The organism is Streptomyces sp. AC1-42W (assembly GCF_003248355.1).
GTDB lineage: Bacteria > Actinomycetota > Actinomycetes > Streptomycetales > Streptomycetaceae > Streptomyces.
Genome location: NZ_QKWY01000001.1, coordinates 3,139,010 through 3,196,680, shown reverse-complemented (window position 1 = coordinate 3,196,680; position 57,671 = coordinate 3,139,010). Strand labels below are relative to the sequence as shown.

Genomic DNA, 57,671 nt, shown 5'->3' with positions numbered 1-57,671 from the left:
ATCTCCAGCCAGATCTGGTTCTGTGCGGCGTCGTGGAGTGGCAGGTTGCGCAGGCCGGTGGCGCGGGCGTTTCGGATGCGGTCCTCGGCTCTCGCGCGTTGGCGGTGCCGGAGTTCGAGTGCGGCGATCGGAACGCCGGTGGTGTTGGTCGCGAACGCCGTGAGCCGCAGTCCGTCGGCATCGGTGAGGCGCAACTGGGCGCCGGGGTGCGGGCGTTCCTTGCGGACGATCAGCCGCATCCCCTGCGGCCAGCCCTTGAGGACGTCACCGTCGAGTTCGGCGACCCAGGCGCCGTCACGGATCTCACCTTCCGGTTCGACGGCCACTGTCCAGGCGGCGGGCGGGATCTTGAGGACGGCCTGGTGGATGGCGTCGGTGATGGTCATGCCGACCGAGTACGACAGCCACCTGCCCCGCTGGGCGAGCCAGGCGACGAACTCGTGGGTGCCACCGCCGGAGTCGGTACGAATGAGCGTCTGGCGTCCGCGCCGGTACTTGTTCGGCAGTTGGGCCAGGGCGAGTCGGGCCGTGGTGATGTGGTCGGCGGCGGTGTTGCTGCCCGCGTTCCCGGGCCGCAGCAGCGCGGCCACCGGCTCGCCGGTGCCGCCGCTTCCGTGGTCGACGAAGCCCACCAGCGGGTGATGTCCGAAGGTCTTCTTCCAGGTCGCGGCCGCGTCCTGCTTGTCGGGGTGGGCCAGTACCAGCACCCCGTCCAGGTCGACGATCACCTGCCCGGAGGCGTCCGGCGACGAGGATCCCGCCAACTTCCATATTCGTTCGCGTACTTCGGCCCGCGCGGACCGGATCGCGTTCAGAGCCTTCGGGCCGGACTCGGCCAGGGTGTCGACGAGGCGGGAGACGGTCGGGTCGGAGGCCACCGGGCCGAACACGGCCGGCTCGGCCCGCAGCATCCCGGCATCGGCCAGGCAGTCGCCGCCCAGCGCGACCGCGAGGGCCACGTCCAGCAGGATCTTGCCCGGGTCGTGCACCGCCCGAGCCTTCCGCCACGGCGCCAGCGCCGCGGATATCGCGGTGTCCAGCCCGGCCTTGCGGACCGTCTCGACCAGCAGCACGCCCCCGGCCTGGGAGACCACCGCCCGGCCGCCGCCCTCGATGCGGATACGCGGGTACGACCCGATACGCTTCTTCACCTGAGAAGTGCTTCTTTCCACGGCACGATCTGGACCTTCGACAAGTCCCATCGTTGCAGGTCAGGAGCACTTCTCACGTTTTCGATCACGCTTCGGACAGCCCACCTCATGAAAGCCCGAGGCTCAACGTCGCTCGCTTAGTTCATGATCGCGTAGAGTCTCGGTCTTGTGCCGAGAGATCACATAGTTGGTGAGACGTACCCGGAGCGGGTCCGGATGGGGGTGCTGTCGCGTACGTTCACGCCCGAGCTGGTCGACTTCGTGGTCGATGAGGCGGGGGCGCGCGAGGAGCGGACCCGGTCGTTGCCGGCCCGGCTGATGGTGTATTTCGTCCTGACGATGTGGCTGTTCAGCGGTGACGGATACGGCCTGGTGCTGCGGGAGTTGGTGGAGCACTGGCCGCGCCGGGCGCGGGAGGTGTGGCGTCCGGCGCGCACGGGGTCTCTGACAACGGCGCGGGCCCGGCTGGGTGCGGGGCCGCTGCGACTGCTCTTCGACCGGGTCGCCGGTTGCACCGGCACTGCGGCCACGCCGGGGGCTTTCTGGCGCGGGCTGCGGCTGACCTCCATGGACGGCACACTGCTGGACGTTCCTGACAGCGAGGCGAACGCTGCCGCCTACACCCGTGCCTCCAACGGAAATCGGCCTGGACCGTACCCGCAGGTGAGGCTCCTCGCGCTGGTGGAGTGCGGCACGAAGGCGTTGATCGGTGCGGTCTTCGACTCCTTCGCCGTCGGCGAGCGCACCTTGGCCGCCCGCCTCCTGGTGCACCTGCGGGAAGGCATCCTGTTGATGGCCGACCGGGGCTTTCCAGCCTATGAGCTGTGGCGGGCAGCCGCGGTCACCGGGGCCGAACTCCTGTGGCGGGTCTCGGATTCCTTCACCCTGCGGCCGCATGAGGTTCTGGCCGACGGCACCTTCCTCACCCGCCTGAACGGGCCGCGCGGCGCCCGGATCACCGTGCGCGCCGTGGAGTACACCGTGGTCACCACCACGATCGGCGCGGACGGCGACAGTGAGGAGACCTCGGAGCTGTTCTGCCTGATCACCACGCTCCTGGACCCCGAGGCGGCACCCGCCGCAGAGCTGGCAGAGCTGTACACCGCCCGCTGGACCAGCGAGACGATCTTCAAGCACATCAAGATCGAACAGCGGGGAGGACGCACCGCGACCCTCCGGTCCAACAGTCCCGCCATGGTCGAGCAGGAACTGTGGGCCATGCTCTGCGTCTACCAGGCCGTACACGACCTGGCCGTGGACGCCGCCCACCACGCGAACCTCCCCGTCTCGCACATCAGCTTCAAGAACACCCTCGCCGCCGCCCGACGTTCCGTCGGCGCGGACTTTCCCCCCTCGGCAACTGGCCGCCAGGATCCGTGACATCCAGGCCGACCTGACCCGCGAGGCCGTCCGTCCCCGCCCCGGACGTGCCGCACCCCGCGCCACCAAACGCAGCACCACCGGATACCGCACCCTCAAACCGGACGAGCCCGCCACCACCAAGGTCACCCACACGATCAGCCTCTCGCTCTTCCCCGAAGAACGACGACCACGCAAGCCGCGGGCGAAGCCGAGACCCCTGCAACTCGCCCCGCAGGAAACGACGTCACCGACACTCAAAGACATGGCGACGGCCATCTAATAGAGCGACGTTGGCCCGAGGCTAGTGTCTTGTGATCCGGTTCGTGTCAGTTCGAGTTGTTATTGACGAGTTTCCTCACTCTGGTCGCGACGAGCCGGACCTTTGCGAGGATCTCGCCGGTGGTCGCGGTCCAGGTGAAGGGTTTCGGGTTCTGGTTCCAGGAGTTGATGTAGTCGCGGATCTGCTTGACCAGGACGTGGACACTGGAGAAGGTGCCGCGACGGATGGACTGCCGGGTGATGATCCCGAACCAGATCTCGATCTGGTTCAGCCAGGAAGAGCCGACGGGGGTGAAATGGAAGTGCACGTGAGGGTTCTTCTCCAGCCACGCCATCACGTCCGGGGTGGTGTGCGTGGACAGGTTGTCCAGCACGATATGGATCTCCTTGCCGGCGTGCGGTTTCACCACCTTCTTCAGGAAGGCCAGGAAGTTCGCCCCGTTCCGGTTCGGCTTGCATTCGCCGAGTACTTCGCCGGTGGCGATATTCAGCGCGGCGAACAGGTTCGTGGTGCCGTGCCGCACGTAGTCGTGGGTGCGCTTCTCGGTGGCGGCGAAGGCCACGGGCAGCACCGGCTGGGTCCTGTCCAACGCCTGCACCTGCGTCTTCTCGTCGACCGACAGGACGACAGCGCCCCCGGGCGGGTCCAGGTACAGACCGACGATATCGGCGACCTTCTCCGCGAACGCCGGGTCTTTCGACAGTTTGAAAGTGCCCGACCGGTGCGGCTTCAGGTTCTCCTCCCGCCAGACACGGGCGATGTAGTGGAAGGACACCTTGATGCCCTCGCGCCGCTTCAGGTGATCGGCCAGTGTGCGCGTGGACCAGTGCGACAGCCCCGATTCCGGTGGCGGAGTCATCCGCGTCAGCGCGATCACCCGGCTGCGGGTCTGCGGCGGCACCTGCTCCTTTCCGCCACCGCGCTTCCTTTCCACCAGGCCCGCCACACCGTTCTCCACGTACCGGGTCCTGGTGCGGTCCACCGTTCGGGCGGACACCCCCGCCAGTTCGGCGATGTCCTTACGGCGGCGGCCCTCGCCCGCCCACAACACGATGCGGGCTCGCAGAGCCACATCCGCAGTCACATGCCGGTCCGCCGCCAACGTCCGCAATTCCGCGGCCTGTTCCGAAGAGAGGTTCACACAGTGTCCAACGAACCAAAGAGCTTCAGGTGACATGAACCAGATCACAAGACACTAGGCGATCCAGATTTCGCGCTACGCGGCGCTCGGGAACATTCACGGCCCGGGCCACGTACCTCCTCGCGGCCCGGGTGCGCTGCAATATGCACGAGAACTGCGCGGTCGCGATACCAGACGCACGGACCTCCTACGCAGAAACCACTCCAGGCCGCCAATCCCACAAGTCTGGGATTGCAATCTCTCCCTCCATTCCTGTCGATCACCTCCTCGTCCGCCTTGGCATTTTCGGGATGTTGTACGTTGACATGCTCCCGGCCTAAGGGCTGTCCCGTAAATGCTCTTCGAGTCGTTCCGGGCATGGCGGGGTGCCGTACGGCTTGCTGGCCTATCCGGCGACGGCGAGGTTGTGCATCCGGGCGATGCCGAGCATGGCGTGGTGGACGCCGTCGCCTTTGAGGCGGCAGTCGCGGAGGATCTTCCAGGTCTTCATCCGGGCGAAGACGTGCTCGACGCGGGCCCGGACCTGCTTGTGGGACTTGTTGTGCGCCTGCTTCCAGTCGGGCAGGTCTTCGCCCTTCCGCCGACGATGGGGCATGACGAGTCCGGTGCCTGGGTAGCCGCCGTCGGCGATCGTCAGCGTGTTACCAACAGCGGCTTTGGCCCCGGATTCCTCCCACGCCTTGCAGTCGTTGCGGTTCCCGGCGAGCGGCCGGCCGACCACGACGACCAGGCGCGTGTCAGCGTCGATGACGACCTGGTGGTTGGTGGAGTACCGGTAATTCTTCGACTGCTCGGCGATGGCGTGGTCGCGGGTGGGAACCAGGGTGCCGTCCACGATGAGCACGGTGTCCTTCGCGAAACGCTTGCGGGGCTGGAGCGCGAGCATCGGCCCGAGATGGTCGATGATCCGGTCCGCCGCCGACTTCGACACCCCGAACAGCGGGGCGAGCTGGCGCATGGTCAAGTTCGTGCGCCAGTACGCCGCGACCAGCAGGGCCCGGTCCTCCAGCGGCAGCGACCACGGCCGGCCCTTGCGGACCGCGTCCGCACCCTCGCGCCGCAACACGGTCACCAGCTTCCCGAAGGCGCGCGGGCTCAGCCCGGTGAACGGGGCTATCCAGGACGGCTCCGACGCCGTGATCACACCAGCCACACCAAGATCATCCCACCCGTGACCAGCAGTTACGGGACAACCCTTAGGTTCCAGTCTCTTGCCGTCAATCCTCGTCTGCCATAAGCGAATGCCCGCTACCACCCCGCCGGGAAGTCGGCCACTTTGGGCGCGATAGGAAGTCCCTCCAAATGAGCATGCGGGGGGCGCCGGTCGCGATCCGCAGTCGCTGTCCGCTATTGCTGTGATGCGGACCGGATGAGGCACTGGTCCAGGGCCAGCCGGGAGGAAGCGCCGAATGTTCGGGAAAATCCCCGCATCCTCGTCTGCGGATGCGTCATGATCACGGGCATGCACCCTCGTGACGAAGAGATATGGCGGGCGATCGACCAGGGCCGCCGGGCGATCGACTGGGAGGCGTGGTTCGGTTGCCCGGAGGGTGCCGGCTACCTCTCCCCCGCAGGTCATCAGGTGACCGCACGCGCCGTGGCCGGACTCACCGCGTTCTTCAACAGCCGCTGGCTGCCCAAGGCCGTGGTCCCCTCCCCCGCCCCGGGTCGGGCCAGCGACACCTTCGTCGGTCTGGGCCGACACGCCCCGGTGCTCCAGTTCATGGACGGAGCCGCCCCGGGAGCATGGGTGGAAGCAGTGCGGTGGTGGGCCGCATACGCCTATCTGGAGGAAGCCGCGGTGCCGGGCATTGCCTCGGTCAAGCGGGATGCACGCTGCGACGTCACCCTGTCCCGGTTCCTGCATTCCCAGACACAGGCCCGGCTCGCGCTCATGGGGGCGGCCCACGGACTCAGGGTCGAGCTGGAGCCGGCAAAAGCCAGTGGCGGCCCCGGCGATGTTCGTATCGGCCCCGTCTTCATCGAGGTCGTCACCTTCGCCGAAGATCAGAAGTTCCAGGACTACGAGAGGTTCCGCGAGAACGTCCGGGCTCATCTCTTCGCCCTGGACAGGGGCCGTAACATCTACTGGGAAGGTGACCTCCCCGAACTCCTCAGCGGCGGCGACTTCGAGACCTGGAAGAAGCGGACCGAGGAGGCCGCCCAACAGTGCGCGGCCTTGGAGGCCGCGGTCGATGTCCTCAGCAGCGCCGGGAGGCGGCTGACCGTCCACCCTGGCACGGCTCCCCAGGGCACCACCCTGACCGGGGACACCGTGGAGAGCGACCAGGGCAGGCGGCTCCTAAGCAAGGTGCACGGCAAGTGCGCCAAAACGGCGGGGGCAGGCACCGCCTGGATCTGGGTGGAGGACCACAGCGGTCTCTTCCACTTCCCGACTCCCTTCGCCGAGATGTCGCTCGCCGCCAAGACCGATGCGCTCGCGGACCTGTTGGGGCCGCTCCTGGCGGAGTACGTTCACGTCGCCGGGATCGTCGTCTCGAACGCGGCCCGCCGACGCCTGCCGCTTCCGCCGAACGAGGACGCGCTCCGCCCCGCCGCACAGGGCTTCCGGCGAGGACTGCCCCTCGACCGGGTCCGGGAAACGATCATGATCCCCCGACGAATCCTTCTGCCTGAACAGACCAGTCTGATCGCCCGAATGTGCGACGCCGAAGCTAATGCGCTCGACTGGGCTCTGGGGAAGCTCGGTGTTCCCCACGGTGTCGCATCGCTGCTGGCCGACTCTTCGACGCCGCAGCGGGTCTCTCCTCTGTGGACACCGTGAGCTTGCCGAGGCGGTAAGGCGGCTTGGAGGCGCCGTGCTTGAGTCCGGTGAGGGTGGGACGGTAAGGCTAGGTCGTAAACTCCTCGTGCGGGATGGCCCGTTCCCAGACGGCCTCGAACGCGGCGATCACCATCTTGACCGTGGCCGAGTCCTCGTTGAACTCGTGTCCCGCCCACTCGCCAACACCGGTGAACCAGTGGAACAGCATGAGACGGCCGTCGATCAGCCAGAGGTCGTTGCCGGGGCAGCAGGGCTCTAGGCCGAACGCTAGAGGATGTTCCAGGGGAGCTGCGTGTCCCTCCTCCTGAGCCCGTCGAATCGCCGCCGGATCTCGCTCAAAGACTCAGGAGCATGTCGAACTTTTCGTGCGTTAGTGGTGATCATGCGCAGCTCCCGAATATCACGCAAAACCGAGTAGCCGGCGTATTTCGTTACGTCCCACCCGTAGGTGCTCGCGAAGGCTTGGTAGTGAGCTTGGCCGTAGCCGAACCGCCGACAGTGGACTTCGACCGTGACGAGGTCCCATTCCGGCTGACCATGGGCGACCGTGTCCCAGTCGCACAGCACCGCAGATCCGTCGGTGGTGTGCAACGCGTTTCGGTGCTGTGGGTCGCCCTGTATCAGTCCGGGGGGAAGCGCGAAGTCGACTCCCCACAATGCCCCCTCGAGTCGGTCTGCCTCCTCCTCCATGTATCGGATGGCTGCGGCAGGGAGACATGTGATCGCGGTCAGTGAGCGGCGGATCGCACGGATGTTGTCGTGCTCAGCAAGGGCGATCGGGGGCGGAGGCAGCGAGTGGAGCGCCTTGAGGGGACCGGCCAGCTGCCCGGCCGCCACCGGGTGCTCGGGTTGTGGCAGGTAGGTCCAGAAGGTGACAGAGTGCCCATCGACGATCAGCGGCTGATCGCAGGGGTGCAGCGGGGCGGTAGGAAAGCCTGCTTCGATGAGCCAGCGTACGAAAGTAACTGTGCGCGCAACGCTCTCGACGTCCGTTCCCTTCCGAGCGATCTTGGCCACCACCTGCTCCTTCTCCAGGAGGAGAACCGCGTTGGTGTGACCGCGCAGCAGACGCGCATCACGGCTGTCGAGGCCGGCCTTCGCGCAGGCCCGCTCTAGTACCTGGTACATCTCGAACTCGTCGAACCCACCCGGGGCCGGCGTGATTGTCATGTCGCACAGGCTTACCGACACGGGCCCGTCCTGTCACATCCGGCCTGGCGGAAGCTCGATGATCTCAAGAAGCTCGCGCGCCGCCCGGCCTGTCCGTATAACCGACGGAAGGACCTGTACAACCTCGCGGGCTCTTTCCTCCACGATCGGTGTGCCTGCGTTCCGCAGCTAATCGGGGATCCTGGACACGGATGACGGCGTTGTCGCAGGTCACTGGGTTCCGGCCTGGTGGAACAACCGGAATCTCCTAGTAACACGTTCTGCGCGACTTCCCTGTATTGACCTGTGGTGTTGCTGTTAAGGTCTGGAACCATGTACGTACGGGCGACGACGCGGAAGAACAAGGACGGCTCGTCCGTGCGCTATCTGCAGCTGGCGCACAACCAGTGGGACGCTGCCGCCGGCACCTCGCGCCCGCAGGTCCTGCACAACTTCGGCCGCGAGGACCGTCTGGACCGGGCGGCCATCGAGCGGCTGGTCACCTCGCTGACCAAGCTGCTCGAGCCGGCTGCCGCACTGCGGGCCACATCCGGCTCGGAGCTGACGTTCCTGGCCTCCCGCCCGATGGGCGGCGCCCACGCCCTGGACGGCTTGTGGCACCGCATCGGGATCGACACGGTGATGAAGAAGCTCCTCAAGGGCCGCCGCCTGGACCCGGCCGCGGAGCGGGTGCTGTTCGCGCTGGTCGCCAACCGGGCCCTGGCCCCGAGTTCCAAGCTTGCCGCGACTCGCTGGATCGAGCACGACAGCCACATCCCCGGCCTGCCCGCCACCAGCGAGGACGCCTGCTACCGGGCGATGGACTGGCTGCTGACCATCGAAGACAAGCTTGCCGAAGAGGTCTACTGGTCCGTCGCCGACCTCCTCAACCTCGAAGTCGACCTGCTGTTCTTCGACACCACCAGCACCTACTTCGAGACCGGCGAGCCCGACACCCCCGCCGCCCGCGACGAGCACGGACGCCTCCTTCACCCGCAGACCGACCCGGACGCCCAGCCAGACAACCACGATCACGACGGCGACGGCGACGGCGACGGCGACGGCGACGGCGAGGAGAACGTGAAGTCGTTCCGGGCGTACGGCAAGAGCAAGGACCACCGCCCGGATCTTCCACAGGTCGTCATCGGCATGGCGGTCACCCGCACCGGCATCCCGATCCGCGTCTGGTCCTGGCCGGGGAACACCGGGGACTCCGCGCTGATCCGCCAGGTCCGCGAGGACCTGCGGGAATGGAAACTGACCCGGGTTGTCTGGGTCGCCGACCGCGGCTTCGCCTCCGAGAAGAACCGCCGCTTCCTGCAGCGAGCCGGCGGCCACTACATCCTGGGCGAGAAGATCCGCTCCGGCTCACCCGCCGCCCAAGCCGCCCTCTCCCGGCAGGGACGCTATGCTCACGTCGCCGACAACATGCAGGTCAAGCAGGTCCAACTCGACGACACCGCCGACCGGTTCGTGATCTGCCACAACCCCGAACAGGCCAAACGCGACGCCGCGATCCGCAGCGACCTCCTCGCCCAGCTCGGCGAGACGATCGCCGACACCGACAAGCTGAGCGCGACCAAGCGCGCCGAACTGCGCGGCCGGCTGTCCACCAAGCCCGGCCTGAACCGGTTCCTGCGCGTCACCCCGAAGGGGCTGCTGCGGATCGACAAGGCGGCGATCAAGGCCGAGGAGCGCCTGGACGGCAAGTTCCTCCTGCGCTGCAGCGACCCGCACCTGTCCCCGGAAGACATCGCGACCGGCTACAAACAGTTGCTGGAAGTGGAACGCGGCTGGCGCGACATGAAGACGATCATCGATCTGCGGCCCGTCTACCACCGCAAGGAAGACCGGATACGCGCCCATGTCCTGCTCTGCTGGCTCACGTTGCTCCTGATCCGCATCGCCGAGACCACCTGCGGCGACACCTGGCTGAACCTGCGCGAGGAACTCGAACGCATCCACGTCGGCACCTTCACCGGCCCCGCCGGGACCTTCCGCCAGCGCACCGAGACCAGCCCCACCCAGCGCGACATCCTCGCCAAGCTCAAGATCCCCGAGCCCAAGCGCATCATCACCCTGGAACCCGGCACACCCGCCTGACCTGCATGAACGCTCCCGCCTAGACACACGCCGATCCGGCGTGCGCTCTGGCATATCCGCAGGTCAACCCCCAGATTCGTGTACTAGAGCGCCACCTCAGCTGCGGAACTCAGGGTGTGCGGTGGGCGGGGTCCATCCGCAGGAAGGTGGCGCCGGCCAGCTGGCACGCCTCGTCAGGGCTTCGGTCCCGCGCGTAGCAGATGGCTGCTTCAAGCCGGAGGAGGGCAGGATCGATCCCTGTCTTGTCCTGGTAGAGGACGAGCGCCTGATCCTGGACTTGGCGGGCCTCGCGCGTGTGCCCGAGAGCGGTCAGCGTCCCGCTCTTGTAGAGCAGGTAGCGGCGCTCCGGAAAGGCGAAGGCATCGTCCGCCGAGTCTCCGCCGAACTGTTCAAACACCTTCGTCGCGTAGCGCAGTGCGGCCTCGGCCTCGGCCTCGGCGCCAAGCTTGGCCAGGGCCCGCGCCTCTGCTGCTGCCGAGAAGGCGTGCGTGGCGCTGGTTCGTGCTCTGCTGCTGATCACCCTGGCCTCCCGGCACAGATTCACCGCCTGGGTGATCGGACCGTAGTAGAAGGGCAGCATCGCGGCCTGAGCCCTGACGCGAGCTCGAAGCTCCGAGTTTCCGCTGTCGTCCGCAGCGGTACGCGCTGTGGCATACCAAGATCGCGACCGCGTGAGGTCTCCAAGTTTCATGAGTGCGTCGGCAGTCAGCGTGGAGAGCATCGCAGTCAGCTCCGAGAGCCGAACTTGGACGGCGGCTGGCTGTCGGCATGCGGCCAGCTCCTCGACCTCGGCAAGGAGGTCCAGAAGGCGGGTGAGCATCAGGGCCGGCGGGGTGGAGATGTACTCCTGGCTGGCCCAAAGGACCATCTCGTCGATGTGGTCCAGCTGGTTGGAGTTGACCGTCGCGGAGGCCAGGGTACGGTCCACCGCACGCCGCGCGGCGTCGACCCTGTGCGAGAGGTGCTCGGCAGCCGTCGGGATCCGCTCGCCGATGGCGGACATGGGGGTGATCTCGGCGCGGTGCCCATGCCGGGACTCTGCCCGGAGGACGATGCCAGCGACGGCCTCGGTGTCTTCCAGGCCCAGCCCCCCGGGCGAGCAGCCATAGAAGGCGGCGAGCACGAGCACGGTGGAACGAAGCGGTTGATGCCCTCCCGTTTCCCAGAGCCGCAGCTGTTCCACGGTGACCCGGGGGGCCCTGTCCAGGTCAGAGACGAGCTCGCGGATCTGGTCCGCTGCCTCGGTCAGGGTGAGGCCCATGGCCAGACGCTGTGCGCGCAAGGGGGAGACGGAGCAGTGCGTCTGAATCGTGCGGGCGATCTCGTCGGTTGACTGTCCGCGTTCGGCACCGCTCTCGCGTAACCGCTTTGCGCAGGACGGACGATGGGGTCCAGGGCCACGTCGCATGGAGTTGATTCCCTTCGAACTCGCCGACCAGCGTACTGACATGCTGTCCGCTCTGTTTCAAGAAAACGCGGCTCCGTCAAGTACGGCCCTGGAAATACGTGAAGCGTCACGCAAGCCGGTCACGTTTACGTGAACCGTCACGGTTGCCGCTCCTGGTGCACGGGAGCAACTCTTGCCCTCCTCGGGCTTCCCGAGACCACAAGCGGCTCGCCGGCCACGACACCTGACGGTCTTGGCTCGTGAGCCTGCGGGTGCCGCCGCGCTCCGGACATCGGCCGGCGGCACCCGCCATCCAGGATTGGGGGTGCGCTCAATGACGTCGACTCGGAAGACCGGACAGTTCCTCGCTGTCCTGGCGCACGATGTCGAGGCGGAACTGGCTACGATCCATCTCGCGAACTCGGGACAGGCCGTGCCCCAGTCGCGGCAGTTCCTCCAGGAAGAGCTCTTGGGCTGGGGATTCAGCCGCAAAGACGAGCTGACGGACCGCGTCCTTCTCGTGGCCAGCGAGCTGGTGACGAACTCCGTGCTTCATGGTCGAACTCGGCCAGCGGGCGAGACCGAGACGCTCGGGCTGTCGCTCTCCGTCAAACCCGGCGCGGCACTCGGCATCCTGGTGACTGACAACTCGCCGAATGTTCCCGCGCCGGTGTTCCGGCCCGACACCGCGGACGGTGGACGCGGTCTCCGGCTCGTCTCCGCGATTGCCGACCACTGGACGGCGGCTCCCGCGACACGTGACGGAGAGGTTGTCGGCAAGGGAGTGTGGGCCTTCTTCCGCTGGCCGGGCGAGGCGGAAGTACCCGCTCGTAAGCGCGAGGTCGCCTCGAGCGGATGCACGGCTGTGGAGGCGCGGTGATCGTCGCCATCGGCGGTCGGCCGCGTACGGGCAAGTCGGAGTTGGCCAGACATCTCGCGATCGTCATCGGCGGGGTCCTGCTCGACCTCGCCCAACTGCGAACCGTGATGTTCCCTACGTCCCGCACCACCTCGCACGAGCAAGCGGCCCGCCTCTACGAGTGGCTGTTGCAGGCCGCGGTGTGGAATCTCCACCAGCGCCCCACTTCCCCAGTAGTCCTCGATGCTCATCCCCTCACACGGGCCCGCGATGTGCGAGCGCTCCGGCATCTGGCCGGCGGTATAGGCCACCGCCTTCACGTCATCGAATGCGTCCGCACAGCCCCTGTGTCGGAGGACCCCGCTCAAAAGGCCCACAAGGACGCTGAAGGGCCCCCGGGAGACGCGGGGAGCGCGGGCTCGATTCTGGCTCCGAAGATCGTCGTGGACACCCAACAGCCCACGGCCGAGTGCATCGCGGAGATTCTGCACGCACTCGCCAGCTCCCCTAGAACTGAGCGATTTCCGCACGCGCCGCATCCCTATGCCAGCGAGCCTCCCACGGCTCATTCCTGCCACTGATAGCCGCACGACGCACGGAGTAGAGCGAACGTCCGTCTGGCTCCCTGGCTCTTCCCGGCCTCCGAGCGCTCCACAATCTCCGCTCGGGTCCCCCGGGAACTGACCACCGGAAGCCGCTGGCTTGCTCGTCCACCGCTCCCGTCTCCTGCCGTACCCACAAGGACTCCCACCATGTGTCAGCACCAACCCCCGTGCCCGAGCGCCGACTCCGCAGACCGTGAGGCGGCCCGTCTCTCGGCCCATCACCCCGAGCAGGGGTGGAGCCTTCTGTGCAACGGCGTCCTGCTCTTCGACGACACCGGTGAGCTGCTCCCCGACGGCCAGATCGTCGCCCCTCACCGTGCCCTGCCGACGGCGGTGGCAGCGTGAAGCTCCCTTCCCCGCGTCCCCCCGCGGAGATCCCCCACCGTCCGCGGCGGGCGGGCCGGATCGAGGACCACGGCCTCGTCGGCAACGGACGCACCGGCGCGCTGGTCGACCGCGACGGCAGCATCGACTGGATGTGTCTGCCGCGCTTCGACTCCGCAGCCGCGTTCACCGCGCTGCTGGGCAGCGAGAACCACGGCATGTGGCGCATCGGGCCCGCCGGGCCGCACGGCACCGCGCCCGCCGCCGACGGACGGCGCTATCTCGACGGCACGCTGATCCTGGAATCCACCTGGATCACTCCCTCCGGCACCGTCCAGCTTCTCGACTTCATGCCCTTCACCGAAAAGGACGACGTGACGCAGCTGGTCCGGATCGTCAAGGGCGTCAGCGGCCGGGTTCCGATGCGGTCCGTCCTTAGGGCCCGTCCCGGTTACGGCCGGGCTGTTCCGCGGCTCGACATCGCCGGCCGCCGGACGAACGTCGGTCTGGGCGACGGCCGCCTATGGCTCGGCACCGACGCACGCACCCGCGTGTCCGGCGGCGACCTGATCTCCGAGTTCAGCGTCGTGAAGGATGAGCAACTGGCCTTCACGATCGCATGGCAGCCCGGAGGCGACGAGCCGCCACCGCTTCCCGCACTGGAAGGGCTGCTGAAGCAGACCGCGGACTTCTGGGCGGGCTGGACGGCCAAGTCCACGTACTCCGGCCCCCACTGGGAGGCGGTCGAGCGCTCTCTCATCACGTTGAAGGCGCTCCAGTACGGACCGACCGGCGGATTCGTGGCCGCTCCGACCACCTCGCTGCCCGAGAAAATCGGCGGCGAACGCAACTGGGACTACCGCTACTGCTGGCCTCGTGACTCCGCCATGACGGTCGAAGCCCTTCTCAGCTGCGGCTACGTGGAGGAGGCCCGGGCCTGGATCGGCTGGCTGCGAACAGCGATCGGCGGCCGGCCCGAGAACCTGCAGGCCATCTACCGGGTCGACGGCAGCCGAGAGCTGACCGAGGCCGCGCTCGGCTGGCTGCCTGGCTTCGAGAACTCCGCCCCGGTCCGCATCGGGAACGGAGCCGCGAAGCAGCTGCAGCTCGATGTGTACGGCGAGATCGTCGGCGCCCTGTACGCGGCCCAGGAGCACGATCCAGAGCTGGCCCCTGTCGTAGCCCCGATCATCACGGACCTCGTCGCGTGCCTGGAGATCCTCTGGGAGCAGCCGGACGAAGGAATCTGGGAGGTCCGTGGTCCGCGCCGGCACTTCGTGCACTCCAAGGTCATGGCCTGGTGCGCGGTCGACCGTGCGGTCAGGCTCATCGAGGATGGCCGTGCCGACGGGCCACTGCAGAGGTGGCGTGAGCTGCGCAACGCGATCCACCAGCAGGTGTGCGAGCGAGGATACGACGAGGAACGCAACACCTTCACGCAGTCGTACGGCTCGACGGAGCTGGACGTCTCCCTGTTGCAGATCGTTACGACCGGGTTCCTGCCACCGGACGACAAGCGGGTCATCGGCACGGTCGAGGCGATCCAGCAGGAGCTGTCCACGACGGGCGGGTTCCTGCTGCGCTACCGCACCGGGGGCGAGGTGCCGGGCGTCGACGGCCTCGCCGGCGACGAGGGCACCTTCCTCATCGGCTCGGGGTGGTTGATCGTGGCGCTCTGCACCATCGGCCGCGTCGACGAAGCCGAGATCCTCCTGGAGAGCCTGCTCCGGATCCGCAGCGACCTCGGCCTGCTCGCCGAGGAGTGGGACGTCCACCACCAGCGCCAGCTGGGCAACTTCCCGCAGGGGTTCTCCCACATCGCTGTCATTCAGGCTATCCGGGCCGTCGCAACCGCCCGCGCCTCTCAGGGGCGCCGGATCGCCGCGGGGGTGATCGGGCGGTGAGTGCTTCTTCTTCGTTACCGGCGGGTGGGCTGAGCCAGACCCGGGGGCGACACCGGGCTTCGCAGGGCCGAACCTCCGGCCTCGTCCTGATCGGGGCGAACCTGATCGGTCTGACGCTGGTCGGCTGCATGGTCGCTGACGAGTCCAACGACTCCCGCGACTTTGGAGCAGCGGTGACGATACCGGACATGGCTTCTGCCGAAGAGCAGCCGTCGAAGACGGCCAACGCCACGGCAGCATCCGACCTCACGGCCCGCTCGGTTGGCCTCGCAGGACCCGGGGAGGCGGCATGAGCACCGATTCCATCGACATCGCCGTGCATGCGGGCGTCCTGTCGGACGGGCTGTGTGAGCAGCTCGCGGTCGTTGGGCAGCGGGGCATCGCGGGGTTCAGCGACGACCGCCCGGTCAGTGCCTCGCTGGTGCGGTCGAGGCTGACGAACGCGCTGACCGGCGCGCCTCCGGCGCTCGTGCTCGCCAGGGCGGGCGAGGAGCTGGTCGGATGGTGCGCGGTCCGACACCCCGAACCGCACCTGCTCGTCTGGTGTGGCTTGCCCCTCGTCCAGCCGGAGGAAGCCGTGCTGATCTTCGACGTCGACGGTGTCCTGCACGACTCCCCGCGACCGAGCCTGGCGCTCCTACCAGGGCGTCCGAAGGGAGATGGAGTTGCGGAAGCTGCCAGACCTGGCCGGCCCGAAGGAGCTGCCGCTCATCTACTGGGGCGTGCCCAGTCAGTCGCTGACCCGCTGGATCCCGTACGAGACGGCCGAGCGGTTCTGCCAGCGGCACGCACGGCTGACTGACCTCACGGCCGGCGAGGAAGAACGCGGCGTCATCCCCGACCTTGTCGGCATCCTCGGCGAACTCGCGAGCGGTCCCGGGTACGGCATCGTCGCCGGCAACCGTCGTCTTGTTTTGTGGAGCGCGTTCCGGCGCGTTGAAAGGAAGCCTAGGCGATGGAGGTCGGGCCGAGGTTGTTGGCGACGGCGTCCAGGGCGGCCCGCCACGGGTACGTGGCGGGATTGCCCTGGCCTGGCTCATTCGGGATGAAGCCGCCCTCGCCGTAGAGCACCCGGACCCCAGCGCTCCGGAGGGCATCGATCGAGCGCTCGAACTGCGGGTGCGCAACGTATGCCCGGTTCACGCACGGCATCATCACCATGGGGATGCCCTTGCCGATGCCCTCGGCAACCACGCCGACGAGCCATTTGTCCGTGATCCCGAGCGCCCACTGGTTGATCGTATTGAAGGTCGCCGGAGCGACGATAACTGCATCCGGCTTCGGCCACACGTCCGGCTGTCCGGGGAGGCGGTAGTCCCAGCGGACGGGGTGGCCGGTGAGGGCGGCGAGGCCGTCGAGGGAGTCGGCGAGCCAGCGGGCGGCCGTCGGGGTAAGACCGAGGCATACGTCCCAGCCGTCGGCCTGCGCTTCCTCGATGACGCGCGCGACGTCGAAGACAGGCGGGGCCGCGCTACTGAACAGGTACAGGGTCGGAGTGGTCATGAGGGTATCCGATCACAGCCGGGCCGCCGTCAACTTGGCGGATTCCCTTGTGAATCCGCCTCTCGCGGCATGGAGCGGCGCGTAGCGTTCCAGGAGACGGGTCTGAGACGGGAGGCCGGCATGCCGACGCGGGACGACGACCACACCGGTACGCGGATCAAGGAGCAGCGGAGGCTGGCGGGACTGACGCAGCGGGAGCTGTCCAACCGGATTCCGTACTCGTACAGCTGGCTCACCCAGGTCGAGTGCGGGGCGAGGCCGGCGTCTGCGGACTTCATCGCGGCGGTCGCGCGAGCGCTGCGGATCGACGTCACGGTGCTGACGGGCCAGCCGTATGTGACCCAGATGCAGGAGGACCGGCTGGCGGAGCTGATCCGGCCAATCCGTGAGTCCCTCGACCTGTACGACCTCGGCGACGATCCCCGGGTCACTACACGCACGGCCGGCGAGCTCGTCACCGCCACCGAGGAATTGTGTGCCCATGTCCGTGCCACCCACCTGCACGCGGCGGCGGCAGCCCTTCCGGACGTCATCACGGAGCTGACCGCCCTGTGCTGGCGCTCGCCGACGACGGAGCTGTGGCGGGCCCTCGGTTCCGCCTACCGCACCGCGCACGACGTCACGGTGAAGCTGGGGTACTTCGATCTTGCCAGCGTCGCCCTCGACCGGCTCGGCTGGGCCGCGGAGCGGGCCTCGGATCCCTGCCTAGCAGCCATGCGGCAGTACTTCCGGGGACTGGTCTACTTCCGCGAAGGGGAGTACGGCATCGGCCTGCGCCTGGTCGGCTCCGGCCACAGGCTGCTCGGCCCGGACGACTCGACCCGCGAAGCCCTCACCGTCGCCGGCCAGCTTCACCTCGGCGGCTCCGTGCTTGCCGCGCGGGCGGAGGACGTTAGCGCGGCCGCCGAGCACATCGCGCGGGCCCGCGAGTACGCGGGGCGGGTCGGCGACGCCAGCAAGGTGCACTGGCTCAATTTCGGCCCGGTGAACGTGGCCTTGCACGAGATGACCGTGGCGATGGAGATGCGGCAGTACGACGAGGCGCTGCGGCAGGCCAAGGCGATCAAGCTGCCAGCCTCGCTCGCGACGTCCCGCCGCGCGCACTTCTTCATCGACCGGGCCCGCATTGAGATGGAACTGGGCAAAGCAGAACCGTCGTTGAGGTCGCTCTGGGCGGCGCGGCGGGCGGCGCCGGAGCAGACCCGCTATCACCCTGGTGCCAGGGAGACCATCCGCGGACTCGTTCACCTCTCCCGCCGGACACCGGAGCCGCTGCGGAACATGGCGGGCTGGATCGGCATGTAGGGGCAGCTGGGACTCTCGCTCAAGTGAAAGAGTTTCCAGGGTCCTCAGTGGCCACGATGGCGGCGTGAGCGATGACACGGACCTGACCGAGGAATTGCTGGACGGGCTGTCCCCTGAAGCAGTGGAGCAGGCCCGTGCAGCCATGGCGCGCCGCGAGGGCCCTGCCAACGTGGAGACCTGCGACTACTGCCGGTCCGTCAGCAGGACGATGTTCCAGGCGCTCGCGGACGGCATGGGCTTCGAGGAGCAGGTGGAGGTGGCCTACTTCCACATCCACAACGCACACCTGGACCCGGACACCGAGGGGCCGGCGACCTGAGGCTCCTCCAGCTTGCGCCAGCTGGAGCCTGTCGGCGGCCCGCGCTCACGCACCAACCCCTCGTGGTCGAAGACGATGCTGAGCAGGGTGGCCTCGCCGCTTCCCGTGCATCGGCGGTCGGGTCGCCCCACCCCCGTTCTCTCACCGCCGCCCGCCGGACGCGGGCCATAGCTTTACCGCCTGCCGGTCAAAGGAGGCTTCATGCCCGATTCACCGCACGCCTTACCCTCCGAGAGGATTGTCATTCTCGGCGCCGGCCCTTGTGGCCTGGCCTGCGCGGACGAGTTGAAGCGGCTGGGTCACCGTTCCTGGACGCTGTTGGAGGCTGCCCCTCTGCCCGGCGGACTTGCCTCATCCGTGGTCGATCCGGCCGGCTTCACTTGGGACCTGGGCGGGCACGTGGTCTTCTCCCACTTCGGCGAGTTCGACCGGCTGCTTGCCGAGCTGTTCGCCCCCGACGAGCTGCTGCATCATGACCGGTCGTCCTACGTCCGCTTCCGCGACCGGTGGGTGCCCTACCCCTTCCAGCAGTACCTTCACCGTCTCCCGGCCGAGGATGCCGAGGCGTGTGTGCAGGATCTTCTTCGCGCCTGCCAGCGGCGCGAGGAGGGGATGGCCGCGGGTATGGACTTCGCCACGTGGCTGCAGGCGATGTACGGATCGGGCCTGGTGGAGCGGTTCTTCGGCCCGTACAACTCCAAGGTCTGGGCGACGCATCCTGAGCAGATGGCCTCGTCCTGGGTCGCCGAACGCGTCGCCCCGGTCGATCCCGGTGAAATCCTGGCTGCCTTCTCGGGGACCGCCCCGCCGGCCCGCCGGTGGGGACCCAACGCCACCTTCGCCTTCCCCGCCCGCGGCGGCACCGGAGAGATCTGGCGCCGCCTGGCCACACGGCTCGACGCGGGCCTGCGGACGTCAGTCCGCGCAGTCGCCGTCGACCCGGCCGCCCGCACTGTCACGCTCTCCGACGGCGACCTCATCGGCTTCGACCACCTGGTGGCCACCGGTCCCCTTGACCAGCTCTCCGCCATCACGGCCGGCGCCCCGGACGCGGTGCGAGCGGCAGCCGGACGGCTGCGGCACACCACGGTGGCCATGGTCGGCCTCGGCTACGAGGCCCCGACCACCGACGAACGGTCCTGGCTGTACTTCCCCCAGCCTGAGGTGCCGTTCTACCGGGCCACGAACTTCAGCAAGTACGCGCCTGCCAACGTCCCCGGCGCCGACACAACGACATTCAGCGCGTGGATGACCGAGACCTCCATGCTGCCGGGGACCCCGCTGGACCACCGCCAGCTCATACGCGACTGCGACCAGGCCCTGCGGCGCCACGGCCTCGTGCCCGAGGACGCGCCGCTGGCCAGTACCCACCTGGAACTGATCGACTACGCCTACCCGATACCCACCCTCGACCGTGATGAGGCCCTGGGCACAGTGGTGCCGTGGATGGAGTCCCAAGGGATCTACCCACGAGGCCGGTTCGGGACGTGGCGCTACGAGATCGGCAACATGGATCACGCGGTGAAGATGGGCATCGACATCGCCCGACGCCTGGTGCACGGCACCACTGAAGAACTCCTCATTCAGGCACCCGACACCATGGCGGCAACAGGGGGACGGAGGTGAGCGGCCGCAGCAACGGGACGGTCGCCTTCGCAGGGCACCGCTTCGACGTCCGCACCGACGAGACCTTCCAGGCTGACCAGAGCATCCACCTGAAGCACTTCTCCCCCGAAACCTCGCCGGCACCGCTGTGCGGGCAGCTCACGCAGATACGCATCCACCACAGCGAAGACCTCTTTCGCGACCACGGGGCCCGCCTGGCCGATGCACATTCGCTGGAGGTGTTGCCGTTCCGCGGCGAGCCGTACCTCGACTCACGGCTTGGGCAGGTCCGCTGGTGGAGGCCCGACCCCGCCTCGCACCTGCCGGCAGACCACCTGTACGCCCGCGACACGACGGGCCAGCTGCACATCGTGCTGCACCCAGGGACCGACCGCGGTGAGCGGTACGCCCTGCGGGTGATCCGCGAGGTCGTCCTGCGCTGCGCCGAACACCGCGGCTGGACCGCCTTCCACGCCGCAGCCGCCACGGTCGACGACCACGGGGTACTGATCGCCGGCCCATCCGGGGCCGGCAAGACCACCCTGCTCACAGCCCTGGCCGCTCACCGTCGCGCCGACCTCGTCGGGTCTGACCGCGTACTGGTCACCGAGTCGGCCGCGAGCGTGGTCGGGGTACCGATCTCGGTCCGCATCGCCGGCGGCACCCTGTCCGCGCTGGCCCCGAACAGCAGCCTGCCGCCGCACAGCGTGCTGCCGACCGACTTCGGCACGTCCCGCAAAGCCTCGTGCACCCCACACGACTTCGCTGGCGCCTTCGCCGTCCGTGTGAGGGAAAGCGCCCCGCTGCGGCTCGTCGTGCTCCCGCGGCTTTATGACGACGACCGGGACATCAGCGTCGCTTTCCCTAGACGAGTAGTTCCGAATGTTGATGGTCCGCCCGGAGACATGGCGAGGGCGCCCAAGATCGTTTTGTGACGAACGAAGACTTGGACGCCCTCATCACCGGACTGTACGTGAAGATCGACGACGAGATCGGAGGGGCCCGATGCCTGGGCAGGCCACCGCAGTTGAGTGATTCCGAGCTGGTCTGTCTGGCCGTCGCGCAGTCCCTGCTGGGCTTCGCCTCGGAAGCCCGCTGGCTGCGTTTCGCTCACGGCAACCTGAGTGCGATGTTCCCGTACCTGCCCAAGCGGCCGGGATACAACAAGCGGCTGCGTGCGGCGCTGCCGCTGGTGAAGAAGGCAATACGGATGCTCGCGGTGGACACGGACTTCTGGTTCGACAACCAGTGGATCGTGGACTCCACGCCCGTGCCGTGCGGCATGTCCCGCCCGACGGTGAAGCGGTCGGACATGGCCGGCTGGGCCGGATACGGGTACTGCGCTTCGCACTCCCGCTTCTACTGGGGCCTGCGGCTCTTCCTGGTCTGCACGCCGACCGGCATGCCCATCACCTGGGCCCTGGCCAGCCCGAAGATCGACGAACGCGAGGTCCTGGCCGCGATGCTGGACCGCGAACCAGACCTGACCGCCGACCGGCCCGGTCTGCTCGTCATCGCGGACAAGGGCTTCGCCTCCAAGGAGTTCGAGACCGATCTCGCCTTCCGCGGCGCCCAGTTGCTCCGCCCGTCGTTCAAGCGGGAGAAGCGCCGCAAGGGCGAGTCGCTGCTCAAGTCGGTGCGGCAGCTGATCGAGTCGGTCAACGACACCTTGAAAGGCCAGCTCGACCTGGAGCAGCACGGCGGACGCACCTTCGAGGGCGTCGCCGTCCGTGTCGCCCAGCGCATCCTCGCGATGGCCGCCGCGATCTGGCACAACCACAAGACCGGAGCCCCGGTCCTGCGGTCGCTGACCGCATTCGATCACTGAACACATCGGAACTACTCGTCTAGGGCGGCGGCGGCCCGCGCCGCGCTCGCCGCCGTGTGCTGTACCCCGCACGACGAGGACTGGCTGCACCCGTGGTTCGCCGACCGCACCCGTCCCGAGGGCGAACTGGCCCGGCAGGCCGCCGACGTGATGGACGACCTGGTCGCCCGGGTGCCGGCGATGCAGGTGACCGCCGGAGTGCACACTCCTCACCTGCTGGAACGGCTCGCTGACGCCGTTGCGAGGAGGCTTCCGTGATACCCAAGCGCATCGCGCTGGTCGGCCCGGTGGCCTCCGGGAAGTCCACCCTCGCCACCGCCATCGCGGCCCACACCGGCCTGCCCCACCTCGACCTGGACGAGCTGTTCTGGGGACCGAGGTGGACCCCTGTCGGCCCAGAGCTCTTCCACGCCCGCGTCCGAGACGCCCTGGCCGCGGACATCTGGATCGCCGACGGCAACTACGGCGGCGAAGTCGGCGAGAGGTTGCTGGCCCGCGCCGAACTCGTGATCTGGCTCGACCTGCCGCTGAGGGTCTGTCTGCCCCGGCTGATCAACCGCTCGCTCCGGCGGGCCGGCACCCGGCAGGAGCTGTTCGCCGGGAACCGGGAGACCTTCAGCCATCTGCTGGCCCGCGACTCGATCCTATGGTGGGGCCCGGCCCACCACCGCCGGCACCGCCGCCGCTGGGCCGAACATCTCCGCCCGGACCAGGCTGACGGCCAGCCCGTCGTCCACCTCAACCGCCCCCACGCCATCACCGGCCGACTGCGGTCCCTCGGTCTTCTCGCCCCGAAGGAGGCGTGAGCCGCCGTGATCGCCTCCGTCGTCCGCGTCCCCTGGCACACCGCCCACGGCGGCTATGACCGCCTTCTCGACCATCTCCCCGAAGTTCGCCGCATCACCCCACCCGCCGGCCCCCTCGCCACCAGGGCAACCGGACAGGCCCACCGCCTGCTCGCCCGAAGCTGCCCGCTGCCCTTCTACCCGGCCGAGCACTGCGCCACCGACCTGTACCTGCTGGCCTCTCGCTCGGCCGCCCACGTGCTGTACGGGGACGAGCAATACTGGTTCTCCCGCCGCCGCCTCGGCCCGACCGCCGTCACCTATCACCAGCCGCCCGCACACCTCCAGCAACACCTGCCGGCCCGCACGTGGCGAAAGCTCGCGCCGACTGCCGAACACATCGTCGTCCTCGACCCGCACCAGCAGGCGTTCTTCGCCGACCTGGTGCCCGCCGACCGCGTGCACCTGGTACCCCACGGGATCGACATCACCGCCTTCACTCCGGCGCCCGCACCACCACCGTCGGACCGGCCGCTGGTGCTGACCGTCGGCTGGTGGCTGCGGGACTGGAACGTCCTGGACGCGGTCCACGAGCGGCTGCACCGCCGCTACGGCGACGGCGTCGAGCTGGTCGTCGTCACCCGCCAGCCGCGTACCCGGGCCTGGCACCCGGCCGCTCGCGTCCTCGAAGGCGTCGCCGAGCAGACCCTGGTCGCGCTGTACCGGAAGGCAGCCGTGATGCTGCTGCCGCTACTCGACGCGACCGCCAACAACGCGCTCCTGGAGGCGATGGCTTGCGGCACGCCGGTCGTCGCCACCGACGTCGGCGGCATCCGCCACTACACGGGAGAGGCAGCCCAGCTCCCCCCACCCGGCGACGCCGTTGCGGCGACGGAGGCGGTGGAGAAGGTCCTCGCCGAGACCGGCACCACCGCACACGCCGCCAGGCGGGCCTCCGCCCGCGAACGGGCGGAACAGTTCGCCTGGCCCCTCGTCGCCGACCAAATGCGCAGCGTCTACCAACTGATGGAGGAAGCACGGTGACCGCGGCCGAGATGTGGCTACAGGCCACCGTGCCCGTCCTGCTAACACTGCTGCTGGCCCGCGCGCTGTGGGCCTTGATCGCGGTCGAGGTATGCGCGAGGTGGCTCCTCGCCTCCGCCGGCAGCACACCCATGGGGTCACAGGCGGGGAAGGACACGGTGCCGTGGCTGGTGGTGCTACTGCCGATGCTGCGCGAGCAGACCATCGCGGAGGAGACGGTGACCGCGTTCAGGGCACTGGACTACCCGCGCGACCGCGCCGCCGTCGTGGTCATCACCACCGAACGCGAAGTCTCCGCACGCGCCGGACACCGCGACCGGCTGGCGGCCCTGACGGCCCACGCCCCGCTGGAGGCAGAGCAGTTGCGGGGCCTGTTCCCGGCCATCCGCTGCCGCAAGGTCGCCGAGACGGTCAACGCCGAACGACCAGCCGACCGGCTACGGGTGCTGACCGAACTGTTCGAAACCGAGCCGACCACCGCCGACATCGTGACGGCACTCACCGCCCGCCTGCCGGACAGAGGGCTGCCGTTGGTGCACCTCCACCAGCCCGATGTCGGCGGACGCAAGGCCGGACAGCTCAACTTCGCCCTCGACCGCCTGCAGCGGGTTCTCGGCCCGCTCGGGTGGAGGGAGGACGAGCACGCTGACGACACGTACGCAGTGGTCTACGACGCCGACGCAGCCCCCGACCGCCGCACCCTCCAGGCGTTCGCCACCGAGGCCACCGCACACCGGACCCGCACCCGACACGCCCCGGCCCTCATCCAGCAACAGCGGCTGCCGCTGCTGGCCCGCCGCCCCTTTCCGGCCGGCCCGGTCGGTCTGCTGTTGGAGGGGGAATGGGCCTACCAACTGCGGCGCTCCCTCGGCATCGAACTCGCCCGTGTCCGCCTCCACCGCTTCCTGGCCGCCTCCCGTCTGCCGGAGACCGTACGGATGTGGCTGCGGCCCATGGTGTACGGGGTGGGCTGCGGCATGGCCGTCCATCTCCCTGCCGTCCGAGCGCTCGGCGGCTTCCCCGAACCGATGGAAGACCTCGGCACCGGGCACCGGCTATCCCTGCTCGGCGCCGACCTCACCGCCTCCACCGTCGCCGTCCTCGACGAGCCCTACACCGAACCCTCCGGACTGGCCAACCTCCACGCGCTGGCCTTCACCGCCTCCGCCCGCCCGGACCGCCACGCCGCCGCCGTCGCGCACCTTCCCGCCGCCCTCTCCCGCCCAGCCAAGGTGGTCCTGGTGGCCCGGGAGTGGGCGGACGAGGCCGCCTGGCTGCTCGGCGCCCCGCTGATGGCGGCGGCCGTCCTGTCCGCCTGGTGGGCTGGGCCCGTCTGGACGGCAGTCGCGGCGGCTGGCGTGCTGCTGCACGGCCCCGTGGCCACCGCCCGGCTACTGGCCCTCGCCCCGGCCCTGCACGCGGCCGTCATCCCACCGCCCGGTCTCGCTGCCCCGCCCCGGACGTCCCCGGCACACCTTGTATCGCTGGTGGCAGCCAGCCCGTTCCAGCCATTCGTACGACTGGCCGGACCCTGGCAGCTGATCTTCGCGAAGGCGGCCGGACGCCACCACGGTTTCGGCAAGACTGAACGCTGACAACCCTTCCTACCCACCACCGAAGCAGAGTTGGAGCCCACTCGTGGCCGAGCCTGTCACGCCCACCATCCGCACCTCCGCCAAAGCCGTCGTCGTCCACGATGGTCAGGTCCTGCTCCAACGAGCCAACTGGGAGGGCCAGGACTGCTACTTCCTGCCCGGCGGCGGCCAGAACCCCGGCGAACCCCTCAACCAGACCGCCCGCCGCGAGGTCCACGAGGAATCCGGCCTGACCGTCACCGTGGACAAGCTTCTGTGGCTGCGCGAGTACATCGGCGCTAACCATGACCATGCCGACACCGAGGCCGGCACCCACCGCATCGAAGCGATCTTCCACTGCACCCCCGAAGGCGACCCCGGCCGCCTCGGCGGACACGCCGAAGATGACGTGCAGACCGGTCTGGAATGGGTGGAACTGGAGAAGGTTCCCGGTCTGAACCTGCTGCCCCATGCCCTCCGGCAGCCGATCGCCGCCCTCGCCACGGGCCAGCCCCCATCCGGCTATCTCGGCGACGTCGCCTGAACCCGTGGCGGCGATAGACGGCAGGGTCCCTGACGGTGCCCGAGAGATCACGACCGGACAGGCCAACCGCGTCTGGTACGTCGACGGCCCAGTGCCGTATGTACTCAAGCACTACGACGACCCGAACCGCGCCGCCAACGAGGCTGCCGCTCTGGCCCTCCTCGCCATGCACGGTGCCCCGGCTCCCGAGCTCCTCGGGTCCGGTCCCGGGGGCAGTCCGGCGTGGACCGCGCAGACCGCGGTCCACGCTGAGCCCGTCCCTGCCGGCCAGCTCCTTCACGAGCTGGTCGGCCCCCTCGCCGCCGTCCATCGCATCACGGGCCCCCATACCGGTCGGCTCGCCGGAGCCCGGCAGTACCGCACCTGGCACCGCTACCTTCACGGCCGTCTCGATATGTACACGACTGCCGCACCCGACCTCGCGCCCGCCGCGGCGGCCCTCCGCCGCCAACTCGACACGACGAACCTGGACATCGAGCCCAGACTGCTGCACCACGACCTGCAGCCGGGTCACCTCGTCAGGCCCGCGGCTGGCGGGTCACTGCTACTGGACTGGGAACTCGCCGCCTTCGGCGACCCGCTGTCCGACCTCGCCCGCCTCGCCGTCCGTCTCGACCTGACCAACCCCACCGACGTGCTTCAGGTCGCCCGCCAGCCCGCTCCGGACGCCGTCCGCAGAGTCCAGGTGTACTGGCGCATTCATCAGCTCGCCGACGCAGCCCTCAGCACCGATCCGGTCGTACGGCAGCGCGGTCGGGCTCGCCTGGGGAGAGAGCTATAACCACTTCTTCCCTCGTGAACCACGACCTCTCGCAGGCCCCTCGCTGTTCACCGCTACTGAGCGGCGACTCTGCGTATCCAACAGTTCTGGGAGATCGTTGGCCAGGAACTTGGTTTCAATCGCCCCATGCGTGCCGAGATGAGGGGCGGCGTAAGTGTTCCAGCGTGATGACTCTGGAGTCTCCGAGTCATTCGATCTTGATTCATTGACGGTGGGCGACCGCCTGCGACTGTTCAACTTCACGCAGCGCGATGACCTGAGTTCCGCAGCTGAGGTGGCGCTCTAGTACACGAATCTGGGGGTTGACCTGCGGATATGCCAGAGCGCACGCCGGATCGGCGTGTGTCTAGGCGGGAGCGTTCATGCAGGTCAGGCGGGTGTGCCGGGTTCCAGGGTGATGATGCGCTTGGGCTCGGGGATCTTGAGCTTGGCGAGGATGTCGCGCTGGGTGGGGCTGGTCTCGGTGCGCTGGCGGAAGGTCCCGGCGGGGCCGGTGAAGGTGCCGACGTGGATGCGTTCGAGTTCCTCGCGCAGGTTCAGCCAGGTGTCGCCGCAGGTGGTCTCGGCGATGCGGATCAGGAGCAACGTGAGCCAGCAGAGCAGGACATGGGCGCGTATCCGGTCTTCCTTGCGGTGGTAGACGGGCCGCAGATCGATGATCGTCTTCATGTCGCGCCAGCCGCGTTCCACTTCCAGCAACTGTTTGTAGCCGGTCGCGATGTCTTCCGGGGACAGGTGCGGGTCGCTGCAGCGCAGGAGGAACTTGCCGTCCAGGCGCTCCTCGGCCTTGATCGCCGCCTTGTCGATCCGCAGCAGCCCCTTCGGGGTGACGCGCAGGAACCGGTTCAGGCCGGGCTTGGTGGACAGCCGGCCGCGCAGTTCGGCGCGCTTGGTCGCGCTCAGCTTGTCGGTGTCGGCGATCGTCTCGCCGAGCTGGGCGAGGAGGTCGCTGCGGATCGCGGCGTCGCGTTTGGCCTGTTCGGGGTTGTGGCAGATCACGAACCGGTCGGCGGTGTCGTCGAGTTGGACCTGCTTGACCTGCATGTTGTCGGCGACGTGAGCATAGCGTCCCTGCCGGGAGAGGGCGGCTTGGGCGGCGGGTGAGCCGGAGCGGATCTTCTCGCCCAGGATGTAGTGGCCGCCGGCTCGCTGCAGGAAGCGGCGGTTCTTCTCGGAGGCGAAGCCGCGGTCGGCGACCCAGACAACCCGGGTCAGTTTCCATTCCCGCAGGTCCTCGCGGACCTGGCGGATCAGCGCGGAGTCCCCGGTGTTCCCCGGCCAGGACCAGACGCGGATCGGGATGCCGGTGCGGGTGACCGCCATGCCGATGACGACCTGTGGAAGATCCGGGCGGTGGTCCTTGCTCTTGCCGTACGCCCGGAACGACTTCACGTTCTCCTCGCCGTCGCCGTCGCCGTCGCCGTCGCCGTCGCCGTCGTGATCGTGGTTGTCTGGCTGGGCGTCCGGGTCGGTCTGCGGGTGAAGGAGGCGTCCGTGCTCGTCGCGGGCGGCGGGGGTGTCGGGCTCGCCGGTCTCGAAGTAGGTGCTGGTGGTGTCGAAGAACAGCAGGTCGACTTCGAGGTTGAGGAGGTCGGCGACGGACCAGTAGACCTCTTCGGCAAGCTTGTCTTCGATGGTCAGCAGCCAGTCCATCGCCCGGTAGCAGGCGTCCTCGCTGGTGGCGGGCAGGCCGGGGATGTGGCTGTCGTGCTCGATCCAGCGAGTCGCGGCAAGCTTGGAACTCGGGGCCAGGGCCCGGTTGGCGACCAGCGCGAACAGCACCCGCTCCGCGGCCGGGTCCAGGCGGCGGCCCTTGAGGAGCTTCTTCATCACCGTGTCGATCCCGATGCGGTGCCACAAGCCGTCCAGGGCGTGGGCGCCGCCCATCGGGCGGGAGGCCAGGAACGTCAGCTCCGAGCCGGATGTGGCCCGCAGTGCGGCAGCCGGCTCGAGCAGCTTGGTCAGCGAGGTGACCAGCCGCTCGATGGCCGCCCGGTCCAGACGGTCCTCGCGGCCGAAGTTGTGCAGGACCTGCGGGCGCGAGGTGCCGGCGGCAGCGTCCCACTGGTTGTGCGCCAGCTGCAGATAGCGCACGGACGAGCCGTCCTTGTTCTTCCGCGTCGTCGCCCGTACGTACATGGTTCCAGACCTTAACAGCAACACCACAGGTCAATACAGGGAAGTCGCGCAGAACGTGTTACTAGGAGATTCCGGTTGTTCCACCAGGCCGGAACCCAGTGACCTGCGACAACGCCGTCATCCGTGTCCAGGATCCCCGATTAGCTGCGGAACGCAGGGATGATCCTGTCGCATATTTGTGGCTCTCCTGTCGCTTCCGTGGGTCGCTGACCTGGGGGTATGCGCAGAACACGCCGCACCCGGAGTACGTTTCGACTGCTGAAGGTACGAAACGGAAGAACCAGGTACGGCGTGCGGAACACGAGGATATGGGCCAGGCTGCTCGATGTCGAAAAGACGGTGATCGAGCAGGTCGAGGCCGAGGAGGCCGACAGCGGCGACGATCTGGTGATCGTCGCTCATGCCCGTCCGGCTCGGGGACGGCGGCAGCGGTGCGGGGTGTGCGGCCGCAAGGCGGCGAAGTACGACGCCGGAGAGGGACGCCGTCGCTGGCGGGCCCTGGACGTCGGGGTACTCAAGGCGTTCATCGAGGCCGACGCGCCGCGGGTGTCCTGCCCCGAGCACGGGGTGACCGTGGCGGCGGTGCCCTGGGCCCGGCACCGGGCCGGCCACACCTACGCCTTCGACGCGCAGGCCGCCTGGCTGGCCACCTGCTGCTCGAAGACGGCCGTCACCCGGCTGATGCGGATCGGATGGCGCACGGTCGGCGCCGTGGTCGCCCGGGTCTGGTCGGATGCCGAGGCGCAGGCCGACCGGCTGGCCGGACTGCGGCGGATCGGGATCGACGAGATCAGCTACAAGAAGCGGCACAAGTACCTGACTGTCGTCGTGGACCATGATTCGGGCCGTCTGCTGTGGGCCGAACCCGGGCGGGACAGGGCCGCCTTGAACAAGTTCTTCGACCTCCTCGGCCCTGAACGCTCCGCGGGGATCACGCATGTGTCGGCCGACGCGGCGGACTGGGTCACCGGCCCGGTTGCCGCACACTGCCCCGACGCTGTGCGCGTGATGGACCCCTTCCACACGGTGAAGTGGGCGACCGACGCCCTGGACGTCGTGCGCCGTGAGGTCTGGAACGCCGAGCGCAAGGGCAAGGGCCGGGCCACGCCGGGATCGAAGTCGCTGAAGAAGGCCCGCTTCGCGCTGTGGAAGAACCCCGAAGATCTCACGCAGTACCAGCGTTCCCAGCTGGAGTTCGTCGCCAAGGCCCATCCCGTCCTCCACCGCGCCTACCTCCTGAAGGAGGGACTCCGTCTCGCCCTGAAGTCCGGCACCGACACCCCCGAGGCTCTGTGGGACTGGGTGCTGTGGGCCCGCCGCTGCCGCATCGACGCCTTCGTCGACCTGCAACGCTCCATCGTCCGGCACTGGGACGCGATCACCGCAGCGGCCGAGCACGGCCTGTCCAACGGACTCGTCGAATCGATGAACACCAAGATCCGGCTCATCACCCGCATCGCCTTCGGCTTCAAGAACCCCACCGCCCTCATCGCCCTCGCCATGCTCAGCCTCGGCGGACACCGACCCCACCTACCAGGACGTCAACCCGCGAACCGATGACCCACGGATCCGACAGGAGAGCCATATTTGTGGGTGCTGCGTGCGATGAACGTACTGCGAGCGGTACACCAGTTACAGGTTCACCCTGACGACGTGGCGAACACGCTGAAGGAGCTCGCCACAGAGCACGACGAGGTACCGTCTGCTGCGGACCTGAATCTGCGGGGCATGCTCGACAACCTCTCCTCGGACGACGAGCAGGTCCTCTATCGAGTGGAAGATCCGTTGCGGTGCGGCAATCTTGCCGCATACCGGAACCGGCAATCGGTCTACCAGTTCACGGAGATCGGCTACCGCGTCTACCGCGCGGTGGAGGAGGTCATCGGCTCCCGCGTACAGGACGCGAACCTGTCGCGGCTGGTCTTCGCCGACATCCTGACGGACTTCAAGGCGCTGGCGACAGCGAACCGGGAAGGCGACCGGGACGAGGTGTACCGCAAGCTCGCACGCCTCGACAGCGTGCTGGAAGACATGACCCAGCGGGCGGCGCGCTTCTATCTGACCCTGAACGACGTGGCGCGCACGACAGATGTCTCTCCTGAGACGTTCCTGCGCTACAAGCACGCGCTGCTGGCACACATGAGTGAGTTCACAGCGGAACTGGAGCGCTACGCGCCCCGGCTGGCCGAGGCCGTGTACGAGGTGGAAGACACCGGGGTCGAGACCTTGCTGGAGCGGGCCGCCGCAGTGGATGAGCGGCCTATGATGCGGCCGTCCGCACGCCTGGAGGACTGGCGGCGGCGCTGGATCGGGCTGCGCCAATGGTTCTTGGCGGACGGCCCCGCGGAGACCAAAGCCGCCCATTTGCAAGGCGCTACGCGCACGGCCATTTCGGGGGTCATCGCCCTGCTGCGGCAGGTGACGGAGTCACGTCGAGGAGGGGTGAGCCGGACCACCCAACTCCGGCATCTTGCCGCCTGGGCAGCGGCTGCGCCGGATGAGCAGGCTGCGAACGCCCTCGTGTCCGCCGCCTTCGACCTCCGCTCGGTACGTCATCTATCGGGTGCCCACGACGACGATGACCAGATCTCGCCGCGGACGACGTGGTGGGATGCGCCTGGTGTAGAGGTCAGCATCAGCCTGTTCCGGCACGGCAAGCGTCCAGCACCGGGTGGCCCGCAACCGGTCCGTACCCGCCGTGGTGCCCATGCCCGGCTACGTGAGCAGCAGTTGGCGGATCGAGCCGCGGACCGGGAGGCCGCGAAGGATCTCCTGGACCATGGGCCGCACGACCGGGTGCTGAACGAGGCGGAGACCCGCGCCGTGCTCAAGCTACTAACCCGTGCCCTGCAGGTGCGAACGGTCGTCGCGGGCCGACTGCGTTCCGGCACCGGCAGCAGCGACGTCCTGACGCTGCGCCTGATCCCGAACGAGCGCGGCAGCCAGCTGCGGACCGAGACCGGCACGCTGCACCTGCCCGGCTTCGCCCTGGAGATCAAGCCCCATGGTGCGATGCGCCGAAGCCGAACGGAGAAATCCTGATGCCCGCCCATCGCGTAGCCGCCTCCGTGGAGACCGCAGACCTTGGCTCGTACCAGCAAGCGGCCCGGCTCATGCTGCTGCATGGCATCGTCACCGAGAGCTACCCGCGGGCCAAGGCGCTTGCGCTGGTGCTGCAATGGGCCGACGAACTGGCCAAGGACTTCCGTGACCTGTTCGGCTACTCCTTGCAGACCAGCGCCCGCCACGCACGGCTGCTGCGGCGGCTGGACGCCTTCGACGCCAGCCAGGCGTTCCTCACGGTGAAGAGCAAGCGACCCTTCGACCGGCGGCGGCTGGCCTACCTCTGTCTGATCTTGGCCTGCCTGCACAGGTCGCGCGTCGAGATCAATCTCGCCGATCTCGTCAAACTGCTCACGCCGTCCGCGAACACGATCGAGCACTTGGGCTTCGATGCGACCGCACCAGGTCACAAGGACGCGGTCGTTGACGTGATGGACTGGCTCATCGACCGGGGTGCATTGCGGATCTCCGATGGCTCCATGGAGGACTGGGCCCGTGACCACGACCGCGGGGACGCGCTGTTCGACATCGACCACGACACCTGCGCGGCGCTTTTCCGGCCGAACAAACCGCTGCAGCACCTGGTCAGCGCTGCTGGGCTGTTGGACACTCCGACCGCCGGCACCGGGCGCGAACCCCGTCGCCGCTTTGCTGCCCAGCGAGCCCGTCGGCTGCTGATCGAGTACCCGGTGGTCTACTTCAGCGACACCGACGCGGAGACCGCGACAGCACTGCGCCAGCCCACCCTGGCCGAGGACATCGCACGGCTGACCGGGTTGCCTGTCGAGCGCCGGGCCGAGGGCATCATGCTCGTAGACACCACAGGGCACTTTACGGACAAGCGGTTCCCCGGCCGCGGCGGAGCCGTCAACCGGACTGCCGGGCTGATACTCGCGAAGATCGCGGACCTTCGGGAAGACCCGGACCGGGCCAGCAGCCTTCACTACCTCCTGCCCACCGATCCAGAAGAGGAACACGCAGTCCTGCTCAGCCGCATCGATATGGCCCTGCCGCAGGCGGGCACGCTCGAAGCCTTGGCGCACGACCCGCACGCGGATGCTGGCGAGCACGCGGCCGAGGCCGATCCGGACTCCCCGGAGCATGAGGGGCAGACGGGCTTGCCCTTCGTGGAACACGGCACGCTGGAGCAGATGATCACCGAGCTCTATGAGGAGTTCGGCCCCTCGTCCTTCACCAACAAGTGGCAGGCCGATCCCGGCGGGCTACTGGCGGAGGCGGTCGCGCTCCTGGCGGACCTGCGCCTGGTCCACATCGTCCCCGGCGGGATTCTGGTCCGGCCCGCGGCCGGCCGCTACCGCAATATCACCGCCGTCCTACCGCGCCCCGCGCACGACGGCCAGTTCGCTCTTGACTTCCCCACTGAGGAAACCTCTCGATGACGCTCATCCCTCACTCCCGCACCGCTGACCGGTCGGAGGTCCGCTTCAAGCCCACCCGCGCCGGAGTGATCGGCCTATGGGACTACACCGACGAGGAGTTCGTCTTCGCCGACGGACGCCTGGTCCTGCGCGGGCACAACGGTTCCGGCAAGACCAAGGCCCTGGAGGTTCTCTTCCCCTTGGTCCTGGACGGTGTCCTCGACGCGAGGCGTCTCGATCCGTTCAGCGGCGAGGAGCGCACCATGAAGTCGAACCTGCTCTACAAAGGGCAGGAGTCCGCATACGGCTATGTGTGGATGGAGTTCGCCCGCACCGCACCCGACGGAGAGGTCCTCGAAGCCGTCACCGTGGGGATCGGCATGCGGGTGACCAAGCCGATGTCCACGCCGGCCCGCTTCTTCTTCGTCACCGACGGCCGTGTCGGCATCGACTTCGGCCTGCTGGACGCCGCCTCGCGCCCGCTGCGGGAAAACGCTCTGAAGAAGCTCCTGGGTGAAGGAGCCACCTACGCTACGGCGGAGGCGTACCGGGAGGCGATCGATGACCGGCTGTTCGGGCTGGGCCGCGAGCGCTACAACCAGCTGGTCAACCTTCTGCTCCAGCTACGGCGTCCTCTGCTGGCCAAGGACCTCGACCCGGTCAAGGTGTCCGACACCCTCACCGCCGGCCTGCGCCCCGTCGACGAGGACCTCATCCTGCAGGCCGCCCGCGATTTCGAGAACCTCGCCGAGATCCAAGCGCTCCTCAACGCACTGACGGGGGCGGACACCGCGGTCCGGACCTTCCTGCGTGAATACACCAGTTATCTGCGCGCCCATGCCCGTGACCGCGTGGACCAGGTCACCGGGCGCATTCAGGACACAGCCGCGCAGTGCGAGACGATCATGGAGGCGGCGGAGGACCACCGCACCGCCGAGCGGCAGCTGGCCTCCTCACAGCATGAGCGCGATACCGCCGAACGCCGGTGCAATGAGCTCAGCGCGAGCCTGGCCGAGTACAAGAACCACGACGCTATCAAGCAGCAGAACGGTCTCGAGGAGCTGCGCGATCGCGTACGCAACGAGCGCCAGGGCATCGCGGAGAGTGGCCGCCACCTCAACCGGGCCCAGGAGGGCTTGGCTGCCCTCAAAGGGGAGGCTGAGCGGGCTCTCCTGAGACACGATGAGCTGCGCAAGGCCGCTTCTCGGCATACCCACAGTCTCATGGACGCGGCGCGCCGCTGCGGCGTCCTGCACGACGACGACACACTGGATCTCGGTGCCGATCTGGACACGGACGTGGCAGGCCGGGTTGCTGCGCGTCGCAGCGAAGTGGAGGACGTACGCGTCCACCTCAGCGCGTCCGAGAACGCCGCGAAGGACCAGGAGCGCGAGCAGGAGCACGCTGACGCGGCGAGCGGTGAGCTGACCGAGACCGAGCGGCAATCCGCCGCAGCAGCTGAGAAGCTCGAGATCGTCCGCGCCACGGCCGACCAGGAGCTGGAGGAGTTCATCAGCCGCTGGAGCGGCAGTGACGACACCGCGGTCTTGGTCGCCGCCGACGGTGACGTACTGCGTACTGCCATCGCCGCGGTGGGGGAACCCGAAGCGGCCTCGCTGCCGGAGGAGTTTCGTTCCCTCACCGACCAGCGCCGCACCAGTGCTCTGACCCGCGTCGAGACCTTGAAGCGAGAGTACAGCGACGTCGCGGAGGCCCTGCGATCCAGGCGAGCAGAGCGCGACACCGTGGCAGCGGAAGGCGACGACGCTCCCCCGTCCAGTGACCTGCGCTCCGCCAGCCGCGATGCGCGGCCCGGTGCGCCGTTGTGGCAGCTTGTGCGGTTCGCCGAGGATGTTCCCAACGATCATGCGGCTGCGGTGGAGGGCGCCCTGTACGCGGCCGGCCTGCTCACCGCCTGGCTGCACCCCGACCTTGCGCTGACCGACCAGGCACTGCACGACAAGGTCGGCGACGCCTATCTGCGCCCACTGCCTCCCGCGCAGCGGCCGACCGGACGCACCCTGGCCGACGTACTGGTCGTCGAAGATCAGCAGCTCGTCTCCGCCGCGGCCGTACAGGCTGTCCTGGCGTCCGTCGCCGTAACGGACGACGTCCCTGCGACGGACGGCGCGCTGCGCGCTCCTGCGGTCACGACCGGCTCGCACTTCTGCCTCGGCATCCAGATCGGTGCGCATCCTAAGTGGTCGGCTCCGTAAGTCCTTCGGGGGTTGATCATGGTGCCGGGGCGGCGGAGGATTCTTCGTGTCGGCCGGCGGGGTGCTGGTCGAGTCTGGCCAGCAGATCGTCCAGGTCGGAGGTGGTGAACTTCCACTGGAACGGCTGTGCCGTGGCGTTGTAGCGGTCTTCGAATTCTCGGAGCCGGTCTGTGACCTGGGTGAGGTCGGTGAAGTCGTTGGGCGAGACGACCTTGCGCTGGACGACGGAGAAGTAGATTTCCACTTGGTTCAGCCAGGAGGCGTGCACCGGGGTGTGGACCAGGACCGCGTTCGGGAACGCGTCCGACAGTCGGTCGGCGGCCTTCTTGCCGCGGTGGGAGGAGCCGTTGTCCTGAGTTCCGCAGCTGAGGTGGCGCTCTAGTACACGAATCTGGGGGTTGACCTGCGGATATGCCAGAGCGCACGCCGGATCGGCGTGTGTCTAGGCGGGAGCGTTCATGCAGGTCAGGCGGGTGTGCCGGGTTCCAGGGTGATGATGCGCTTGGGCTCGGGGATCTTGAGCTTGGCGAGGATGTCGCGCTGGGTGGGGCTGGTCTCGGTGCGCTGGCGGAAGGTCCCGGCGGGGCCGGTGAAGGTGCCGACGTGGATGCGTTCGAGTTCCTCGCGCAGGTTCAGCCAGGTGTCGCCGCAGGTGGTCTCGGCGATGCGGATCAGGAGCAACGTGAGCCAGCAGAGCAGGACATGGGCGCGTATCCGGTCTTCCTTGCGGTGGTAGACGGGCCGCAGATCGATGATCGTCTTCATGTCGCGCCAGCCGCGTTCCACTTCCAGCAACTGTTTGTAGCCGGTCGCGATGTCTTCCGGGGACAGGTGCGGGTCGCTGCAGCGCAGGAGGAACTTGCCGTCCAGGCGCTCCTCGGCCTTGATCGCCGCCTTGTCGATCCGCAGCAGCCCCTTCGGGGTGACGCGCAGGAACCGGTTCAGGCCGGGCTTGGTGGACAGCCGGCCGCGCAGTTCGGCGCGCTTGGTCGCGCTCAGCTTGTCGGTGTCGGCGATCGTCTCGCCGAGCTGGGCGAGGAGGTCGCTGCGGATCGCGGCGTCGCGTTTGGCCTGTTCGGGGTTGTGGCAGATCACGAACCGGTCGGCGGTGTCGTCGAGTTGGACCTGCTTGACCTGCATGTTGTCGGCGACGTGAGCATAGCGTCCCTGCCGGGAGAGGGCGGCTTGGGCGGCGGGTGAGCCGGAGCGGATCTTCTCGCCCAGGATGTAGTGGCCGCCGGCTCGCTGCAGGAAGCGGCGGTTCTTCTCGGAGGCGAAGCCGCGGTCGGCGACCCAGACAACCCGGGTCAGTTTCCATTCCCGCAGGTCCTCGCGGACCTGGCGGATCAGCGCGGAGTCCCCGGTGTTCCCCGGCCAGGACCAGACGCGGATCGGGATGCCGGTGCGGGTGACCGCCATGCCGATGACGACCTGTGGAAGATCCGGGCGGTGGTCCTTGCTCTTGCCGTACGCCCGGAACGACTTCACGTTCTCCTCGCCGTCGCCGTCGCCGTCGCCGTCGCCGTCGCCGTCGTGATCGTGGTTGTCTGGCTGGGCGTCCGGGTCGGTCTGCGGGTGAAGGAGGCGTCCGTGCTCGTCGCGGGCGGCGGGGGTGTCGGGCTCGCCGGTCTCGAAGTAGGTGCTGGTGGTGTCGAAGAACAGCAGGTCGACTTCGAGGTTGAGGAGGTCGGCGACGGACCAGTAGACCTCTTCGGCAAGCTTGTCTTCGATGGTCAGCAGCCAGTCCATCGCCCGGTAGCAGGCGTCCTCGCTGGTGGCGGGCAGGCCGGGGATGTGGCTGTCGTGCTCGATCCAGCGAGTCGCGGCAAGCTTGGAACTCGGGGCCAGGGCCCGGTTGGCGACCAGCGCGAACAGCACCCGCTCCGCGGCCGGGTCCAGGCGGCGGCCCTTGAGGAGCTTCTTCATCACCGTGTCGATCCCGATGCGGTGCCACAAGCCGTCCAGGGCGTGGGCGCCGCCCATCGGGCGGGAGGCCAGGAACGTCAGCTCCGAGCCGGATGTGGCCCGCAGTGCGGCAGCCGGCTCGAGCAGCTTGGTCAGCGAGGTGACCAGCCGCTCGATGGCCGCCCGGTCCAGACGGTCCTCGCGGCCGAAGTTGTGCAGGACCTGCGGGCGCGAGGTGCCGGCGGCAGCGTCCCACTGGTTGTGCGCCAGCTGCAGATAGCGCACGGACGAGCCGTCCTTGTTCTTCCGCGTCGTCGCCCGTACGTACATGGTTCCAGACCTTAACAGCAACACCACAGGTCAATACAGGGAAGTCGCGCAGAACGTGTTACTAGGAGATTCCGGTTGTTCCACCAGGCCGGAACCCAGTGACCTGCGACAACGCCGTCATCCGTGTCCAGGATCCCCGATTAGCTGCGGAACGCAGGGTTGTCGACGATCCAGAACACGCGTTTCGCGCTGGCGTAGGGCTCGCGGGTCATGACCTGGGTGACCAGGTTCATGAACGGGGTGATGCCGGTGGTCGGCTCGCAGCGGCCGGACACTTTCGCGGAGTGGACGTCGTAGGCGGCCAGGTAGGCCAGGGCGCCGCCGCGCCGGTAGGTGTGGTTCACGCGCATCGCGCGGGCCCGGCCGGGCGGCAGGGTCGGATGACAGCGGCAGCGGGCCTGGATGGAGGTCTTCTCGTCCGCGCTGATGACGTACTCGTCGTCGCCGAGCGGGACGCCCCGCCAGGTACGGGCATACAGGTCCAGTACACGCTCGGCCTTCGGGCGGAAGTCCGGGTCGGTGACGAAGATCCAGGATTGGTACTGCCACGGTTTGATCGCGTCGTCGCCCAGCCAGCGACGGACAGTGGAGGCGGAGATCGAGCTGGCGATGGACCGGGCGACGACTTCGCGGGCAAGCTCCGGGCACGACCAACGCGCCAGCGGCACCCCTGTCTCGGCGGGCAGCCGGCAGGCCAGAGCCTTGACCTGGGCGGCCTGGAGCGCGGTGAACGAGGGGGGCCTGCCCGACCGGTCGAGGTCGCCCAGCCCGGCGAGCCCGTGCTCGGCGAACCGGCCGCGCCAGCGGCGGACCGTGTCCAGATGCAGACCCGTCTCCCGGGCGATGCGCGCGTTGGCGCGTCCGCGCGCCGCGTGCAGCACCACCTGCGCGCGCATCCGCAGCCGGTACTCGGTCTTGTGGCCGTAGGCCATCAGCTTCAGTCGCTCGCGCTCGGCGGCGCGCAGGGTGATCGTGCGGGCGACGGCAACAGGCAATGCAGGCGGGCCAATCCGGAGAAGTGGATCACAACAGGCCGAAGCTTGCCGTATCCGGTCCGTGGCCCCTCGGGCAGGATGGGCGCCATGCCCACGCCCTCGGAACACACCCGCCTCTCGCTGGAAGCCCGCCTCGGCGAGCAGGCCCGCGCCGTCTGGCCCCAGATTGCGCAGTTGCATGTCCGACACCGCGGAGCGTTCGCCTACGTGGAGGCCGAACTGGCCGACGGCGAACGGGTCAAGCTGATGCGACTGCGCTACACCGGCACCGTCAGCAAGAGGTGGGGCTTCGCCCCCTACTACGCCAGTGGCGACCGCTACGAAGACTCCCTGCTGCCCACCGGCAGCCCCACCGGCACCCCCGCGGAGGCGCTCGACTGCGCCTGCGAGCTCCACATCGCTGCAGTCGACATCTGACCCACTACCAGGCACAACGCCGGATCCGAAGTCAACCCCCGAAGGACTTACGGAGCCGACCACTTAGAGGGCGGCACTGACAGCGGGAGACGGAATTGAGGCTCTCCTGTCGGATCCGTGGGTCATCGGTTCGCGGGTTGACGTCCTGGTAGGTGGGGTCGGTGTCCGCCGAGGCTGAGCATGGCGAGGGCGATGAGGGCGGTGGGGTTCTTGAAGCCGAAGGCGATGCGGGTGATGAGCCGGATCTTGGTGTTCATCGATTCGACGAGTCCGTTGGACAGGCCGTGCTCGGCCGCTGCGGTGATCGCGTCCCAGTGCCGGACGATGGAGCGTTGCAGGTCGACGAAGGCGTCGATGCGGCAGCGGCGGGCCCACAGCACCCAGTCCCACAGAGCCTCGGGGGTGTCGGTGCCGGACTTCAGGGCGAGACGGAGTCCCTCCTTCAGGAGGTAGGCGCGGTGGAGGACGGGATGGGCCTTGGCGACGAACTCCAGCTGGGAACGCTGGTACTGCGTGAGATCTTCGGGGTTCTTCCACAGCGCGAAGCGGGCCTTCTTCAGCGACTTCGATCCCGGCGTGGCCCGGCCCTTGCCCTTGCGCTCGGCGTTCCAGACCTCACGGCGCACGACGTCCAGGGCGTCGGTCGCCCACTTCACCGTGTGGAAGGGGTCCATCACGCGCACAGCGTCGGGGCAGTGTGCGGCAACCGGGCCGGTGACCCAGTCCGCCGCGTCGGCCGACACATGCGTGATCCCCGCGGAGCGTTCAGGGCCGAGGAGGTCGAAGAACTTGTTCAAGGCGGCCCTGTCCCGCCCGGGTTCGGCCCACAGCAGACGGCCCGAATCATGGTCCACGACGACAGTCAGGTACTTGTGCCGCTTCTTGTAGCTGATCTCGTCGATCCCGATCCGCCGCAGTCCGGCCAGCCGGTCGGCCTGCGCCTCGGCATCCGACCAGACCCGGGCGACCACGGCGCCGACCGTGCGCCATCCGATCCGCATCAGCCGGGTGACGGCCGTCTTCGAGCAGCAGGTGGCCAGCCAGGCGGCCTGCGCGTCGAAGGCGTAGGTGTGGCCGGCCCGGTGCCGGGCCCAGGGCACCGCCGCCACGGTCACCCCGTGCTCGGGGCAGGACACCCGCGGCGCGTCGGCCTCGATGAACGCCTTGAGTACCCCGACGTCCAGGGCCCGCCAGCGACGGCGTCCCTCTCCGGCGTCGTACTTCGCCGCCTTGCGGCCGCACACCCCGCACCGCTGCCGCCGTCCCCGAGCCGGACGGGCATGAGCGACGATCACCAGATCGTCGCCGCTGTCGGCCTCCTCGGCCTCGACCTGCTCGATCACCGTCTTTTCGACATCGAGCAGCCTGGCCCATATCCTCGTGTTCCGCACGCCGTACCTGGTTCTTCCGTTTCGTACCTTCAGCAGTCGAAACGTACTCCGGGTGCGGCGTGTTCTGCGCATACCCCCAGGTCAGCGACCCACGGAAGCGACAGGAGAGCCGGAATTGAACCTGTGCTTTCGGCCGGCGCGGCATCTGACCAGCAAAAACCGAGCGATCGCTCTCGGAAGGACGGACTCTGTAAGGAAGCTCAGCTGGGGCTGCCGGAGGGGGCGGAGGCCCCACGCCCCACGCCGTCGATCCGTTTCACGTCCTGTCTCCGCCCCCTTCCAGAAGCTGTAGCCGGTTGGCCTGGAGTTGGCAGACGACAGCTTCGGGAGCCAGGGCCCATCGCGCAGCAAGGTAAGTGATGACGGCCGACAGGTCTGCAGGGCGGGCCGACCGCCCTTGGTGTCTTGCGAACGGACCGTCGGTCTCCAACAAGACGCGGTCGACGGGGAGCGCGTCGATCACCCGGCGCGCCTTGGCGGAGTGGCACATGGCGGGGTTTACGGAAAACCAGAGTCCGGCTGCCAGGGCGTCGTCCACCAGGTTTGCGGGGCCTGTATACCAGTGCAGGATCGCAGCGGTGGCGCCGCTTTGCGCGAGGCGGGTGAGAGTATCCCCTTCGGCACCCCGGCTGTGGACCGTCATAGGCACCGACAAGGCGCGGGGATCTGCAAGGATGGCCTCGAAGATCCTCAGTTGCACGCGGCGCGTACTGCGTCCAGCGGGTGAGTAGTCGAGGCCGATCTCGCCGATCCAAGGGGCCTCGGGCAGCATGCGCATGAAACGGGCCAGGTCCGCTGGAGTGAAGCTGTGGGCTCGGAGTGGATGCATCCCCAGCGCGGTATAGACACCTGGCCGCCGGCCGAGCCGGGTCCGCGTCAGCCGGTACTCTCCGGGGTCCTCGGTGACGGCCACGATGTCGACCGAGGCGTCGGCGGCTTCGCGCAGGACTTCGGCGGCGTCTTTGTAGCCCGTCAAGTGGCAGTGGGTGTCCAGTAGGCGGTTCACGAGGTGTGCTCCAGGATCTGTGCGAGCTGTCCATGAGCACCTGCGGTGATCCAGGTTCGGACTTCGGCACTGCCCCGGCGCCAGACCTCGATGTACGCTCGCCGCTCATCACGGGGCAAAGGTCCGTTGCGCAGGATGTCGATGGTGGGACGGCCGGGACGGGTACCGGCCAGCACCGCACGCAGATCGGAGCTGCGTCCTGAGTCGGGATCGAGCAGTTCGGAGTCGGTGAGCGCGTCCCAGGCGTACTGCTCAGCCCGGTCCCATCCGGCTTGGGCCATCGATGCCCGGCGGATCAAACACGGAAAGCAGTAGCCGCAGTTGCCTTGCGTCCTCTTCGCGTAGCGGGCCACCTCGGGGTGAGAGCAGGAGATGCTCTTGGGCGCAAGTTCGCTTAGGAGAGTCCGGTTGCGGCTACCGGTGAGCATCTCGCCCTTCGTCCTCAGCCGGTAAGGGTTGACGAGGGGATTGGGCACACCAATCGCCTGCTTGGCCTGATCAAGGAGTGCTAGGTAGTGCGGATGGGTGGTACGGGTACTGAAGCTGCCGGACCGTGCACGGGTCAGGGGCACGTTGACGCCGATGTAACCGTTCTCGGGCAGATAGACCGGGACGTGCGGACCAATGGAGGAGGCGACCGCGAGGGCGGTGCACAGAAACATCAGGGACCGTGACCGTGTGGTGGTCTCGCGGCCAGTAGACAAAGGTCTGGCCTGGACTGGGTGGGCGGGTCCGGGCCTCAAGAACAGGCGTAGAGAGATCACGCGTTGCCCGTAGTGGGCCTTCAGCCGGCGGAACAGCCGGGTCTGGGCCGCAGAGGTCTGCCCGCCTTCGTAGTGCGAGAGCAGGCACAACCGCCTCTCAGGCGCTTCCTCCAGAAGGTCGATCACGCCGCACAGGGAATCCAGGCCACCCGAGAACAGACACACACCGTCTGCGGCAATCTGGCCCTGCCCGTCCGAGTACGGTGGCAATGGCGGAGCGTCTTGGGGGCGTGGCTGCAGGGTCCATCGGTCGCCGGTCAGGAACCGCAACATGTCCTGCGCGGTTTCGATCGGCCAGTCGGCAACGTTATGTACTGGAAACCCGAGGGCGAAGTCCCGGGTCCACGCGTCGTCGGCTCTACTGCGCTCGCTCGCTCGGTCCGAGACATAGGCACCGAACGCCATGACCATCAGGTCTGCCGCCTGCCGGGTGGGCACGAAGGACCGGAAGAACCCTCGACCGGCCTGCACCGTGGCACCCGGCAAGCCGGGCATGAAGTCGAGGAGGAGACCACTCGGCGGGCCTGGCTCCGCAAACTGCTCGGTACGCACCGTGAACTGTGTCATGCCAGCCCTTCCAGCGCTTGGTAGGCCAAGCCCAGCGCTTCCTCGACGACCGCGCGCCCCTCCGGCCCCGACCAGTCCATACTCAACGCCTTCTCGGGCAGTCTGATGGCCACACAGTCCTCGATGACCTGGCGCATCTGCCGGTCCGCGCGGCGAGCCGCCTCAGGATCGGCGATCGTGCTCAACCGTTCTGCCACCACTGGCACCCTGTTGTAGATGTAATGCGTCAAGAACAGTTCGAGAAGCCGCACCACGTCGTTCCGTGTGGTTGCCTCGTTCTCCAGCTCGTCCCAGGACTCGGCGTCCCTGAAGAGCTCATCCAGTACATCGCAAACCGCGTCCCGAGCCGCTTGGCCATCCAGGTCGCCTCCGTCCCCGGCCAGTTGTGTCACCAGTTCGTCCACGACCTCGAACCGGTCACGTCCGATCAGATCACCCAGGGATGCTTGTCTCAGCGCCTCGCCCAGGCCACCGGAGGCCACCCCTGCCAGAAGGCCACCCAGCCGCTGTGCCGTGGTGCGGCCAGCTGTGGCACTGGCCGAGGCGGCAGCCGCCCCACCCAAGACCGGCACATGACGAGCGAGGACCACCGCGGCTCGGCTTCGTGCCACTGACCCTCTGCTGAGGTCACGCGTGTAGGCGGTGGCGGCGTGTTTCAGCGGCGTCCAAGCCCCGCCGGAGCCACTCGTACGGTCCGTGGAAGTGCCCACTCAGTGCCGTCCTCGCTGGCGAGCCGCCCTGACGAAGCCCCCAGACGGGTTGGCCTGCCACCCGTCCAGAAGGGCACTGACATTGGGGTCGGATTCGGGAAGTCGACGTACCAGAGTAGTGATCTTGGGCTGGAGGATCTCGAACGGGATGACTTTGAGTCGTTCACACACAGCTGGTGCAACGGCGGGGATGCGCTCACACAGTTCCGCCACCCCGTCCGTGGCCGAACCAGCAGGATCACGCATGACCGCCTGCAGAAGGTGGTCCACGAGGGTCGGGAGGTCCGCCGCATCAACGCTCTCCGCCGCCTGCCTCACCGCTGCGCGACGCCGCGAGGCCACGTCAGACTGAAGGCGCCCGAGCAATTCCTGGATGTGGGCCGACAAGAGGGCCGTGTTGGCACTGAGCGTCAGTTTGGCCCGCGCGAAAGTGAAGTACGGACCGAGATCCCTCCCACCGAGTGCTGGCTCCATCCTGAGCCAAGCGTCGATGTGATGTTGCTCAGCCCAGGTACGCACTTCCTCGTCCAAAGTGCCTGCGCGTGCGATCTCCGGGCTCGACGGGCGACGGGCCTGACCTTGCCCAGCACGACGGGCCCCGGAAGCAGGAGGCGCCTCGTTCCGTGCGGGATCGGCATCGTCCACCCATGTACCTCGGGAGCGCTGTTCGGCTGTGACAAGCCAGTTCTCTCCCCCGCTCATTGGTCCAGCGGACTGCCAGTCGAAGAGCCTCTGGAAATCGCTCAGGTACTGGGTTTCCAACACCATGAGCTTGGCGAGGATCGCTGCGTCCAATGTCGTTCCGCGCCGCTCAGCGCTGGCCAGTCGCAATTTCAAGGTGTTCAGGAACCGCTTGATCTGGCGGGGGTTACCCCTCAAGCCGCTTCCGAGGACCGGCGCGACGGCTGCTGCCCACATCATGTCCTGGTACAGCTCCGGCGGCATCTCGGGCCCCAAAGTGTCTGCCGCCATGCCAACGTTCAAGGCCACTCCGAGCGCGCTGCCGCGCCGCCGCTGGTCAACCGCTGCCTTCACTACCGTGAACTGATCTTGGGACAGATACAGTTCGGACAGGAGCAGGTGCATATAGGTTTCGGCCTCCGGCGCGGAAAGCGCCGGAATATTGATCTCAACCTGAAGCATCTTCTCCAGGTACTCCGCCCCCAGCCCGGAAGTCCCCGAACGCCTCAGCCCTGGATAGCGCTGGTCGATGGCTGCCTGCACAACTTCGGCGTGGGCCGCGATGACGAACGCACTCTTGTCGACATTCAGGAAGAGTCGGATGGCTTCGAAGGTGTCCACGACGGTGTGCGGCAGACACCGGTCCAAGTCGTCGATCATCACAATCACGGCCCGAACCTTGTGGAGGGACTCCATCAGTTCAGCGAACTGCTGTCGAAACGCGCCCGCCGCAACAGGCTGGGGCTCCGCGTCCGGACCATCCCCGGCGGAGCCCTGAGACGATTCCATCGAGCCAACCATGCCCTGCGCAAGCATGGACGCTGTATCCGCTAGGGCAGGGTCCAAAGCGCCGGCGGCAATTGCGGCACCGGCAGGGAGAGCCGTTCCTACAAGCATCTGGACCGGCCGGCGCAAGCTCGTGGCCATGCGTCTGAGACGTCCCACCTGCTCGGCCTGCGGGCCATCAGCCTCGACCTCCTGTTGAAGTCGCGCGAGAACTGCCTCCGTCAGAGCGGCCTTGATGTCCTCGTAGCCTTCGTATTGCCATGGGCTGAAGGAGACGACGACAAAGTGTCCGGACTCACCCTCCGGAAGGCCGGCAAGCTCAGCGGCAACGATCTTCAGCAGGCTACTCTTGCCGGATCCCCAACCGCCAGTAACCCCCATCGTCAGCGGTAGCAGCCGTGGCTGGGTAAGTGCGACAACCATTTCGTCCACGAGGAAGTCGAAACCGAGCAGGTCCAGATCCGTCTCATTGTCCGACCACATGCCGCCTCCCACACACGCAACGTCGCTCTATTAGATGGCCGTCGCCATGTCTTTGAGTGTCGGTGACGTCGTTTCCTGCGGGGCGAGTTGCAGGGGTCTCGGCTTCGCCCGCGGCTTGCGTGGTCGTCGTTCTTCGGGGAAGAGCGAGAGGCTGATCGTGTGGGTGACCTTGGTGGTGGCGGGCTCGTCCGGTTTGAGGGTGCGGTATCCGGTGGTGCTGCGTTTGGTGGCGCGGGGTGCGGCACGTCCGGGGCGGGGACGGACGGCCTCGCGGGTCAGGTCGGCCTGGATGTCACGGATCCTGGCGGCCAGTTGCCGAGGGGGGAAAGTCCGCGCCGACGGAACGTCGGGCGGCGGCGAGGGTGTTCTTGAAGCTGATGTGCGAGACGGGGAGGTTCGCGTGGTGGGCGGCGTCCACGGCCAGGTCGTGTACGGCCTGGTAGACGCAGAGCATGGCCCACAGTTCCTGCTCGACCATGGCGGGACTGTTGGACCGGAGGGTCGCGGTGCGTCCTCCCCGCTGTTCGATCTTGATGTGCTTGAAGATCGTCTCGCTGGTCCAGCGGGCGGTGTACAGCTCTGCCAGCTCTGCGGCGGGTGCCGCCTCGGGGTCCAGGAGCGTGGTGATCAGGCAGAACAGCTCCGAGGTCTCCTCACTGTCGCCGTCCGCGCCGATCGTGGTGGTGACCACGGTGTACTCCACGGCGCGCACGGTGATCCGGGCGCCGCGCGGCCCGTTCAGGCGGGTGAGGAAGGTGCCGTCGGCCAGAACCTCATGCGGCCGCAGGGTGAAGGAATCCGAGACCCGCCACAGGAGTTCGGCCCCGGTGACCGCGGCTGCCCGCCACAGCTCATAGGCTGGAAAGCCCCGGTCGGCCATCAACAGGATGCCTTCCCGCAGGTGCACCAGGAGGCGGGCGGCCAAGGTGCGCTCGCCGACGGCGAAGGAGTCGAAGACCGCACCGATCAACGCCTTCGTGCCGCACTCCACCAGCGCGAGGAGCCTCACCTGCGGGTACGGTCCAGGCCGATTTCCGTTGGAGGCACGGGTGTAGGCGGCAGCGTTCGCCTCGCTGTCAGGAACGTCCAGCAGCGTGCCGTCCATGGAGGTCAGCCGCAGCCCGCGCCAGAAAGCCCCCGGCGTGGCCGCAGTGCCGGTGCAACCGGCGACCCGGTCGAAGAGCAGTCGCAGCGGCCCCGCACCCAGCCGGGCCCGCGCCGTTGTCAGAGACCCCGTGCGCGCCGGACGCCACACCTCCCGCGCCCGGCGCGGCCAGTGCTCCACCAACTCCCGCAGCACCAGGCCGTATCCGTCACCGCTGAACAGCCACATCGTCAGGACGAAATACACCATCAGCCGGGCCGGCAACGACCGGGTCCGCTCCTCGCGCGCCCCCGCCTCATCGACCACGAAGTCGACCAGCTCGGGCGTGAACGTACGCGACAGCACCCCCATCCGGACCCGCTCCGGGTACGTCTCACCAACTATGTGATCTCTCGGCACAAGACCGAGACTCTACGCGATCATGAACTAAGCGAGCGACGTTGCCCACACACGTACCGCAGGGGCCGCGGCCCCCTGCGTTTGCGTGATCATAAGGGCAGCTGGCCGAATTGGGACCCGAATCGTTGATACGCATTTTTGGTCGCCTGGGCCCTCGCGCCACGGAGATGCGGTTCGCACTTCACCTCTCGAGCAGGGGCATCAGCGCGCAGCACCACAGGATCGGCACGCCAGCTGCCTCGCAGACGAACTGCTCAGCCAGCGCCCAGGATCACGCCCCGCACCTGCCCGCTCGGCGTCAGGCCCCTTCCCTGCTCTCGCAGGCAGTCACTCCACGTGTCCTTGACACCGACTCCGGCGGCATGACGTCCCGTGCCCCCAAGCCCGCCGCAACAGCTTCCCCTGGGGAGGCGCTGGGGAGTATCGACGGGCCTGGGGAGCGCGTGGGGAGAATCGGCTGCGTAACGCAGCATGATCCCGAAAGACGCTGAAAGATCTATCCGCGCAGGTCAGCGGCGAGCACAGTCGCATCGATGCAGGTCAGCGCCACCACGTGGGCAACTTCATTACATACGTACCGAGATCGTCGGCCTCGACGATGCCCGGGAGCGAACCGCCCTCCCGCAGGGGCGTGACGTAGCGGGTCGCTACGACTTCCTCCAGCACTTTCCCAGGCCACCCATCTCTTCGGCCTCGCACTTCACGGACCGCTTCTCTGGAGCGTCGAGGCTGAACCCTGCGGTCGATGACCCTGGCGCAAATCAGGGCGGTTTCGGCTGTTGAGCCGGTCTCCCCTCTCCCCCAGCAGACCGTCGACGACACCGCGCCCCTTGCTGCCAGCCTCCGGCATGAAGTGAGCATAGTAACCGAGGGTGATCGTCGGCGAGGCGTGTCCGAGCCACCGGGCCAGAGTCACTACGGACTCTCCGGCTTCCCGCAGGACTGAGGCGCGGGTGTGCCGGAGCACGTGTGGGGCGATACTCCTGAGCCACGCTCGCTCCCAGCCCGGCCCAGGTCATGCGGACCGCGAGCCGCCTGGCCTTGGTGATCCTCGACGGCACCCTGCTGCCGATCGACCGAATCGCTGCTGACACCCCGAACCGCTCCGGCAGAGACCGTCGTCCCGGATCACCGACGTGGTGAAGGCCGTTCTCGTCCTTCACCTCATCCGGCGCGACGAGCACGTCGGCTCACGACGTTGCCGCCACGGCCCCGATGATCAGAGATCAGACGCGGCCCGCATGCGAGAGGTCCTGGCGGAGGTGCGCGGCGGTGTGGGAGCCGGTGGCCTTCAGAAGATCGGCCGGAGTTCCTTCGAACAGGATTCGTCCGCCGCCGCTGCCCCCTTCGGGGCCGAGGTCGATGATCCAGTCGGCGCTCCTGACGACGTCGAGGTTATGTTCGATGACGATGACGGTGTTGCCCTGGTCGACGAGGCGCTCGACGATGCCGAGGAGGCGGTGGACATCCGACATGTGCAGGCCCGTGGTGGGTTCATCCATGACGTAGACGCTTCCGACGCGGTGCAGGTCGGCCGCGAGCTTGAGGCGCTGGCACTCGCCGCCGGACAGAGTGCTGAGCGGCTGGCCGAGGCGGAGGTAGTCCAGCCCCACCTCGTTCAGGGCGTGCAGGACGGGGCGGAGCTTGGGCTCCGTGAAGAAGTCCGCCGCCTCGGCCGTCGTCATCTCCAGGACGTCGCTGATGGACCTGCCCCGCAGGCGGTAGCCGAGGACGTCCTCGGAGAAACGGCGGCCTCGGCAGACCTCGCACACCGACTTCAGCGTGTCCATGAACGCCAGGTCGGTGTAGAGGACGCCGAGCCCCTGGCAGTTGGGGCATGCGCCCTTGGAGTTGGCGCTGAACAGGGAGGCGCTAACCTTGTTGGCGTTGGCGAAAAGTTTACGGATCGGGTCCATCAGGCCCGTGTAGGTGGCGGTGTTGGAGCGTCGGCTGGTGTTCACCGCCGACTGGTCGATGACGATCGCGTCGGGGTACCGGCTGAGAAACTCGTCGTTGACCAGCGTGCTCTTGCCCGATCCGGCCACGCCGGTGAGGACCGTCAGGACGCCGGTGGGGAAGCCGACCGTCACGTTCTTGAGGTTGTGGCTCGTCGCGTCGGTGACGGTGAGCGTCCCGGTGGCGCGCCGGGGTTCGGTCTTGAGAGGCAGTCGGTGCTGGAGATGGCGCCCGGTAAGGGTGTCGGCACGGGTGAGTGCGTCGAAGCTGCCCTCGAAAACCACTTCGCCGCCGAGCATCCCGGCTTTCGGTCCCATGTCGACCACATGGTCCGCGATGGCCATGACGTCGGGGTCGTGCTCGACCACGAGCACCGTGTTGCCCTTGTCCCGCAACGCGATGAGGAGTTCCTTGAGCCGGTGCACGTCCCGGGGGTGCAGGCCGACGCTCGGCTCGTCGAACACGTACAGCATCTCGGTGAGACTGCTGGACAGATGCCGGACCATCTTGATCCGCTGGGACTCGCCACCCGAGAGCGTGCGGGTCTCCCGGTCCAGGCTCAGGTAGCCGAGTCCGATGTCGACCAGGTGGTGCAGATGGGTGGTCAGGTCGTCCAGGACCGGTTTCACCTGCGGCAGGTCCAGCTCCGCCAGGACGGCTGCGAGGTGCTGTGCCTCCATCGCGGTGAGGTCCGCGATGTGGTGGCCGCCGATCCGGGTGGCCAGCGCGGCGGGCGCGAGGCGGGTGCTGTCGCAGTCGGGGCAGGAGGCGGTGCGGGCGAACCGCTGGAACACCCGGCGGCCACGTTCGGACATGTCCTCCTTCTTGACGTAGAGCCGGGTGAACTTGTCGACGAGGCCCTCGTAACGAACGTTGAGGGTGTTGCCTTGCCAGAGGAGGCGGAGCTTGTTCGGCAGTTCGCCGTGCAGCAGCAGCTGCCTTTCCCGCTCGGTGAAGTCGGCCAGCGGCTTGTCGTTGTCGAACAGGCCGGACTCCACATAGCTCAGCCAGTACCAGCTGTCGGTGGAGAAGTCCGGGTGCAGCAGCGCGCCCTGGTTCAGGGACCTGGCGCGGTCGAGAAACGCGTCGAGGTCGAGGCGGACGGTCGTGCCGAGGCCCTCGCAAGTGGGACACATGCCCTGGGGGTCGTTGAAGGAGAACGCGCTCGGTGACAGGCCCGCGGGATCACCGGCCCGGGAGAACAGCAGACGCAGCAGCGGGTTGATGTCGGTGACCGTGCCGACGGTGGAGCGCGGGTTGCCGCCCAGGCGTTTCTGGTTGATGACGACGGCTGCGGAGATGTTCTCGACGGCGTCCATGTCCGGCCGCCCGTGGTCGGGCAGGAAGGTCCGGACGAAGGCGCTGAAGGTCTCGTTGAGCTGCCGCTGGGCCTCGGCCGCGAGGGTGTCGAACACCAGGGACGACTTGCCCGAGCCGGAGACACCGGTGAAGACGGTCAGTTGCTGTCTCGGGATCCGAAGCGAGACGTTCTTGAGGTTGTTCTCCCTGGCACCGGTCACCTTGATGGCGTCGGTCCTCATGTGTGCTCCTTGCTGGTGCGGGTGGGCTCCCCCTCCGGGGGATGTAAGGGGGAGCCCGGTCTCGGGTGGGCCTGCGGGCGGTGCCGTCAGGCGTTCTCCTTGCGGAAGGTCCGTGTTCCCCACAGCAGGGCGAGGACGGCCATGACCAGCAGCACGAGGGAGCCGGTCAGTAGCTCCGTGGTGCTCATGTCCCCCCGGAACGCCGCACGTTCGGCGTCGACCACGTGGGTCAGGGGGTTGATCCGGGCCAGGCTGTACAGCCAGCCGGGCGCCAGTTGCTCGGAGACCGGCAGGAGCACGCCGGACAGCAGCAGGAGCGGCAGGAGCACGGCGTTCATCAGCGCGGGGAACGCGGCCTCGCTCTTAAGGACCATCGCCAGTGCGTACGATCCCGAGGACAGCGTGATGGCCAGAACCGCGGCGATCGCCAGGCTGAGCAGCAGCCCGCTCAGTGAGGCGTCGAGGTCGAAGACGAGCAGCGTCACCAGCACGATCAGTACGGACTGCGCGGTGGCTTGCGCTGCTTGGGCCAAGACCTTACCGAACAGCAGGGCGGCCCTGCTCGCGGGCGTGCCGCGGAAGCGGTCGACGACGCCGACCCGGTACTCGGTCAGCAGTCCCACCCCGGCGAAGGCGCCGCTGAACAGTGCCGTCTGGACGATGAGGGCCGGGGTGAGGACCTCCCAGGCGCCGCCGGGCGGGAACCCGGGGGTGTGGTCGACCACGGACACCATGAGGGGTCCGAAGAGGAACAGGTACAGGAGCGGCTGCATGATCCCGATGAGCAGCCAGGTCGGGCTGCGCAGCGCGAGCTTCATGTCCCGCACGAAGATCAGTTGGGTGTCACGCAGCATGGGCGGCCTCCCTGGCCTGGGGCGCGTGGTCGCCATCCCGCAGGGAGCGTCCAGTCAGGCTGAGGAACACGTCGTCGAGGGTTGGCCGGTTGACCTTGACCGAGGCCATGGTGATCCCCCGGCCGTCGAGGGTGCGCAGCAGTTCCGGCAGGGCGGCGTCGCCGCGGGGCACCCGGAAGCGCACGGTGTCGCCGTCGACGCTCACCTCGGTCGCGCCGGTCAGCCGCCCGGCGACATCGGCCGCCTCCGCGACCTGGTCGGCCACCTCGATGGTGATCGCGTCGCCGGCGACCCGGGCCTTGAGTGCGTCGGGGGTTCCCTCGGCGACGATCGTGCCGTGGTCAGTGACGAGGATCCGGTCGCACAGCGTGTCCGCCTCGTCGAGGTAGTGCGTGGTGAGGAAGACAGTCGTGCCCTGCTCGGAGCGCAGGCGGCGGACGTGGTCCCAGAGGTTGGCCCTGCTCTGCGGATCGAGGCCGGTGGTGGGCTCGTCGAGGAAGACGAGCGTCGGTTCGTGGACCAGTCCGAGAGCGATGTCGAGCCGGCGGCGCTGACCGCCGGAGAGCGTCTTGACGGGGCGCTGGTCAAGGCCGGCGAGGTCGAGTCGCTCGGCGAGCAGGGCCCCGCGCCGTCTGGCCTCGGACCGGGACAGGCCGTAGAGCCGGGCCTGGAATTCGATCTCCTCGGCGACCCTGGACTCGGGCCAGGCGGCGCCGCCCTGGTGGACGCAGCCGATCCTGCGTCGGACGCCCTGGGGGTCCGTCAGCAGGTCGCAGCCGGCCACGGTTCCAGTTCCGCCGGTGGGGCGCAGCAGGGTCGTGAGCATCCGTAAGGTCGTGGTCTTGCCCGCTCCGTTGGGGCCGAGGAACCCGACCACCTCCCCGGGCGCCACGTCGAAGTCGATTCCTTTGACCGCTTCGACACTTTGGCCGCGCACGGTGAACCGGCGAGCGAGCCCTCGTACTGTGATCATGAAGTCCTCCTCTCGGCCCGGCGGTGGTCCGGCCGACTCGCGGCGCCCGGCGGGGATACCGGCTCCGGCGCGTGGCTCGTCAGGACTGGCCATCGGCCGCCGCCTGGTATTCGGCGAGGCGCTCCTGTGCCTCGGCCATGTCGTCGGCGGTCGGGGCGTCATCCTGGGTGAGCTTGACGCGCCAGTAGCCGCTGAAGTCGATCGCGCGCTTGTCGAGCCCCCGGTCGTTGACCAGGTGGCGCCGCAGGGCCCGGACGACGCCCGCCTCGCCGGCCAGCCAGGCGAAGGGGCGCCCGGGCGGGAACTCGGCGCCGCGGACGGCGTCGGCCAGGGCTTCGCTGCGGCCGGCCTGGGTTCCGTCGCGGTACAGCCAGTGCAGGGTGACGTCGCCCGCCGTCCGGAAGGTCTGCTGCTCGGCGCGTTCGGCGACCTCGATGTAGACCTGGGCGCAGGTCCGCTCGGGCAGGGCCTCCAGCAGGGTGGCGATGGCGGGCAGTGCAGTCTCGTCGCCGGCGATCAGCAGCCAGTCGGCGGAGGTGATCGAGTCCGTCAGGGAGACCGGTCCGGCGTAGAGCGCGGAGGGGCCGACCATGCCGAGCCGATCGCCTGGGCGGGCGGAGCCGGCCCAGGCGCTGGCCGGGCCGCTGTCGCCGTGCAGAACGAAATCGACCTCGACGGTGTTCGTCCCGGGCACGCGCCGGCGGAGGGTGAAGCTGCGCATCCAGGGCCGCTCGTCCTCCGGAATGGCCAGAAATGCCTGGTACCAGCCCGTCGCGTCGTCGCTCTGCTCCGGCAGGACGGGGCGCGACTGGCCGGGCCGGGGGAAGCAGAGCTTGAGCTGCTGGTCCGGGGTCAGGCCGACGGAGTCGTCGAGGAGGTCGGCCTCGAACGTCACGCGGGCCATCCGCGGTGTGATGCGTGTGATGTCGGTGACCTGGATAAATGTGACGGGGAGCTCTGCCATCGAAAACCTTCCACGAACGTACGGAATACCAGGGTGGGCGGACACCCAGCTGATACACTTACAGCGTAAATAGATGTGCCGGTGAGGTTACTTTATGCAGCAAGGAGTTGCAAGGTGGTTGTTTTCGCCGGACAGGGCGATGCACGCCGATCCATGTCTCTGCTCTGGCGATCGGGCGAATTGGGCGGGCCTGCCCCTAAACCCGGTCCCAAACCCGGACTCGACGTGGACACGATCGTGGCCGCGGGTGTCGCGGTGGCGGACGAACAGGGAATGGCGGCCCTATCCATGCGGGCGGTCGGAACCCGGCTCGGCCGGACCGCCATGGCGCTCTACACGTACGTGCCGAGCAAGAGCGAACTGGTCGACCTGATGCACGACCGGGTGCTGGCCGAACTGCCCACGGAGTACGACACGAGTGCGGGATGGCGCCCGGCGATCACCACCTGGGCCGACGACGCCTGGGCGTTCTACCTGCGCCACCCCTGGGTGCTCCAGGTCTCGCAGGCCCGTCCCGTACTCGGGCCAAACGAGTACGCGCGGCTGGAGACGGTAGTGCGGATCCTGGGCGGAATCGGCCTGAAACCCCTGCACGCCAGACGGATCATCGGGGCGTTGTTCCAGGTCGTGCGGGGTATGGCCCTGGTCGCGGCGGAACACCGGCAGGCGGCGCCGGAGACCGGGGTGCCCGATGAGGAGTGGTGGGCGCAGCGGTCCGCGCTGATGGCGGAGTTCGCGCCGGACTTCACCGAACGCTTCCCAGCCCTCGCGACCCTGGAGTCGACCGCGAGTCTCGCCGCCATGACCGAGGCGGAGGCGGGTGGCGCCGCGTCACACATGGAACAGGAGGGGAGGGAGGCGTTCCGGGTGGGCCTGGAACTGATCCTCGACGGCGTCGAGGCGGCGGTGCGGACGGGCTCCGACGGCACGCTCCACGCCCCGGCCGGCACCCCCTGACGGTTTCGTGCGAGCCCGGGCGGGCCCGCATTATCCGGCACGTGCCGCGCTCCCGAAACAATCGGCATCAAAGCCTGTTGTACCCCAAATCAGCCATCTCCGGCCGGAAGTATTGGTGACGGTGTCTCGGACGGTGACTACCGTTTGTTGAGCTTGCGCCCTTGATGGCTCGAGGGCGCAATGAATGGTACGAGATGCATCATGCCCCGATTTCAGGAGAAAGCCGGTGCAGCACATCGCCAAGTACGACCGCAGTGACCGTCGACTACCGGTCGGCCGCCCAGCGGCCGAGGCTGCTCACCAAGGCAGACCGGGCGGGCAGGAACGAATCTTCAGCACCCGGGTCGGCCTCAAGATACCGACGAGTCTCACCTACGACCGATGGGAGAAGGCCGGGCAGCGCATCTTCCAGATCGCCGACTCCTCCGCCTGGTGCCTGGGCGACTGGCTCGTCTACGGCCAGGACCGCTACACCGACCGCTACCAGACCGGAGTGCAGGCCGCGGGGCTCGACTACCAGACGCTGCGCAACTACGCCTGGGTGGCTCGCCACTTCGAGCTCGGGCGTCGGCGCGAAGCACTGAGCTTCGGCCACCACGCCGAGGTCGCCTCCCTACCGCCGGCGGAGGCTGACACCTGGCTCGACCAGGCGGAGCAGCACGGCTGGTCGCGGAACGAGTTTCGGCTGCGGCTGCGGGAAAGCCGCAGAGGGACCCCACCTGCCGGTCCCGCCCGCGCCAGCCTGCTGAGGATCAGCGCCCCCTGTGACCATGTCCAGCGCTGGCGGGAAGCCGCATCGAGGGGAGACCGGGACTTCGAGGAGTGGGTCCTGTTGACGCTCGACCGTGCCACCGCGCACGAGCTCGGTCAGTGACCCGCCGCCCGACCACCGGAGACCCCCATGAAGATCCGCATCGACCACGGCACCTGTATCGGGTCCGGGCAGTGCACCCTGACGGCACCCGCCGTGTTCACCCAGGACGACGACGGGTTCGCCGCGCTCGTACCCGACGGGGCGCGGACGGCGACCCCGCGGCAGGTCACCAGGCCGCGCTGTCCTTGCCCCGTCCAGGCCATCGCCGTGGGGAACGACCCGCCTGACGCCTGACGGCACCACTCCCGCCACCCCCGGGGCTGAGGGCTCCACGGTGCAGACCGTGGAGCCCTCAGCGCTGCGGTCGGATCATGCTTCGAGCCGCAGGCGCAACACGTTCAGCCGCCAGCTGCCCGGCAGCCGGGCACGGTCGTGCTCCGGATCGCCGTCAGCGAGTGCGAGGTCCGGGTAGCGGGCCAGCAGCCGGGCGAGCGCCACCTCGCCCTCCTGCCGGGCCAGCGTCGCACCCAGGCAGTAGTGGATGCCGTGGCCGAAGCCCACGTGGTTCTCGGCCTGCCCGTCCGGCTGACGTGTCAGGTGAAGCCGGTCCGGATCGGTTTAGTGCCGCGGGTCGAAGTTGGCGGACACCAGAACCGGCTGGACCGCGTCACCGCGGGCGATGCGCGTGCCGGCTATCTCCACGTCCTCGACTGCGTAGCGCAGTCGGGCCACCTGCACCGAGCCGCACCAGCGCATCAGCTCGTGCACCGCTCTCGGGAACAGCGCCGGGTTCTCCCTGAGCCGTGCCAGCTGATCGGGATGGGTGAGCAGGGCCACGGTGCCGTTGCCGATCAGATGCGTGCTCGTCTCATGGCCGGCCAGCACCAGGGTGAGCACCATGGTGACCATCTCCGCGTCACTGAACCGTCCGCCGTCGTCGTCCTGTGCCCGGATCAGCTCGCTCAGCAGATCGTCCCTGAGCGCGGCGCGACGCTGTTCGATCAGTTGATGGCAGTAGTCGATCATCACAGGAAAAGAGTGCTGTAGGCGTTCAGGCCGCATCGACACGAGGTCCCCGCCCCACTCCCGCCACCGCTCAAGGTCGACGGCGGGGATCCCGACGAGCCGGCAGATCACCGTGATCGACAGGGGGTAGGCGTAGTGCTCCAGCAGGTCCACCGTGCCGTCCTGCGCCCGGTGGGGCAGTTCGGCGAGCAGCCGGTCGGCGATCTCTTCGATGGCGGGACGCAGATCGAGGATACGGCGGGCCGTGAACGCCCGGCTCACCAGGCGGCGCAGCCTCGGATGGTCCGGCGGGTCGCTGTCCAGGATGGATCCGAGCAGGTAGATCCGTAAGTGCTCGGGGACCTTGAGCAGTTCCATCATCCCCTCACGCGGATCCGCGCCCTGTGCGCCGGGCACGTGGGAGGGGGCGTTGACGAACCGTGGGTCGCGCAGCACGCCACGGACGTTGTCGTAGCGGGTCACGAACCACACCGGAGTGCCGTCCACGAACCGGCCGCGGACGACCGGGCGGGGCGGACGTCGGCGAGGATCTGCTGCTGGACGACAAGGAGCTTTGCCCGGCGCGCCCTCGCGCTGGGCCGTCTCCGCCACCCCTGGGACGGAGATCCCGCGAGTCCGGCCACGAGTCGGACACGCGGTACTACTGGCTCCGCCACGGGCACGGTTGCCGAACGCCCACTGCCAAAGACCCTTCACGGTATGGGACTTCTTCCTCTCCTTCGCGCTCTCGCTCGCGGCGCCGCGCGGGTACTGGGTGTCGGTCACGGGCTGATCTCCTGCTGCGGGGTCGTCGAGGTGCTGTGGTGCGAGCGGGATGCGAACGCGGCGCACGGACCGGATCGGGCGGCGACCGGTTCGGCGGAAGGGTGATCCGGTGCTTTGGCGGATCTCGCTGACCACGAGGTGGACATCCGCCAGACCACTTGGCGGTGAAGGGGCCGCCCGCCAGGCGCCGTACGGGTCGTTGGTGGGCGGCCACCTATGGAGCGGTGACGCGTCAGGCGGGCACCGCGTGCTCACGCGCCTGCTCGGGCTCGCGGTCGGCGTGGTCGGGCTGAGGGTCGGCCTGCTCATCCCGCAGGAGCGTCATAAGCTCCGTCCGCTGCTTGCTGCTGATCGGAATCCCGGCGTCGCTGAGGGCCTTCTCGACCACTGCGACGCTGACACCGTGCTCGGCGACGACCGGCCGCATCATCTCCACGAGCTGGTCCATCGTCTTCGCCGGTGGGCGTCCGGTGCGCTTGCGAGGCGCGGCCGGTTCTTCGTCGGAGGCCGGGACGTCGACCCTGCGCTCAGCCACCGGCGCGGGGCTGGACAGGCCGTCCTGCTCCGCGTTTGGTACGGACTGGGGTGCCGGGGAGGGCTCGGGGTTTTCGTGGAGCGGGAGTTCGTCCTTGGCGGGTTCCGGTTCGGCGGGGGCCTTGGTCGTGGTGGTGTTGTGGGCGAGGAGGGTGCCGCCGAAGAAGGCGAGGGCGGGCCATCCGGCGACCAGGATCCGCAGCCAGGCGGGGACGTGGTCGAGGTCGAGGAGGCCGGCGGTGGCGACGTTCGCGCCGAGGGAGGCGGTCAGGGCGATGGCGAACCAGGTCCAGGCGGTGCCGGCCGGGTGTCCGGTGGCGCGCAGGTTGCGCATGCGGTGCCAGGCGGCGACGGGAACGGGTGAGGTCCAGTCGTTGAGCCGGATCCGGGGGCGGCCGTTGACGGCCGCTGCGCCGCCCAGGGCGATGCCCGCCACTCCGGCCCACGGCGGCGGCTGGGAGGATGGTTGCTCATGCTGCGCAGCTCCTCTTCGGTCCACGGAACGCGTACCGCGCCCTGCCTGTTGGTTGCCGCCCGGCCGTGAAAGGTTGCCGCAGGAGGGGAGGCTTCCGGGCGCGGGTCCGCTCCTCACCCCCGGACGACGAAGAGGCCG

At 68.3% G+C, this 57,671-nt stretch carries 49 protein-coding genes and 3 pseudogenes (1 of these 52 cut by a window edge); 27 read left to right on the top strand and 25 right to left on the bottom strand.

All coding sequences use genetic code 11. The features are described from left to right. On the bottom strand, positions 1–1,151 hold the 5' portion of the coding sequence (locus tag DNK56_RS14705) for an IS1380 family transposase (RefSeq protein ID WP_111334165.1). The gene continues 226 nt to the left of window position 1, outside the view; only the first 1,151 of its 1,377 coding nucleotides appear in the window; it begins with the start codon at positions 1,149–1,151; its stop codon lies beyond the left edge, outside the window. A gap of 216 nt (positions 1,152–1,367) precedes the next feature. On the opposite strand from DNK56_RS14705, the gene DNK56_RS14700 reads away from it, so the two are divergent. Further along, positions 1,368–2,531, top strand: a complete 1,164-nt coding sequence (locus tag DNK56_RS14700; RefSeq protein WP_111329449.1) for an IS4 family transposase — start codon at positions 1,368–1,370, stop codon at positions 2,529–2,531. 308 nt (positions 2,532–2,839) lie between these two features. Here DNK56_RS14700 and DNK56_RS14695 read toward each other — a convergent pair whose 3' ends face one another. After that, the gene (locus DNK56_RS14695; protein WP_241989709.1) at positions 2,840–3,865 is read right to left on the bottom strand and encodes an IS630 family transposase; all 1,026 of its coding nucleotides are present in this window, start codon (positions 3,863–3,865) and stop codon (positions 2,840–2,842) included. A 454-nt stretch (positions 3,866–4,319) separates the two neighbouring features. Continuing rightward, positions 4,320–5,087, bottom strand: a complete 768-nt coding sequence (locus DNK56_RS14690; RefSeq protein WP_111330468.1) for a transposase — start codon at positions 5,085–5,087, stop codon at positions 4,320–4,322. A 309-nt stretch (positions 5,088–5,396) separates the two neighbouring features. Here DNK56_RS14690 and DNK56_RS35355 point away from each other — a divergent pair, with 309 nt between their 5' ends. After that, positions 5,397–6,719 (top strand): hypothetical protein, encoded by a 1,323-nt coding sequence (locus DNK56_RS35355; protein WP_199563756.1) that lies wholly within the window; start codon positions 5,397–5,399, stop codon positions 6,717–6,719. A gap of 67 nt (positions 6,720–6,786) precedes the next feature. Here DNK56_RS35355 and DNK56_RS34970 read toward each other — a convergent pair whose 3' ends face one another. Together DNK56_RS34970 and DNK56_RS14680 are read right to left on the bottom strand one after the other, a co-directional pair. Next, positions 6,787–7,002, bottom strand: coding sequence for a DUF6879 family protein (locus DNK56_RS34970; protein ID WP_446750464.1), 216 nt, complete (start codon positions 7,000–7,002; stop codon positions 6,787–6,789). After that, positions 6,987–7,889, bottom strand: a complete 903-nt coding sequence (locus tag DNK56_RS14680) for a phosphotransferase (RefSeq protein WP_111335808.1) — start codon at positions 7,887–7,889, stop codon at positions 6,987–6,989. Before DNK56_RS14680 ends, DNK56_RS34970 begins: the two co-directional genes overlap by 16 nt. 312 nt (positions 7,890–8,201) lie before the next feature. Between DNK56_RS14680 and DNK56_RS14675 the strand changes: the two genes are divergently transcribed. Next, positions 8,202–9,971, top strand: a complete 1,770-nt coding sequence (locus DNK56_RS14675) for an IS1634 family transposase (RefSeq protein WP_111334132.1) — start codon at positions 8,202–8,204, stop codon at positions 9,969–9,971. A gap of 109 nt (positions 9,972–10,080) precedes the next feature. Here DNK56_RS14675 and DNK56_RS14670 read toward each other — a convergent pair whose 3' ends face one another. Then, positions 10,081–11,232: an XRE family transcriptional regulator gene (locus DNK56_RS14670; RefSeq protein ID WP_146610481.1), complete on the bottom strand. Its 1,152-nt coding sequence runs from the start codon at positions 11,230–11,232 to the stop codon at positions 10,081–10,083. 460 nt (positions 11,233–11,692) lie between these two features. Here DNK56_RS14670 and DNK56_RS14665 point away from each other — a divergent pair, with 460 nt between their 5' ends. From DNK56_RS14665 to DNK56_RS14645, 5 genes are all read left to right on the top strand, one after another. Beyond that, positions 11,693–12,238 carry an ATP-binding protein gene (locus DNK56_RS14665; RefSeq protein ID WP_111334162.1) on the top strand — a complete coding sequence of 182 codons (546 nt, stop codon included), beginning with the start codon at positions 11,693–11,695 and terminating at the stop codon, positions 12,236–12,238. Next, positions 12,235–12,798: an AAA family ATPase gene (locus tag DNK56_RS14660; RefSeq protein WP_158558520.1), complete on the top strand. Its 564-nt coding sequence runs from the start codon at positions 12,235–12,237 to the stop codon at positions 12,796–12,798. The genes DNK56_RS14665 and DNK56_RS14660 overlap by 4 nt, the downstream gene beginning before the upstream one ends. A 171-nt stretch (positions 12,799–12,969) precedes the next feature. Then, positions 12,970–13,167: a DUF5999 family protein gene (locus DNK56_RS14655; protein ID WP_111334158.1), complete on the top strand. Its 198-nt coding sequence runs from the start codon at positions 12,970–12,972 to the stop codon at positions 13,165–13,167. Next, positions 13,164–15,050 carry a glycoside hydrolase family 15 protein gene (locus DNK56_RS14650; protein WP_241989872.1) on the top strand — a complete coding sequence of 629 codons (1,887 nt, stop codon included), beginning with the start codon at positions 13,164–13,166 and terminating at the stop codon, positions 15,048–15,050. The genes DNK56_RS14655 and DNK56_RS14650 overlap by 4 nt, the downstream gene beginning before the upstream one ends. 289 nt (positions 15,051–15,339) lie before the next feature. Beyond that, positions 15,340–15,852: a hypothetical protein gene (locus DNK56_RS14645; RefSeq protein ID WP_111334156.1), complete on the top strand. Its 513-nt coding sequence runs from the start codon at positions 15,340–15,342 to the stop codon at positions 15,850–15,852. 146 nt (positions 15,853–15,998) lie between these two features. On the opposite strand, the gene DNK56_RS14640 is transcribed toward DNK56_RS14645, so the two are convergent. Then, positions 15,999–16,553: a flavoprotein gene (locus tag DNK56_RS14640; protein ID WP_111334154.1), complete on the bottom strand. Its 555-nt coding sequence runs from the start codon at positions 16,551–16,553 to the stop codon at positions 15,999–16,001. A gap of 120 nt (positions 16,554–16,673) precedes the next feature. Between DNK56_RS14640 and DNK56_RS14635 the strand changes: the two genes are divergently transcribed. The 11 genes from DNK56_RS14635 (at position 16,674) to DNK56_RS14585 (ending at position 26,338) form a co-directional block, all read left to right on the top strand. Beyond that, the gene (locus DNK56_RS14635) at positions 16,674–17,858 is read left to right on the top strand and encodes a helix-turn-helix domain-containing protein (protein ID WP_111334152.1); all 1,185 of its coding nucleotides are present in this window, start codon (positions 16,674–16,676) and stop codon (positions 17,856–17,858) included. A gap of 64 nt (positions 17,859–17,922) precedes the next feature. Then, positions 17,923–18,177, top strand: a complete 255-nt coding sequence (locus DNK56_RS14630; RefSeq protein ID WP_111334150.1) for a hypothetical protein — start codon at positions 17,923–17,925, stop codon at positions 18,175–18,177. Between the two features lie 201 nt (positions 18,178–18,378). Then, positions 18,379–19,803 carry a protoporphyrinogen/coproporphyrinogen oxidase gene (locus DNK56_RS14625; RefSeq protein WP_111334148.1) on the top strand — a complete coding sequence of 475 codons (1,425 nt, stop codon included), beginning with the start codon at positions 18,379–18,381 and terminating at the stop codon, positions 19,801–19,803. Next, positions 19,800–20,717 carry an ATP-binding protein gene (locus DNK56_RS14620; RefSeq protein WP_111334146.1) on the top strand — a complete coding sequence of 306 codons (918 nt, stop codon included), beginning with the start codon at positions 19,800–19,802 and terminating at the stop codon, positions 20,715–20,717. The genes DNK56_RS14625 and DNK56_RS14620 overlap by 4 nt, the downstream gene beginning before the upstream one ends. Next, positions 20,714–21,610 (top strand): IS982 family transposase, encoded by an 897-nt coding sequence (locus DNK56_RS14615; protein WP_111330452.1) that lies wholly within the window; start codon positions 20,714–20,716, stop codon positions 21,608–21,610. The genes DNK56_RS14620 and DNK56_RS14615 overlap by 4 nt, the downstream gene beginning before the upstream one ends. Before the next feature lie 54 nt (positions 21,611–21,664). After that, on the top strand, positions 21,665–21,868 hold the full coding sequence (locus DNK56_RS14610) for a hypothetical protein (protein WP_111334144.1): 204 nt from the start codon (positions 21,665–21,667) through the stop codon (positions 21,866–21,868). Further along, positions 21,865–22,416: a hypothetical protein gene (locus DNK56_RS14605; protein WP_241989871.1), complete on the top strand. Its 552-nt coding sequence runs from the start codon at positions 21,865–21,867 to the stop codon at positions 22,414–22,416. Before DNK56_RS14610 ends, DNK56_RS14605 begins: the two co-directional genes overlap by 4 nt. Positions 22,417–22,422: 6 nt before the next feature. Beyond that, a complete protein-coding gene (locus DNK56_RS14600) occupies positions 22,423–23,439 on the top strand; it encodes a glycosyltransferase family 4 protein (protein WP_111334142.1) in 1,017 nt (338 codons plus the stop codon). Further along, positions 23,436–25,034 carry a hypothetical protein gene (locus DNK56_RS14595; protein ID WP_111334140.1) on the top strand — a complete coding sequence of 533 codons (1,599 nt, stop codon included), beginning with the start codon at positions 23,436–23,438 and terminating at the stop codon, positions 25,032–25,034. The genes DNK56_RS14600 and DNK56_RS14595 overlap by 4 nt, the downstream gene beginning before the upstream one ends. A gap of 43 nt (positions 25,035–25,077) precedes the next feature. Further along, positions 25,078–25,557, top strand: a complete 480-nt coding sequence (locus DNK56_RS14590; RefSeq protein WP_158558521.1) for an NUDIX domain-containing protein — start codon at positions 25,078–25,080, stop codon at positions 25,555–25,557. Between the two features lie 4 nt (positions 25,558–25,561). Beyond that, complete coding sequence (locus tag DNK56_RS14585) at positions 25,562–26,338, top strand: phosphotransferase family protein (protein ID WP_158558522.1); 777 nt, start codon at positions 25,562–25,564, stop codon at positions 26,336–26,338. A 369-nt stretch (positions 26,339–26,707) separates the two neighbouring features. Here DNK56_RS14585 and DNK56_RS14580 read toward each other — a convergent pair whose 3' ends face one another. Then, complete coding sequence (locus DNK56_RS14580) at positions 26,708–28,477, bottom strand: IS1634 family transposase (protein ID WP_111334132.1); 1,770 nt, start codon at positions 28,475–28,477, stop codon at positions 26,708–26,710. Positions 28,478–28,768: 291 nt separating this feature from the next. On the opposite strand from DNK56_RS14580, the gene DNK56_RS14575 reads away from it, so the two are divergent. The 4 genes and pseudogenes from DNK56_RS14575 (at position 28,769) to DNK56_RS14560 (ending at position 35,135) form a co-directional block, all read left to right on the top strand. Further along, positions 28,769–30,037, top strand: a complete 1,269-nt coding sequence (locus tag DNK56_RS14575; protein WP_111334130.1) for an ISL3 family transposase — start codon at positions 28,769–28,771, stop codon at positions 30,035–30,037. A 21-nt stretch (positions 30,038–30,058) separates the two neighbouring features. After that, a pseudogene (locus DNK56_RS14570) lies at positions 30,059–31,519 on the top strand (TIGR02677 family protein); the annotation flags it as partial. After that, positions 31,519–32,940 (top strand): DUF2398 family protein, encoded by a 1,422-nt coding sequence (locus DNK56_RS14565; protein WP_111334134.1) that lies wholly within the window; start codon positions 31,519–31,521, stop codon positions 32,938–32,940. The pseudogene DNK56_RS14570 and the gene DNK56_RS14565, both read left to right, overlap by 1 nt. Continuing rightward, entirely contained in the window at positions 32,937–35,135 is a 2,199-nt protein-coding gene (locus DNK56_RS14560) for a hypothetical protein (protein ID WP_241989870.1), read from the top strand. The genes DNK56_RS14565 and DNK56_RS14560 overlap by 4 nt, the downstream gene beginning before the upstream one ends. A gap of 16 nt (positions 35,136–35,151) precedes the next feature. On the opposite strand, the gene DNK56_RS36575 is transcribed toward DNK56_RS14560, so the two are convergent. The 3 genes from DNK56_RS36575 to DNK56_RS14545 all read right to left on the bottom strand — a co-directional run bounded on the left by DNK56_RS36575 (position 35,152) and on the right by DNK56_RS14545 (position 38,365). Continuing rightward, on the bottom strand, positions 35,152–35,379 hold the full coding sequence (locus DNK56_RS36575) for a hypothetical protein (protein WP_342211057.1): 228 nt from the start codon (positions 35,377–35,379) through the stop codon (positions 35,152–35,154). Positions 35,380–35,600: 221 nt separating this feature from the next. Further along, the gene (locus tag DNK56_RS14550; protein ID WP_111334132.1) at positions 35,601–37,370 is read right to left on the bottom strand and encodes an IS1634 family transposase; all 1,770 of its coding nucleotides are present in this window, start codon (positions 37,368–37,370) and stop codon (positions 35,601–35,603) included. Positions 37,371–37,510: 140 nt separating this feature from the next. Continuing rightward, the gene (locus DNK56_RS14545; protein ID WP_241989869.1) at positions 37,511–38,365 is read right to left on the bottom strand and encodes an IS630 family transposase; all 855 of its coding nucleotides are present in this window, start codon (positions 38,363–38,365) and stop codon (positions 37,511–37,513) included. Between the two features lie 87 nt (positions 38,366–38,452). Between DNK56_RS14545 and DNK56_RS14540 the strand changes: the two genes are divergently transcribed. After that, positions 38,453–38,782 carry a hypothetical protein gene (locus DNK56_RS14540; RefSeq protein ID WP_111330414.1) on the top strand — a complete coding sequence of 110 codons (330 nt, stop codon included), beginning with the start codon at positions 38,453–38,455 and terminating at the stop codon, positions 38,780–38,782. Between the two features lie 122 nt (positions 38,783–38,904). Here DNK56_RS14540 and DNK56_RS14535 read toward each other — a convergent pair whose 3' ends face one another. From DNK56_RS14535 to DNK56_RS14480, 12 genes and pseudogenes are all read right to left on the bottom strand, one after another. After that, entirely contained in the window at positions 38,905–40,173 is a 1,269-nt protein-coding gene (locus DNK56_RS14535; RefSeq protein WP_111334130.1) for an ISL3 family transposase, read from the bottom strand. Positions 40,174–40,429: 256 nt separating this feature from the next. After that, complete coding sequence (locus tag DNK56_RS14530) at positions 40,430–41,179, bottom strand: TatD family hydrolase (RefSeq protein WP_111334128.1); 750 nt, start codon at positions 41,177–41,179, stop codon at positions 40,430–40,432. Continuing rightward, entirely contained in the window at positions 41,176–42,510 is a 1,335-nt protein-coding gene (gene qatC / locus DNK56_RS14525; protein ID WP_111334126.1) for a Qat anti-phage system QueC-like protein QatC, read from the bottom strand. The genes DNK56_RS14530 and qatC overlap by 4 nt, the downstream gene beginning before the upstream one ends. Then, on the bottom strand, positions 42,507–43,100 hold the full coding sequence (locus DNK56_RS14520; RefSeq protein WP_241989868.1) for a hypothetical protein: 594 nt from the start codon (positions 43,098–43,100) through the stop codon (positions 42,507–42,509). The genes qatC and DNK56_RS14520 overlap by 4 nt, the downstream gene beginning before the upstream one ends. Positions 43,101–43,220: 120 nt before the next feature. Next, the gene (locus DNK56_RS14515; RefSeq protein ID WP_111334123.1) at positions 43,221–45,170 is read right to left on the bottom strand and encodes a KAP family P-loop NTPase fold protein; all 1,950 of its coding nucleotides are present in this window, start codon (positions 45,168–45,170) and stop codon (positions 43,221–43,223) included. Between the two features lie 292 nt (positions 45,171–45,462). Next, the gene (locus DNK56_RS14510) at positions 45,463–46,626 is read right to left on the bottom strand and encodes an IS4 family transposase (RefSeq protein WP_111329449.1); all 1,164 of its coding nucleotides are present in this window, start codon (positions 46,624–46,626) and stop codon (positions 45,463–45,465) included. Between the two features lie 609 nt (positions 46,627–47,235). Further along, positions 47,236–47,340, bottom strand: a pseudogene (locus tag DNK56_RS36715) (HipA family kinase); the annotation flags it as partial. Between the two features lie 34 nt (positions 47,341–47,374). Further along, positions 47,375–47,653 (bottom strand): integrase, encoded by a 279-nt coding sequence (locus DNK56_RS14505; protein ID WP_397766361.1) that lies wholly within the window; start codon positions 47,651–47,653, stop codon positions 47,375–47,377. 247 nt (positions 47,654–47,900) lie between these two features. Next, positions 47,901–50,171: an ATP-binding cassette domain-containing protein gene (locus tag DNK56_RS14495; protein ID WP_057667217.1), complete on the bottom strand. Its 2,271-nt coding sequence runs from the start codon at positions 50,169–50,171 to the stop codon at positions 47,901–47,903. Between the two features lie 86 nt (positions 50,172–50,257). Next, the gene (locus DNK56_RS14490) at positions 50,258–51,025 is read right to left on the bottom strand and encodes an ABC transporter permease (protein WP_111334121.1); all 768 of its coding nucleotides are present in this window, start codon (positions 51,023–51,025) and stop codon (positions 50,258–50,260) included. Next, a complete protein-coding gene (locus DNK56_RS14485; protein ID WP_111334119.1) occupies positions 51,015–51,998 on the bottom strand; it encodes an ATP-binding cassette domain-containing protein in 984 nt (327 codons plus the stop codon). The genes DNK56_RS14490 and DNK56_RS14485 overlap by 11 nt, the downstream gene beginning before the upstream one ends. Positions 51,999–52,077: 79 nt before the next feature. After that, positions 52,078–52,962 carry a siderophore-interacting protein gene (locus DNK56_RS14480; protein WP_057667211.1) on the bottom strand — a complete coding sequence of 295 codons (885 nt, stop codon included), beginning with the start codon at positions 52,960–52,962 and terminating at the stop codon, positions 52,078–52,080. 114 nt (positions 52,963–53,076) lie between these two features. On the opposite strand from DNK56_RS14480, the gene DNK56_RS14475 reads away from it, so the two are divergent. From DNK56_RS14475 to DNK56_RS14465, 3 genes are all read left to right on the top strand, one after another. Beyond that, positions 53,077–53,919 (top strand): TetR/AcrR family transcriptional regulator, encoded by an 843-nt coding sequence (locus DNK56_RS14475; RefSeq protein WP_111334117.1) that lies wholly within the window; start codon positions 53,077–53,079, stop codon positions 53,917–53,919. Between the two features lie 226 nt (positions 53,920–54,145). After that, on the top strand, positions 54,146–54,793 hold the full coding sequence (locus DNK56_RS14470; RefSeq protein WP_199563757.1) for an LmbU family transcriptional regulator: 648 nt from the start codon (positions 54,146–54,148) through the stop codon (positions 54,791–54,793). A gap of 27 nt (positions 54,794–54,820) precedes the next feature. After that, positions 54,821–55,027, top strand: coding sequence for a ferredoxin (locus tag DNK56_RS14465; RefSeq protein WP_111334115.1), 207 nt, complete (start codon positions 54,821–54,823; stop codon positions 55,025–55,027). A gap of 75 nt (positions 55,028–55,102) precedes the next feature. Here the strand turns inward: DNK56_RS14465 and DNK56_RS35945 are convergent. Together DNK56_RS35945 and DNK56_RS35940 are read right to left on the bottom strand one after the other, a co-directional pair. Beyond that, positions 55,103–56,116: pseudogene (locus tag DNK56_RS35945) on the bottom strand (cytochrome P450 family protein). A 640-nt stretch (positions 56,117–56,756) separates the two neighbouring features. Further along, positions 56,757–57,494 carry a hypothetical protein gene (locus DNK56_RS35940; RefSeq protein WP_446750425.1) on the bottom strand — a complete coding sequence of 246 codons (738 nt, stop codon included), beginning with the start codon at positions 57,492–57,494 and terminating at the stop codon, positions 56,757–56,759. Positions 57,495–57,671 lie beyond the last annotated feature (177 nt).

Bases quoted from the DNA above. Each gene is read 5' to 3' on its own strand.
- DNK56_RS14700 (WP_111329449.1), top strand. From the start codon at position 1,368: ATGGGGGTGCTGTCGCGTACGTTCACGCCCGAGCTGGTCGACTTCGTG.
- DNK56_RS35355 (WP_199563756.1), top strand. From the start codon at position 5,397: ATGCACCCTCGTGACGAAGAGATATGGCGGGCGATCGACCAGGGCCGC.
- DNK56_RS14680 (WP_111335808.1), bottom strand. From the start codon at position 7,889: ATGACAATCACGCCGGCCCCGGGTGGGTTCGACGAGTTCGAGATGTAC.
- DNK56_RS14675 (WP_111334132.1), top strand. From the start codon at position 8,202: ATGTACGTACGGGCGACGACGCGGAAGAACAAGGACGGCTCGTCCGTG.
- DNK56_RS14670 (WP_146610481.1), bottom strand. From the start codon at position 11,232: ATGGGCCTCACCCTGACCGAGGCAGCGGACCAGATCCGCGAGCTCGTC.
- DNK56_RS14665 (WP_111334162.1), top strand. From the start codon at position 11,693: ATGACGTCGACTCGGAAGACCGGACAGTTCCTCGCTGTCCTGGCGCAC.
- DNK56_RS14655 (WP_111334158.1), top strand. From the start codon at position 12,970: ATGTGTCAGCACCAACCCCCGTGCCCGAGCGCCGACTCCGCAGACCGT.
- DNK56_RS14645 (WP_111334156.1), top strand. From the start codon at position 15,340: ATGAGCACCGATTCCATCGACATCGCCGTGCATGCGGGCGTCCTGTCG.
- DNK56_RS14640 (WP_111334154.1), bottom strand. From the start codon at position 16,553: ATGACCACTCCGACCCTGTACCTGTTCAGTAGCGCGGCCCCGCCTGTC.
- DNK56_RS14635 (WP_111334152.1), top strand. From the start codon at position 16,674: ATGCCGACGCGGGACGACGACCACACCGGTACGCGGATCAAGGAGCAG.
- DNK56_RS14625 (WP_111334148.1), top strand. From the start codon at position 18,379: ATGCCCGATTCACCGCACGCCTTACCCTCCGAGAGGATTGTCATTCTC.
- DNK56_RS14580 (WP_111334132.1), bottom strand. From the start codon at position 28,477: ATGTACGTACGGGCGACGACGCGGAAGAACAAGGACGGCTCGTCCGTG.
- DNK56_RS14565 (WP_111334134.1), top strand. From the start codon at position 31,519: ATGCCCGCCCATCGCGTAGCCGCCTCCGTGGAGACCGCAGACCTTGGC.
- DNK56_RS14560 (WP_241989870.1), top strand. From the start codon at position 32,937: ATGACGCTCATCCCTCACTCCCGCACCGCTGACCGGTCGGAGGTCCGC.
- DNK56_RS14550 (WP_111334132.1), bottom strand. From the start codon at position 37,370: ATGTACGTACGGGCGACGACGCGGAAGAACAAGGACGGCTCGTCCGTG.
- DNK56_RS14540 (WP_111330414.1), top strand. From the start codon at position 38,453: ATGCCCACGCCCTCGGAACACACCCGCCTCTCGCTGGAAGCCCGCCTC.
- qatC (WP_111334126.1), bottom strand. From the start codon at position 42,510: ATGACACAGTTCACGGTGCGTACCGAGCAGTTTGCGGAGCCAGGCCCG.
- DNK56_RS14515 (WP_111334123.1), bottom strand. From the start codon at position 45,170: ATGTGGTCGGACAATGAGACGGATCTGGACCTGCTCGGTTTCGACTTC.
- DNK56_RS14510 (WP_111329449.1), bottom strand. From the start codon at position 46,626: ATGGGGGTGCTGTCGCGTACGTTCACGCCCGAGCTGGTCGACTTCGTG.
- DNK56_RS14495 (WP_057667217.1), bottom strand. From the start codon at position 50,171: ATGAGGACCGACGCCATCAAGGTGACCGGTGCCAGGGAGAACAACCTC.
- DNK56_RS14490 (WP_111334121.1), bottom strand. From the start codon at position 51,025: ATGCTGCGTGACACCCAACTGATCTTCGTGCGGGACATGAAGCTCGCG.
- DNK56_RS14485 (WP_111334119.1), bottom strand. From the start codon at position 51,998: ATGATCACAGTACGAGGGCTCGCTCGCCGGTTCACCGTGCGCGGCCAA.
- DNK56_RS14480 (WP_057667211.1), bottom strand. From the start codon at position 52,962: ATGGCAGAGCTCCCCGTCACATTTATCCAGGTCACCGACATCACACGC.
- DNK56_RS14465 (WP_111334115.1), top strand. From the start codon at position 54,821: ATGAAGATCCGCATCGACCACGGCACCTGTATCGGGTCCGGGCAGTGC.